Raw genomic sequence first — 57,088 nt, 5'->3', positions numbered from 1 at the left:
TACGCACGGTTCTTAGGGGGGAAAGAGGCAGAAATGCCTCCGCCCTACCCGATTACGCAGTTAAGGGATTGGGCATGGGGCATTGGGCATGGGGCATTGGGTATGGGGTATCAAGAGGCAGAGGTGCAAAGGGGCAGAGGGGCAGAGGGGAAAGAACTTATACAAGAACTCTCCCCTGCTCCCCTGCTCCCCTGCTCCCCTGCTCCCCCACTCCTAAAATCCTTAATCTCTAGTCATCAGTACTCAATCTCCACTCACTACTTAAAATACTCCATAAGCGGTAGATACTCATTGTGTTTGTCCTCAGCGGTTACGAGTACCTTCTAGGTTTCTTCATCATCTGTAGCCTAGTACCTGCCTTAGCGCTCTCAGCTTCCAAGCTCCTACGACCCAGTGGTTACGCTCCAGAACGTCGCACCACTTATGAATCTGGCATGGAACCCATCGGGGGAGCCTGGATTCAGTTCAACATTCGCTACTACATGTTTGCTCTGGTCTTCGTCGTCTTTGATGTGGAGACTGTTTTCTTGTATCCTTGGGCGGTAGCTTTCCACCGTTTGGGGCTATTGGCTTTTATTGAAGCGCTAGTCTTTATTGCAATTCTTGTAGTCGCTTTAGTTTACGCATGGCGTAAAGGAGCTTTGGAATGGTCTTGAATTCTAACTTAACAACCCAGGGTAAAGAACGAATCATCAACCCCATTGAGCGTACCAATGTCACTCAAGACCTTTCAGAAAATGTCATTCTGACGACGGTTGATGACCTCTACGACTGGGCGCGGCTTTCTAGTTTGTGGCCGTTGCTGTTTGGTACTGCTTGCTGCTTTATTGAGTTTGCAGCCTTAATTGGCTCTCGATTTGACTTTGACCGTTTTGGGCTAATTCCCCGTTCTAGCCCCCGCCAAGCCGATTTAATTATTACGGCAGGGACTATCACGATGAAGATGGCTCCGCAACTAGTGCGTCTTTACGAACAAATGCCAGAGCCAAAGTATGTAATTGCGATGGGTGCTTGCACAATTACTGGCGGGATGTTCAGCGTTGACTCTACCACGGCAGTACGCGGAGTCGATAAACTAATTCCTGTGGATGTGTATTTGCCTGGTTGTCCTCCCCGTCCCGAAGCAATTATTGATGCAATCATTAAGTTGCGGAAGAAAATCTCCAACGAGTCGATGCAAGAGCGGGGTAAAATTAAGCAAACTCACCGCTACTACAGCACGACTCATAACCTGAAGCCAGTAGAGGAAATCTTAACTGGTAAGTATTTGCAGTCAGCAACTCGCTCTGCACCACCGAAGGAATTGGCGGAAGCAATCGGTATGCCAATACCACCTGCACTGCTGACAGAAAAGGCGCAAAAGGAGGAACAAACCCGTGGCTGAAGAAGAATCTAAACCAGTACCAGCAGCGAAAGAAGAGGCATTGGTACAAGCGGGTAAAGTTTCCCAATGGTTGACGGAAAATGGTTTTGACCATGAGTTTTTAGCACCAGACAAAAATGGTGTAGAGATAATTAAGGTAGCGGCAGATTTTTTGCTTCCTACCGCTACAGCCCTTTATGCTTATGGGTTCAATTATCTCCAGTGTCAAGGTGGTATTGACCTTGGCCCAGGACAAGAATTGGTGAGTATGTATCACTTGATTAAAGTCGGTGATAATAGCGATCGCCCCGAAGAAGTTCGAGTTAAAGTGTTCTTACCACGGGAAAATCCTGTAGTGCCTTCTGTGTACTGGATTTGGAAGACCGCAGATTGGCAAGAGCGCGAGTCTTACGATATGTTCGGCATTATCTACGAAGGACACCCAAATCTCAAGCGCCTTTTGATGCCGGAAGATTGGGTAGGTTGGCCTTTGCGGAAAGATTACGTCTCACCCGATTTCTACGAGTTACAGGACGCTTATTAGAGATTGCTGAGTTTTAGCAGTAATTAACCCCTTTCCGGTGGCGGAGAGGGGTTATGTTTTTGGTGTTTCATGTCAGGGACTTCCAAAGAATAAATTTTTTTGTCAGCTTGACCCCAGTTTCATAGGTTTGAGTGACTAATTGAACAAATTGTTAGTGGCATAGTTTATTTTCTGGAAGTCCCAATTTAATCGATTGCAGCACATTAATCAAAATTTGCAGTAAGAGATATTCGGCAAGACTCAGTTGACTTTTCAGATGTGTTGGTAAAATTTAGGTAAAATTATCAATCTTATTGGTCTTATTGACAAAAGTAGACCTATCTTTTTTTACCATATATTGCTGCACTCTTTATTTGATAAGCTTTTTAGCCCATTTCGCCCCGTCAGCAAGCGGATATGATATTATTCCTCAATCAACTCAAAATCAACTCGCTCGTAAATATCACGCAAGGTAATTTGAAATTCGATAGAATCTAAGACTAAAACTGCATCTTCACCTTCATATTCCTTAAAAATCCATTGACCTTCTGCTTGCTTTGCAAATTGTTCTACAGCAAAACTATACTGGTCAATCATAATATATTCCTGAAAACCAGGAATTGAGCGATAATATTTAAACTTATCTGTTTTGTCATAATTTTTAGTTGAATTTGATAAGACTTCAACAATTAACAAGGGATTAGTAATAATTGTTGTACCTGTTCCCTCATAAATAGGCTTACCTTTGATGACGATTACATCAGGATAAGTATAAATGCGATGACGAGGTATTGATAATTTTACATCGCCTATGTAAATCTCATAATCTTGTCCTTGCACTGTCAAGGGAAACCTTTTATAAAAATTACCTGCAATCTTATTGTGGTTGGTTGTCCCCCCTGTTATAGGTATAATCTCTCCATCTCTGTATTCATTTTTATATTCAGCTTTCTCTTCTAATTCCAAATATTCTTCTGGGGTGTAGCGCTTTTCTGTTTGTAAAACCATATTAATTAACTCACCAAATGGGGGAATGGTTCTGTTATCAATAGCGTAACGTACCCGAAAGATAGCGAAAATAAATATTTTTGTTATACAAATACGGTTGCAGACAATGTAACAATAGCGATCGCAAGCCAATACTTTTAGTCATACCCACCAGTGAACGCCCCTACCAATATCTCTGCACAAACTCAGAATCGCAAAGCCGATCACATTCGCATCTGCTTAGAAGAAGATGTTCAATGCGATCGAATCACCAATGGATTAGAACGTTATCGTTTCACCCATTCTTGCTTACCCGAACTCAACCACGACGATATTGATATCAGTACAACTTTCCTGGGGAAGCACCTTGACGCACCCTTGTTAATTTCTTCCATGACTGGCGGAACAGAACAAGCCGCAATGATTAACCAACGTTTGGCCCAAGTCGCACAACACTACAAAATTGCGATGGGTGTCGGTTCTCAGCGAGTAGCGGTAGAAAAACCCCAAGTAGCTGATACTTTTGCTGTCCGCAAGTATGCCCCTGACGTTCTACTATTTGCAAACTTGGGGGCTGTGCAACTTAACTACAAGTACGGTTTAGATGAATGTTTGCGCGTAGTTGATATTTTAGAAGCTGATGCTTTGATTTTACACATTAACCCTTTACAAGAGTGCATTCAACCCAAAGGTGATACAAATTTTCGCGGTTTGCTTGACAAGATTTCTATATTATGCTCAAAATTGCCAGTACCAGTGATTGCGAAGGAAGTTGGTAACGGTATTTCAGCAGCGATCGCCGAGAAACTGATCGCGGCGGGGGTAACAGCAATTGATGTCGCGGGTGCAGGGGGTACTTCTTGGGCAAAAGTAGAAAGCGAACGAGCAGAAAATCCCTTACAACGTCGTTTAGGGAGGACATTTGCCGATTGGGGTTTACCGACAGCAGAGTGCATTACAACTATTAGAGCGATTGCCAAAGATGTTCCCTTAATTGCTTCAGGAGGTTTGCGTCATGGATTGGATGTTGCAGCTGCGATCGCTTTGGGAGCAGATATAGCTGGTTTAGCAATGCCTTTCTTGCAAGCCGCAGCAATATCAGAGACAGCAGTTGCAGAACTCGCTGAGGTATTAATCGCTGAAATCACCACAGTCTTATTTTGTACTGGCAATGCCACCTTGTATCAGTTAAAGCACTCTGGCAGTTTACAGCGCATAGAATAAGTAAATAGGTCATTAGTCATTAGTCATTCGTCATTTGTCCTTTGTCATTTATAAATGCCCAATGCCCAATGCCCAATGCCCCATGCCCCATGCCCAATGACTAATAACTAATGCGTAATTTTATCAAACAAACTTTTGCTAGTTTAGTTGGCACTTTACTAGGACTAATTATTTTCGCTGGTCTGGGAACCACTGGACTGTTCTTGCTGATATTGGCTGCTAGCTCGTCTAAAGATACTGGGCCAAATGTGAAAAATAAGTCAGTGTTGGTTTTTGACTTGTCAATGAAAATTACTGATGGCGAACCTAGTTCAGGCGAACTGTTTCAAAACACAATCTCAGGTGTGGATGAAGATAGAATGGCACTCCGCAAAGTTGTGGAAACTTTGGAAAAGGCGCGGCGCGATCCGCGCATTGTCGGGATCTATGTGGATGCAACGAATACAAGCCAAACTGGTAACGTTGGCTATGCTTCTCTGAAAGAAATTCGGAAAGCGCTAGAGGAGTTTCGCGCTGTGGGGAAAAAGGTTGTCGCCTATGGCAGTGATTGGAGTGAAAAGGAATATTATGTTAGTTCAGTGGCAGATTCCATTATCCTTAACCCTCTGGGAATGATGGAAGTCAACGGTTTGAGTTCACAACCAATGTTTTTAGCGGGAGCATTACAGAAGTATGGCATTGGCGTTCAAGTCGTGCGAGTCGGGAAATTTAAGGGAGCTGTTGAGCCGTTTATTCTCAACAAGTTGAGTCCAGAAAACCGCGAACAAACTCAGAAATTGTTGGATGATGTTTGGGGAGAGTGGCGCACTGCTGTCGGCGCAAGTCGGAAAATTGAACCCAATAAGTTACAAGCGATCGCAGATAATCAATCGTTACTAGAAGCCACGCAAGCCAAAACTAGCGGTTTAGTCGATCGAGTCCAATACCCCGATGAAGTTGTCGCTGACCTGAAAAAGTTGACAAATAGCGATAAAGAAGACAAAACATTCCGACAAATTAGCCTGAATAGCTACGCACAAGTTTCTGGTAAATCTTTGGGTGTAGAACGTAACTCCAAAAATCAAATTGCTGTTGTTTATGCTGAGGGCGAGATTGTCGATGGTAAAGGAGAAGATGGGCAAGTAGGAGGCGATCGCTTTGCGAAAATCTTCAACAAGCTGCGACAAGATAAAGATGTGAAGGCTGTTGTATTACGAATTAATAGTCCTGGTGGTAGCGCTACCGCAGCCGAAGTCATGCAGCGAGAAGTGAAATTAACTCGTGAGGTAAAACCAGTTGTAGTGTCAATGGGTGATGTCGCCGCCTCTGGTGGTTATTGGATTGCTAGCGACTCTAATCGCATTTTTGCAGAACCAAATACCATTACAGGCTCCATAGGGGTGTTTGGGATCTTATTCAATGGGGAAAAGTTAGCCAGTAATAATGGTATTACTTGGGATTCGGTGAAAACCGCACGCTATGCTGATAGTCAAACAGTTTCGCGTCCGAAATCGCCTCAAGAGTTAGAAATTTATCAGCGCAGTGTTAACCGGATTTATAATATGTTTCTGAATAAAGTTTCTCAAGGTCGGAAACTCCCAGAACAAAAAGTAGCAGAAATTGCCCAAGGAAGGGTTTGGTCGGGTGAAGCGGCCAAAGAAATTGGTTTGGTGGATGAGATTGGTGGTTTGAATACTGCGATCGCTTATGCTGTCAAGGAGGCGAAACTAGGAGAAGACTGGGAAGTGCAAGAATATCCTCGCACTAGCAGCTTTGGAGAACGCTTTTTTGGGCGTGCAACAGAAGAGGCGCGGACTGCTTTCGGGATTGAGTCAGCGCAACTCAAATCAGCCAATCCCCTCACCACCGAATTCCAAAAATTGCAACAGGAAGTAGAGATTCTGCAAAAGATGAACGATCCACAAGGGGTGTATGCCCGCTTGCCTTTCAACTTGAAGATTGAGTAGATATTTTTTTGAGCATCAATCAACAGTTCAGATCAACCCAAAACGCAGATTGTAGAGACGCGATTCATCGCGTCTTGAAAAACCAATCATCTACACCAAACCCTTAACCCAAGCCTATGAGGCAAAACTTACCGAATACTAATTTGTGAAACTAGCTTTGAGGCTTTGTAGTCAGGATTTTAGTGCTGAGAAAATAAAAACCAAAGTTCTTACTACAAAATTCTTTACCCATAATTTAAAGACAGACTAGTACGGCGAAGCCCATGAGTTTGCCTCGCCAGCCATAAACCAGCTGACATTTGCTGCTCGGATGTGTAAAGTAGTTGAGAGTCAACTACAATTTCCAACCTTTGACAGAATTTTAGATTTGGAATTTTGCTGAAACAGCCCGATTAAACAGTGGCTCAAGTATGGAAAAATCTAAAATTTTTTATCCAAAGCAAGTGTATTTACATACCGAGCTAATTTAAAGTCTAAAATACAAAATTGAGTAAAACATCCATCTATGGCTAGAAAAACACAACGTCTTTTACTGCTAATTGTTTCTTGTAGTATCACTGGTGTAATTTTAGGAGGTACTGCTGGTTGGGCAGAAAGTAGTCTCTGCCTGGAAGACAGTAAGGTTACAAGTGAGTGCCTAACTCAAGATCCATTCCAAAAAACTATCCAAGGGATGAGTACTGGATTGTTAGCTGGCGCTGGAGCAGCTTTCGGTGCAGTCTGGCAGTTACGGAATGAAGATTGAGTATCAACTACTACTAACCCGGAACTCCGGGTTAGATTAGGTTTCTGTACTAATTAGCCAGTGCCTTCACTTTGACTTTCGCCCAGCATTAAAGTCATGTGAGTCAATTATCCTAATTTATGTGGCTTTAGAAGAATACCGATCTATTAATGCACGAGCAAATTTCTGGTGTTGTTCAGCTAGATATTGAGGAGAGATAAACTGAGCATTACCCATGAAGCGATACACCCAGCGACAAAACTCCTCCAGCGATCGCTCAGGCAATTTAATAATGTAATCTATCGCTAAGTGCGCCATCTTTGCAGAGCTAAGGAGTTCCTGAAAAGCTTGCGGCTGCAACTCTGGGCTAATCCAAGCCAAAACACTAGCAGTCTGATATGAAGAAGCTAAATCTTTGTGCAATGCTTCTTGTGCGTTTGCTCAATAATTCTATGTTCACTTTAGTTCTCCGAACAGCGTAGATCGTTAACGCAGATGGATTGACAATGAATTAATCATCCCTTGCTGTAATTTTCTTTCCTTGGCTAGCAATGCCGTTAAAGTGCATAATAATGATTTAACTTTACGCATATTCAACCTTGGGAGTCGGTTCAGTTTCGTACATTAAGCTACTTTTGTGCCTTTTATAATTGCAGGTCGAGGCAGCTAGTAGGTTATTGTCCTTGAAGCGATCGCGTCCTGCTGCCTTTGCCTGATATAATGCTCTATCCGCTACTGCAATTATTTCTTCAAAGTTAGAACCAAGCTCAGGAATTATTGTGACCAACCCAGTACTCATCCAACTCTATAGTAGTTTGAGTTTCGCTTTAATTATATTAATCCGATGCACTAACTCTGCTTGATTCGTCTTCAGCAGATTCAGTATTCATTTTTGGGTGTTGCATAGTCAGGACTGAGCAGGGAGCATTGTGGAGTACGTAATTGCTGACACTACCCAAGGCTAACTCACTCCAACCAGATAGACCCTGACGTCCAACTACGATTAGGTCAGCACCCCAAGTGGAGGCTAATTTACAAATGGTTTGACCAGGATTACCAGGGGATTGGATGAATTCTGTACTCACGCCTGTTAGAGTTGCTTCATTTGTACACGATTGTAGTAGCTCTAGACCTTGCTTTTCCAAAACCTCCCACTGCTGTTGATTGAACTCCAAAGTTTTTTTACTCATCACCGGATATGGATAGTAATCCTGCCTGGGAAGTATAGGTATATTTACTTTGGCCTGTTCTTCACCCGACAGAACGTGCAACAGCATAAGGCTGCCCTTGCTCGCTTTTGCTAAGAACAAGGCTTTATCAAAGACATCCTTGGCAGATGCAGAGGTGTCAATTGCAACTAGAATCTTGTGAAACATATAGACTTCCTCCAAACTGTTGTGACTCCATATAAGAGCTGATTTATAAAGGTTCTCTTTAGGCAGCAAGGCGCTTCAACATCAAGCGCACCATTGCCGTTTCGCCCATCAACTCGCTCACGCCTAGCAATAGTTCATAGTCCGTGGCTTGTGCGATGCAACCAGCGAAAGCACCCAAATGTACACTCGACAACCCAGGTTTTGGCAACACCTGAAATTATGCTTCGGTTTGCTTGATAATTTCAACTTTGGCACCACAAATCTGCAAAAATGCTTGGGTGAACTTCTCCTTACTGTAGCCCTAGTCTATCTAAATCACAACTAACATAGATCAATCTTAGTTCCTTTCTTTCTATCTCCTGTCTCATCAATAATTAAAATGATTTGTCTACCTTTTAGTATCTATAAAATTAATTAGTTCTAAACACAAAGCTCTTAAATTCTCTATATCCCAAGATGATTTGTTAAGAAATGATGTAGCCCTTAATACTTATCTAATCCAACAATTCTCATCCAACAATCTTTGCTATTTCTAGGAGGCTTTTCGTTTTAAATCAGAAATACATCCTATATTCCTATATGTAGATACTTAAATGCTTCAAAAAGCCTAACATCTAAAAACAGCTTTTTATACAACAGACAATATTCGTCCACAAAGTTGATGGTTTGTACGGGTGAGCGAGGCTCTCCCATACTTTGTATATTAATTCTACTTTATGTATATTATTATACTATTTCTGAGGTGACACAACAGGGCTAATAACCCCTCATTCCCTAACGTATCTTTCAAAAAGATTGTCCCAGTGGGCTGATGCGTGCCTACTGTTCTCTAGATTAAACCAGTAATTAAAGCCGCGTTAACTCTTTTTAAATTTTGGCTATTCAGTATGTTCCAGGAAGTAGAAGACGAAAGCTTACTAAAAAAGATCCCTCTCCCCATTCAGGAAATCCCAGAGGATAGGGAATTAACACAAACGGTAATTCTTCCCACAAATCTGCCTATTAAACTTTCCAAACCGCAAATTCGCACAAGTCTCAGGGCATTAACTCTCGAGAGTCTTTTTGCTGCGGTTTTTTACAGTATCATCGGTTCAGCGTTGCTCAGTAATTTCTTGTTAGAGCTGGGTGCCGGGCCAGTAGAAATTGGTCTGCTCGCCTCTATTCCTCAGCTGGTGAATCTGCTCCAACCACTGGGAGCTTATTTGGTAGAACGAAGTAGCAGCTTCAACTGGTATTGCATGAGCATTTTCATCCCGGCGCGGCTACTGTGGATAATTCTTGTGCCAGCGATTTGGTTGGTCAGCTCATCTAACCATATCACTAAGCACCAAGTGGTGCTGTTGACATTGGGAATTATGTTAGTGGCTAATATCATTGAAGCTTTCGCCCGTGCTCCCTGGATGACCTGGACGGCTGTGTTAGTACCTGGGCGGTTGCGGGGGCGGTATTTTGGCTTTCGCAATAGTGTTCTCAGTTTGATGAATCTCATCGGTGTGCCGTTGCTGGGTCTAGCAGTATCGATCTGGCCTAGTGGAACGCTCCAAGGCTACGGTGCAATCTTGGTTCTAGGAATTGTGCTTGGGCTGCTTAGTCAAGGCTGTCAGTTCTGGATGAGCGATGTGAACCCGCAGCTTTTAAAAGTCGTGGGGTCAGAGCCACCCCAACCATACCGCAGCGGGATACATCTTCGCTTCCTTAATGATGCCAATTTTTTGAAGTTACTGATTTACCTTGCCATCTGGTGCTTTGCCGTTAACCTCAGCGCTCCCTTCTTTAACCTCTATATGCTAGATAACCTGGATATAGATGTCAGCCTAGTAACAATCTATAACGGTTTAGGAGCTGGTGCTAATATGCTGCTGCTGGTTTTCTGGGGCAAACTGTCTGACCGGATTGGGAATCGTCCCATCATGTTATTAGTAGGAATCTTGGTGGCGGTGACGCCTGTATTATGGTTAGTAGCTGGCAATGATTCAATTTCCCTTTGGATATGGTTACCCTTTTTACACGTGTTGGGATCTGGGACGTGGGCGGCCATTGACCTGTGTACCAACAATCTGATGATGGGAGTGGCACCGGTGACTAATCAATCCACTTACTTTGCGATCGCCGGGGCGGTTGCTGGTGTCACTGGAGCAGTGGGAATCATAGCTGGTAGCTTTCTTGCGACTCTGCCTGGTGCCGGTGGCTTACTGGGACTGTTTGCTCTTTCAACCGTCCTACGGACGGCTGCTCTCTTGCCCTTGGTTTTTGTTCAAGAGCAAGGCTCTGTACCTCTGGGTCAGCTTTGGCGAGTCCTATTCTCAGTCAAGCAGCAAAGAGTACCGATTTAACAATATTGAACGTCAACCACTTGAGGCTTTGTTAATTGCTGTAGTTTTCATAATGAATCAGAAGATGGATTTACGCAAAAAAATATTACTTGGCAATATATAAGGAGTGGTATACAGAAAATCCAGATATTGCCAAGGAAGCTTTTAGTCAATCTGCTTGTGAGGTAATTGACATTCTCAAGAATATCGAGAAAGTTCTTGCAAAGCATTAAAAGATAACATATCACCAGAGCCGAACAGCGAGAAGTAATTGCTTGATATTCATTTGCTACTTGTGTAGGCTCAGTTCAACCGTTATGTGGCTTAGTCCGTTGATGGGAGGCTACAAATGGTACAAAACCCAGGATCATTGTCTAACTGTGCTATCCATTACAGCTAACGCTTCGCTGCAACAGACTGAATCGATATCTGGGTTGGGATACAAAGAAGTAAGCCTATGGGTGCATTTGCTTTCTTGGTAACTTATAGAGAATAATCACAAATAAAGCAGCTTTGGCATCTTCGTGCGAGAGAATAAATATAAAATATGGCGATCGCAATCGATTTTGGTACTAGCAACACAGTCATTGCTCGTTGGAACCCTGTAACCCAGCAGCCAGAAACCCTGACTCTACCAGGCTTGTCAATCAAACAAAGTCTCAATCCGCCACTGATTCCCAGCTTGGTTTATGTTGAAGACGCAGCCCAAAATAAAGTCTTAGTCGGGCAACAAGTACGCGATCGCGGTTTTGACCTCAAAGGCGAAACGCGATTTTTCCGCAGCTTCAAACGCGGTATTGGTGCAGATATTCAAGGTTTCTTACCCGAACTAGATGGGCAAATTGTCACCTTTGAACAAGTAGGGCAATGGTTCCTTACTCAAGTAATTGAAGAACTAGCACCCCTGGAAGGTGGGTTAGATTCTCTGGTGTTAACCGTACCTGTAGACAGTTTTGAAGCCTATCGTCATTGGTTGGGAACAGTATGTCAAAGCCTCCCTGTCGAACAAGTACGAATGCTGGATGAACCCACAGCCGCCGCCTTGGGTTATGGCTTGGCAGATCGAGAAAATCTTTTGGTGATTGACTTCGGCGGTGGTACTTTGGATTTGTCCCTTGTTCGGTTGGATCAAAGCGTGCAAGCAAGCACAAAGCCCTTGGGATTTCTCCTCAAATGGGGTAATAAGTCTCTAGCTGAAGATTCAAAACAAAAAGTCAAAACTGCCCGTGTTCTGGCGAAAGCAGGGCAAAATCTAGGTGGTACTGATATTGATAATTGGTTGGTAGATTACTTTGCTAAAACTCAAGAATTGGCGGTAAGTCCCTTGACAACACGATTGGCTGAACGGGTAAAAATTCAGCTATCAACTCAAAACCAAGCTAGTGAAGTTTATTTTGACGATGAGACATTTGAAAGTTATGAACTGGAACTAAACCGCGACACTTTTGACGATATCCTCAAAGAACACGCCTTTTTTGAGTTATTGGATGAGTCGATGACCACACTGTTGCAGCAAGCAAGACGGCAAGGGATAGAACTTCCAGATATTAATGCAGTTTTGTTAGTTGGTGGCACAGTGCAATTGCCAGCAGTGCAGACATGGATCAAACAGTATTTTGAGCCAGAAAAAATCCGTTGCGAACGTCCCTTTGAAGCGATCGCTCAAGGTGCATTACAGTTAGCACAAGGGATACAAATCAAAGACTTCCTCTATCATAGTTATGGTATCCGCTACTGGGATCGTCGCAATCAGCGCCACAAATGGCATTCTTTAATTAAAGCTGGACAAGCATATCCGATGACTCAGCCAGTGGAATTAGTCTTAGGCGCTTCTGTAGAAAATCAGCCTAGTATTGAATTAATTATGGGAGAATTGGGAGCAGATACGGGTAGTACTGAAGTTTATTTTGATGGCGATCGCTTGATTACTCGCCGTATGGACAATAATGAAACCAACGTCAAACCCCTCAACGATCGAGAAGGTGCGAAGACAATTGCCCAACTGACACCAACCGGATATCCTGGAAGCGATCGCATCAAAATTCTCTTTCAAGTTGATGAACAACGCTTTTTACGAATCACTGTTGAAGACTTGTTAACTAATGACACGCTGTTGGAGAATCAACTTGTGGCACAGTTGAGTTAATTAAGTAAAAAAATTTAAAAGTGGGATACCGCAGCCATCGAAATCCCAGATGTTGCCCGTTACTAAGAGGATGTCTGAAAACTTTTTGGTGTTGTATTCGAGACTTGTAGATCCCCCTAAATCCCCCGATAAATTGGGGGACTTTGATTCCAGTTCCCCCCTTTTTAAGGGGAGCCAGCGCGGTCTTGGCGGGAGGGTATTTCGAGGATATAATCTTCCTCAGCAGCTATCTGACGTAGTTCTTTGAAGGCATCAGCTAAAGAAAACTTTTCCCGTTGCTTGCGCCACGTCAAGAAATCCTCAAACATTTCAGCTTCAACAACAACAGCCACCAGTTCATTTCGGTTGTAGATGAGTTGCGGTTCTTTAGTTACAGAATGAATTAATTTGGAGAACCTCTGTTTCGCTTCTGCAATTCTCCAGTTCATTCTCCTACCTCTTTTATTCATAATCATGTCTATAATAGACATGATTTATATCTATATTTGCTATTCGCCAGAGAGCTATGTCTACGATGGGGTATTTGGCGCCGCACCTTATCATTCCAGGCGAGTTATTTCTAACCACCCATCTTTAACCATCCAAAAACTTGATTGACGGTTAGTGCAAGTTGAATTTCTGGTAATACAGGCAAAAAATCTTCTCCCTGGAGTAATACTGGTTGTTGGTCCGAACGGAAAACCAAAATTGAGCGATCTGTTGGATCAATTAACCATCCTAATCGGCAACCATGTTGTAAGCAGTAAAGGATGTTGCCAATTACTCGGTTTGAACTCTGTTCTGGAGAGAGGATTTCAATTGTCCAATCTGGCCACAACAAAAAATCGTTGGGAACTTCCCCATCAACATCAAATGGAATTCGTAACCAGTTAAAAACTGCTACATCAGGCACAATTGAGCGGATACCAAAGCTACAACGCAACTCTGGAAATGCATAAGCAATTTTTTGGCTTTCTGTTACTTCGTTAATAGTATTACAGAGTCTTAGCTGCAATCGACTATGCTTCCCTTTCGGCATTGGCTTAGGAATAATCTCACCGTTAATATATTCATTTGCAGGCTTTGTTTCTGGGAGCTTCAGAAACTCATCCAGGGTAAGTAGTTGAGTCGTTGGGTAGCTCATAGCTCCTAAATCCCTCGAAGATGTGTTTTTAGTCTAGCAGTGATGTAGGGTGCGTTACATTCGGTAAACGCACCTGTCAAAGGCAGAATTGCAACTCTTAATTACGTTAGCGCAGCGTTAGCGAGACCTTGAGCGTCATTACGTAGCTTGCTTCTCGCCAGAGGCGAGTATTACGAATTATTTCCGCACCACTACTAAAGTTCCATTCTTAGCCCAGTTGTAAAGATTGCGAGCTTGTTTAACAGGTAAATTTACACAACCGTGGCTGACTGGAGTGCCAAAACGATTATGCCAGTAAGCGCCGTGGATGGCGTAGCCTCTGTAGAAATACATTGTGTAAGGAACGTCAGGAATATTGTAGCCTCTGCCTCGCATCCGGTGAGTGCGATACTTAGAATTAATCCGAAATCTCCCTATGGGTGTAGGAGTCGATCGCTTACCTCCAGAAATGCGATATGAATAAACAAGTTTATGACCTTCCCATGCACGTAAACGTTGCTCTGACAAATCAATTTCAATCCAGCGAGGTTGGCTAATATTATTAGTGCTGTTTTGATCGACTGAGGTGGCTGTTGCTGTAGTCGAGTTGGGTATACCTGTTAGCGGTGATGACCAAGAGAATAAAGTCACCACCATCAGCGCTACGCCTGTACAAAAAGTTCCTGAAGAACGAATCGCACCACGGCGAATCCAAGTTTGCATTATGCCTCACCTTTTAAACTACGCAAAAATTATGAAAAGAAGTAATTTTCTGGAAAACTACAAATTTCCAGAGTGACTACTTGTTTTCTGTGGAGGATTTACGCAATTCATCCGCTAAGGCTTCTCAAGACAAGTCCTAAGCTAATCCGCATTCAATTGGTATATTTGTCCTTAATTAAATGATGAGTTCTAACTAATGACCGATCGTTAATTACAAAGGACAACCTTTACAAAAAATCTGTCATTTAAATGCCTAAATACAAATTTTCCCCAAATTCATATTTGCATTTGTAATTTCACACAGGAATTGTCAGGATTTCCGCTTATTTTTTAGGCAAATCTTTAATGCCCTTTTCTATATTTTATTTCAATTTCAGTAATTGCGACTCCGAAGATTCCCAGCATAAAATATTGCTGGGAATCACTTAATTGTCTTGATTTGTTGTTATTTATAATTTTACCAAAATTGCTTTTTGGCTGCTTCAACTATCATTTATGAATGACTATTGGTGTCCCTACCGATGCCCACTCGAATAGCCATTTAGCATGTTTAGGTGCAACATTCACACAGCCGTGGCTCACTGGAGTGCCAAATCTTTTATGCCAATAAGCTCCGTGAATAGCGTAATTACCTTGGTAAAACATCGCATAAGGAACGTTGGGAACGTTGTAGTTTTCTCCCTGCATCCGCGTAGTTTTAAATTTGGATTGAACCTTAAAAGTACCGATAAGAGTAGGAGTGGCTTTTTTACCAGAGGAAATAGCACTTCCATAAACAACTTTGTCACCTTGCCAAGCTATTAATCTTTGCTTGGAAAGATCGATTTGAATCCAGCGCTGATTTGATTGTTGTAATGTCTGGATTCTTTGTGCAATCACTTGAGTTTTGGAATTCGCCCAAACTTCAGTGGTTCCAGTAGTAGTAAAAACACTTAGGGACAGTACTGTACCAGTGAGGATTATTTGTAAGCGACGCACCCAGTCAGGAGAAATTTGTTTTTTCATTTTAGATACACTCACACTCAAATCATAGGGTCTTGAGAAACTGATCGGGTTTCACCTTTATTTCCCTATCTATTACTTTAATAGACGCGAATTTTGATGATTTGATTCTAAGTTAACCTAACTGTTGCATTAGGTTTTTTGCCTGAGTTGCGATCGCTGACCAATTTCTCTCTATGACAAGCTTTTTAGGAAATAATTCCCCGCTCAAACCGACAGCGATCGCTCCGGCTTGCAAAAATTCTTTGGCATTTTCTAGAGTCACACCACCAGTAGGAATTAAGGGAATCTCACTCAGCGGCCCTTGCAAACTTTTGATATAATCAGCCCCTCCCACTGCCTGCACGGGAAACACTTTTACACAACTAGCGCCTTGACTCCAAGCGGTAACAATTTCTGTAGGAGTCATAGCTCCTGGTATGATAGGGACATTTTTTTCTTGTGCTGCTTGAATCATTGCCGAATCAACGTGGGGTGTGAAGAGGAATTGCGCCCCAGATGCGATCGCATTTTGTAACTGCTGCACATTAAATAGCGTACCAGTGCCAATAATACAAGCTGGTAATTCCGAACGTAGTTGACTGATTAATTCCCCAGCGCGATCGCTATTCCAGGTAATCTCAATTAGCTGCACTCCCCCAGATGCTACAGCCATTGCCATTTGTTGTCCCAGTTCCATTTGAGGGGCGCGGATAACTGCGATCGCTCGGTGTTTTTCCAACTGTGATAACCAAATTTGATTAGGCATTTTGACTAGAGATTGGGGACTGGGAGTAGGGATTGAGACTAAAGAATAGTTTTCAATCTAGTAAATACTAATTTTTAATACTAATGCCCAATACCCCTCAAGAGTGCTGAGTAATGTTAGCACAACTGTTTTGCCCTATTCCCAATGCCCTTAAAACTTGCTTATTGCATCAAGCTATGAGATATTAAATATAAATAACATAAAATCTATAGTCTTACCGTAGTTTGAAATTAGTATCTCAGCATTTGGGTTTAAAGGAGTAATAAAAATGACAATTGTACGAGAAAACACAACATCCTTACCAATCACCATTCACAATTCTGAAAGCGTTGATGTAGCTAACTTCTGGAAGCTTATGCGACTGGGTGCAAATGACTTTGGGTGGCGTACTAAGGCATATACAACGATTCTGGGCGTTATGCTGCTAACGTTAGTAAGTCTGATTTTTCTAAGTATGCATTGGTCTTACCGCAGACTGTTCCCATTTATCAACCATCAAATAATTGGTAGAGATCGCGGGATAAGCAATTAAAAGTTAAAAATTAGACATGAACTTGCAAAGAGATAGGCGATCGTTTCAATCCTCTGATTTCGCTTGCTTTACATTACTTTAGAAGCAGTCTCTAAAAACTCAGCTTAATTCTTCTAGTAGAGGAGAGAGTTAATTAAAAATGCATATACTGCAATTACCAAGCAATAGTTTATATAAGCCCCTAGTTAAAGACCTACTAGGAGCTTTTTTTTAATTGACTATCTACCTCAAATGGGTTATTTAGCAGCGATCGGACAGCTTAGGACATTGGCAAATCCTAAGAGAACGGCTAGTCATACCTATCTATAGCCGACTTATCCTAAATAGGATGGTAGCCGCAATAGAATATATTAAAAAATCTAGTAGCAATTAAACTATTCCTAATGGATATTCATAATTAATTCTGATGGTAGATTAAGTTAGAAATGAAGATCGTTAATATGTACTTGTAAGTCAAAAACGTTTACCAACTTAACAACAATGAATATTCTTGCTTGGATTGTTTTAGGTCTAATTGCTGGTGCGATCGCAAAAGCTATCTACCCCGGTCATCAAGGTGGCGGAATTCTAGGAACCATATTGTTAGGAATCATCGGTGCTTTTGTTGGCGGTAGTTTAGGTGTATTTTTCAGTACGGGAACTTTATCTCTAGCAGCTCCTAGTCTCAGCATTCCAGGTATTGCGGTAGCAGTTCTTGGTGCAATTGTTGCAGTCTTCTTGTGGAATTTATTAACCAACCGCAGTGCTGTATAAAAAATTGCGGTCAATCAACGAGAAAGATTTAACAAATTCATTTAACTATTTTTAACTGTGAATTAAATTAAAAAATAGCGCCAGTCTGTGATAAGTCTGGCGCTGTTTTGTAATTATAGAGGTTCTCAGTAGAGTCCAATACAGACTTAACCCCAAGCAAGCCCCTTCAACCTATCTATAGCATCAGATTAGAGAGGAATTTCTGTATTAGGCTCGATTTTGGGACAGATATTGGTAAAAATTTTATAGGAAGATTAGCGATCGTTAATGACAATTGCTTATTTTTCCCAAGCTCTAAAAAACCGATCAATATTATAACAACCTGAAATATTCCTGTTTTTAATGGGAAAACTAACTTTAGTAAAGTGCAGTCTACTACGCCACTAAAGGAGGTATATATGAGCGCGGTTAAAATTCAAGCTACTGATTATCCTATCTCTAAAGTATTTAGCAATGATTTTGTCTTCACTATTCCTCTATATCAGCGTCCCTATGCGTGGACAAGCGAACAAGCTGGAGAACTGCTTGAAGATTTAATTACTGCTTTGGGAGACAGTGACGATAAAATTGATGAGATAAACCCATATTTCTTAGGAAATATTGTACTCATAAAAGGAGATAAACGAGATGCCCAAGTTGTGGATGGTCAACAGCGTTTGACTACACTTACTATACTGCTAGCTGCTTTACGGACATGCGTTTCTAAAGAACACATACATATATTAACAAGATATCTTTACGAGAAAGATGATTTTGATCCTGATGATAACGTTTACCGTTTGAATTTGCGTGAGCGAGATGCACAGTTTTTTAAAGAATATATTCAGGATGAAGGTGGAATTGAGAAACTTAAAACTTTACATAATGCCAAATTATCAGATAGTCGTAAGAATATAAAAGAAAATACATTATTATTTGTAAAGCGCTTACAGCTATTTACTAATAATCAGCTTTTACGCCTAACTCAATTCATAATTAAACGATGTTTTTTAGTAGTAGTTTCTACTCCAGATATTGACTCTGCATATAGAATATTTTCCGTAATTAATAATCGAGGAATGGATTTGTCTCATGCTGATATATTGAAAGCTGAAATTATCGGTAAGATTCCTCTTGAACAACAGGATAAATATACTACAAAATGGGAAGAGCTAGAAGAGAAGCTGGGACGTGATATATTCAAAAGCTTATTCTCTCATATCAGAATGATTAATGTCAAATCCAAGCCCCGTGAAAGTATACTTAAGGAATTCTTAAATGATATTAAACCAATCCACGATCCTCGGCAGTTAATTGATAAAATACTAATTCCTTTCGGTGAGGCTTTTTATGACATTAATAATCAAGCTTATCACAGTGATATTTTAGCTGAAAAAGTAAACCAATTTTTTAGATGGTTACAGCTTATTGATAATTCTGACTGGATACCTCCAGCTATTTTGTACCTTGCTCGGAATTACAGCAATCCTGAATTGTTAGTGAGGTTTTTCACAGATTTAGATCGTCTGGCTTCAGGTTTAATGATTCAACGGGCTAATATTAATGAACGCATAGAACGTTACAGCAAGTTGCTCTATGCTATCGAGATTGGAGAAGATTTGTACGCATCTCATTCACCGCTGCAATTGAAAATGGAAGAAAAGCAATATATTCTCAAAATACTGAATGATGACCTTTATTTAATGAAGAAAATTCGACTTTATGTTTTAATTCGCTTAGATAGTGCATTATCGGAAGGAAAAGCTTCATATCACTTTCATAACATTAGTATTGAGCATGTGCTTCCGCAAAATCCCATTTCTAATAGTGTATGGGAAAATTGGTTTGCCACTCAGGAAGAACGCGATCAATATGTTAATCGTATAGGAAATTTAGTTTTACTCTCTTCCTATAAAAATAGTCAAGCCCAGAACTACGATTTTGAACTGAAAAAGCAGAAGTATTTCACTACGAAAACAGGTGTTTCAAATTTTGCGCTAACTACGCAAGTGCTGATGGAAAAGGAATGGACACCTGAAGTTATCAATAAACGCCAAGAACAACTAATTGATAGACTAAAACAAGTTTGGCGTTTACAGTAGTAAATTGCAAGTGCGTAGACCGATAGCGCAAAGTCGAAGAAACTCTATTTTTGAGTTTGTTGTTAAACGTTGCATCCATAATTATACATAAATATGGAAAGTGATATCTTCTTTGCCAGACGTTAGGCGTAGCTTGCTTCCTCATAGGGGATGGGCTGCGCTTACGCACATTAACTCTAGTATTAAATAGTATTTTTTTACAAAATAATCTAGTAGTAAATTTGTTTTTGATTTTATTAAGTATAAATACGTTTAAGTCTATAGTCATGAAATTTTCAATAACTTGCACTGGTCGGTGTACACGAATTGACAATGTTTCGTTAAGCTGTAAGCGCTATGATTGAAGTTTATTGAACGTCTTATGCATTGGTTGTTATCTGGGCCGTTGAGTACAGAAGCATTGACGGTTAACATTGCAGGGTTGCCTGCATCGTTACAAGGTAAAAAGCTGGTGCAGTTGTCAGATTTTCACTACGATGGTTTGCGGCTGTCGGAAGAGATGTTAGAAAAAGCGATCGCACTTACTAACGAAGCTAAACCAGATTTAATTTTATTAACTGGGGACTACGTAACTGACGATCCGACACCAATTCACCAACTGGTACTTCGACTCAAACATTTGCAAAGTCGCAGTGGTATCTATGCTATTCTTGGCAATCACGATATATATAAACAGGCAAAAGCAGAAGTTACAGAAGCCCTTACTAGCATTGGAATTCACGTTCTTTGGAACGAAATTGCCTATCCACTAGGAAAAGAATTCCCACTCGTTGGACTGGCTGATTATTGGTCACGGGAGTTTCACCCCGCACCAATTATGAACCAGCTAAACCCCGACACACCCTGCATCGTTTTATCACACAACCCAGATACTGCGGAGATATTACAAGCATGGCGAGTTGATTTACAATTATCTGGTCATACTCACGGTGGTCAAATCGTGATTCCCGGAATTGGCCCTGCGGCGTTGTTTTACGAAAAGCTTGTAGAAAAAATACCCAGAAAAGTGCGGCGTCGAGTCCCATTTTTGGAAGAAAATGTTTCTGTAGTCAGACATTGGGAATGGGCGCAGGGTTTGCATCGGCTAGGAAAAAATCAGCTATATGTCAATCGTGGTTTGGGAACTTACCTCCCAGGACGCTTATTTTGCCGCCCAGAAGTTACTATAATCACCCTACAAGGTGAGTAGGTAATTACCAAATTTAACAAAAAAGAACGCAATCTTAGCAGGTACTCTGGCTAATGAGTGCCTGCAAACTCAGGCATAACCTGCTACTTTTATCGCCAAAATTTAAATCCAAAATTTAAATCAATGAATTAATTGTATCTGAAGTAGATGACATAAATTCTTGCATTTTATCAAGTTACATTCTTATTTTTGGTAAGCTGTAAGCGCTGGTATGAGGAGTATCGGTTAACTTATGCATTGGTTGTTTACAGGACATTTAAGAGTAGATAAAATAACGGTTAAGATTGCAGAACTTCCTGCATCTTTACAAGGTACAACATTAGTACAGTTGTCAGATTTTCATTACGATGGTTTGCGACTATCGGAAGAGATGTTAGAAAAAGCGATCGCACTTACTAACGAAGCTGAACCAGATTTAATTCTATTAACTGGTGACTACGTAACTGACGATCCCACACCAATCAATCAATTGGTGCTTCGACTCAAACATCTGCAAAGTCGCTGTGGTATCTACGCTGTACTTGGGAACCACGATATCTATTACAGCCACTCCAAAGCAGAAGTTACACAAGCGTTAACCAGCATTGGGGTGCATGTACTTTGGAATGAAATTGCCTATCCACTAGGAAAAGAATTACCATTGGTAGGACTAGCTGATTATTGGTCGCGGGAATTTTACCCCGCACCAGTGATGAATAAACTAGATTCGCTTACACCGCGAATCGTTTTATCTCATAACCCAGATACAGCCAAGATATTGCAACAATGGCGCGTAGATTTGCAACTATCTGGTCATACCCACGGTGGTCACATCGTCATTCCGGGCATTGGCCCTCTAGTACTTTATTACAAAAAGCTACTTAAACAAATTCCCAAAAAATTGCGGCGTTGGGTGACATTTTTATTAGGAGACTGCTCGAAAGTAGTTCGATATTGGGAGTGGGCGCAAGGGTTTCACAAGGTGGAAGAAAATCAACTATATGTCAATCGTGGTTTAGGAACTTATAAACCAGGACGTTTATTTTGTCCGCCTGAAGTGACTGTAATTACTTTAATTGGTCATTAGTCATTGGTCATTGGTCATTAGTCATTAGTCATTGGTCATTGGTCATTGGTCACTTGTACTGAGCGTAGTCGAAGTATTGGTTATTAGTCTAAATAAATGACAAAGGACAAAGGACAAATGACAAAAATGCATAAAACTCAAAGCAGAAACCGCCTGAAGCTACGATGGATAAATCTCAATAGCTTGGGGCGGTTCCTTGAAGATTGGAGAATTCAGAAATGGCTAACTTAAAATAAGGTGGACAGTATTTGCGATCGCTTTACTCAGAATTGCACATCCTTAATATTCCAACTAGGCAGGCATTTTCTGGCTGTGCGTCTTAAAACCTCCAAAACGAACTCATTGAACTTAAGGCAAAAACACATTCAATGGATGTCACAACTTCAGAGCGATCGCAATAAGATTAGAGCAGGAGGCACAGGCTCTAACTTGAAAGTTTTTGTTTAACTTTTAACCTGTTTGTACCTTGGTCTTAATCTAGCATTGTGTTTGTTTAGCTACAAGACACCTTTACTAAACTTGAATACCATTAATTTATCGCAACAATTCAGAAATATTGCTTAAAATTTGTCCCAGTTGGTAATATTGGCATTCACACCAACATTACCAACTGGGCTGAAAGTTCAGTTAGAAAGCGTTATTGACCAGAACCGCCTGCGGTAGAAGAATCGCTATTAGATGTACTGTTTGACTGGTCTACTCCTTGAGGTGTAGTACTTTTAGAGGTGTCACTTTTTGTACCAGGAGCAACAGTATTAGTAGAACTATCGTTCTGCGAAGCCGGACTATTAGTAGTTGGACTCGTCACCGGACTTTGTGTCGCTTTAGGGGCTGGCTGAGTTACAGAAGGTGCTTTTTCTGCCGCAGGCTGCTGGGGTGGAATAGTAATGTTAATATCCGGTTGGCGAGGTGTAGATGGAGGTGTAACTTGCTGTTGGGGAACAGGAATAGGAACAGTAACAGGAACAGGGACTTCCTTAGTGGTTTCTTTGATTATCGTTTGTGGTTGAGGAGATGCACTGGGAGTTGGATTACTTTTACTCGGTACAGGAACCGCGACCGGCACAATATTGTTAACCGCTGCGTTATTCTGCTGGTTGAAGTACCAGACCCCACCTATAACCAAACCAAGCAGGGAAGTAATGATAATACCCAACAATAAACCACCACTAGCATTGTTTTCATCACGCTGGGCTAAATCTGCTTGCTGGTAGCTACGCTCAACATTTCGACCATGTACGTAACCGTTAGTGTAAGAGTTGGGATTAGTTGTATTGTTCTTAACTGTTTCAGTGGTTTGTGTGAAATGGGTCTGAGTATTGCCATTAATATCAGTGTAAGATTCTTGTCTAACTTCACTGTTTTTGCTTTCGCGTTCATTAGGAATAGACATAACCGTTGATTTAACTCCTCAGATACGATATTGACAAACTAAAGCTTTGTGAAAACAAGGGATTTTAATGAACTGAAAATATATGTTGCTGATAAAGATTGAGTCTTATTTGCTACTCAACTGTTGGTAATCTCAGAATAACCTCTGCGATTAAACAACTGGCTCTATCTCCAGGGAGTTAATACTTAATCTTTAGAGAGTTAATACTTAATCAAGAGAAAGAGTATCCCAAAGATGGATGTTATTTAACTGTCAGTTAATGGATAGATCAAAAAATCTAGCAATTTGCTTCAATTCTCTAAACTTTTAATTTGTTGTTAGATATCGCATCGCCAAAGCTTGATAGTCATATCTCGACTACCACTAACCAAAGTTTTGCCATCGGGACTGAAAGCGACGGAGTTAACCCAATCTGAATGGTTATCCAAAGTGTAAAGTTCTTGTCCCGTGTTAACATCCCATATCTTCACAGTACAATCTGCACTACCACTAACAAGATGCTGACCATCGGGACTAAAAGCAATTGCACAAATATAGCTGCGATGTCCAGCAAGAGTGTTAATTAGCTTACCTGTACTACTGTTCCATAGCTTGATAGTCTGGTCATAACTGCCACTAGCTAAAATTTGCCCATCAGGGTTAATAGCAACACACATCACCCAACCTGAATGTCCGTTGAGAGTTTGCAGCAGTTTGTTACTCTTCAAATTCCACAGCTTAATGGTATTATCCGCACCGCCACTGACAAAAATCTGTTGTTTTGGGCAAATAGCAAGGGAGTAAACTAAGCCAGAATGACCTTTGAGAACTTGCAATAATTGTCCCATCTCTATATGGGAAACCTTGATAGTAGTGTCTGTACCCCCACTTAGGATAGTGTGACCATCTGGACTAATGATTACAGAAAAAACTGGGGTTGAATGTACTTTGAGTGTCTTGAGTAATTTACCTGTAGATACTTGCCAAATGACTATGCTGCTCTCATCACTGCCACTAACCAGAGTTTGGCTATCTGGGCTAAAGGCTAGGCATCTTACCCATTTTGTATGTTCAGTGAGAGTATGTAGTAATTTACCTGTGTCGAGGTGCCAAATCTTGATAGTATTATCACTACTTCCACTAGCCAAAGTTTGCCCATCTGGACTGATTGCAGTTGTCAAAACCCAGTTCAGATGAGTCAGGGTGTGTACACATTTCCACGGTAAAGGTTGAGACTGTGATTCAGGTGCTGGCGGCGTTGGTGGCTTTGGCGGTTGCGATGTCGGTTGAGGTGGTGGTGGTGACGTTGGTGGCTTTGGCGGCGGCGATGTCGGTTTGGGTGGTGGTGGATTTGGCGATGCTTTTTTCTGTTTCAGTTCTAGTTCTCTGGCATTTTTAATATCTGACTTGGCTCTATTTTCATATCCTAGTTTCGAGCAAGCAAGCCCTCGGTATTTGTAGGCTTCAAAGTAGTTGGGGTTGAGACGAATCGCTTGGGTAAAGTTTTCAATTGCTTCAGTATATTTTCCTTTTTGAGCTTTCTCCATGCCCAGTTTGTAGAAACTTTCAGCATTGGATGGAGTAAAATCAATTTTGGTAGAAGTGGAAGCAGCTTGATTTGTCTCATTTGGCTGATAAGACTTTAATCTTGCATAAGCTTGATTGATTTCTTTGATTTTTTCTTCTGCTTCTAGCTTTTGCTGCGGTTCAAGAAAACAATCTGGATGCCAAGTCTTAGCCATCTGGCGGTAAGCTTGCTTGACTTCATCAGCAGATGCACCTGGTTTTAACCCAAGGATATCGTAAATATAATTTATATCGAAGCGCTCGCTCATACTCAGAAATCAGCAGCAAATCTTACTACACTTAGTATTCCCAAGTATAAGTAGGATTTAACTCCAGTCTGGTGTTGCCGCCTAAAGTGTCTTAAACTATATTCTTCGCTTCTTTATCTCCAACGCCGATTTAGCCGCAGGAAACTTTTTATCCTCTGACAAAATCTTTCTACTAGAGGTCTAGGTTTTGATACATATCTAGGCGATCGCGATCTACGTGTACTTCCCGGATTTCTTAACTCTTCTTCTATTTGTGCAGCTTTATTTAAATCTGAAGCAGCTCTATATTCGTATCCCAATTGTGAGCAAACTAGCCCACGATATTTATACGCGTCAATATAGTGAGGATTGAGCCGAATTGCGTGGGTAAAATCTGCGATCGCATCTTCATATCTTCCTTGAGTAGCATTTTCTACTCCTAAAGTGTAGAAAGTTTCTGCATCCCAACGATTGACAGATATTTTTGGGGGATTTTTAGGCGAAGATGAAGATGGATTTTCAGCAATAGGAGGCTCAGATGGAATTTCGGATTTGAGCCTGTTGTAAGCTGCGTTGATTGATTTGATTTTTTCTTCAGCTTCCTGTTTTTGTCTTTGCTCGACAAAGCGATCGGGATGCCAAATTTTCACCAGTTTACGGTAAGTTCGCTTCACCTGTGCTTGAGATGCACCGGGTTTTAGCCCAAGAATTTCATAAGCATCATTGATATCAAAGCGATCGCGCATACTGAAAAAATCGGCAGTTAGATAAATCTATGTTAACTATTCCCAAAAATCCTCTCCAATCAACCCAAACGCCCCATTCTGGTTATCACTGGGATGGCAGTAGCCGTCGCTTCTTTGAAGGTTGGTATTACCGCGTCACGTTACCGGAAATTGGGCAAACATTCGCCTTTATGTACTCCATTGAAGATCCCATCGGCGGTAAACCTCACAGTGGCGGTGCAGCCCAAATCCTCGGCCCGGATGATGAGTATCTCTGCCGTACTTTTCCTGATGTCAACAAATTTTGGGGTAGTCGAGATGTTTTAGGTTTAGGTCATTGGGGTAAAAATAATTTGCAAGTTTCCCCCCTATACTTACTCCCAGCAGAGTTTGAGTATCACGTTCAAGAGGGATATCAAGCCACAGCCACCTTGAATCAGGGAATAATTCGCGATCGCGCCACCAATAATTATTGTCGTTGGCAGTATGAAATTCAACCAGTATACGGTTGGGGCAATCAAAATGGCATTCAGCAATCAACCGCCGGCTGGCTGTCATTCTTGCAGATTTTTGAACCTGGATGGCAAATTTTGATGGCTCACGGTTTAGCCAGTGGAAAGATTGACTGGAATGGCAAAATCTACGAATTCACTAACGCCCCAGCCTACGGCGAGAAAAATTGGGGTGGTGCTTTTCCTCAGAAATGGTTTTGGATAAACTGTAATTGCTTCGAGGGCGAACCCGACTTAGCATTAACTGCTGGTGGTGGACGGCGGGGTGTGCTGTGGTGGATGGAATCTGTAGCGATGATTGGACTGCACTATCAAGGCAAGTTTTATGAATTTGTTCCCTGGAATTCCCAAGTTGAGTGGGAAATTCAGCCTTGGGGTAGATGGCAAATGAAAGCTAGCAACACTAATTATGAAATTGAGTTAACAGGAACCACAGATTTATCTGGTACACCTCTACGTGCGCCGACAGCAGAAGGTTTAAGATACTGTTGCCGGGATACTATGCAAGGAAAACTAAACTTAGAGTTACGAGAACTAAATGGCAGAAAATCTAAAGTAATTTTAAAAGCAAAAAGTTTTCTTTGTGGTTTAGAAGTAGGTGGTGGCTCTTGGGATAATTTTTGGCAGTCTACCTAAAACTACTGCTATCTAATGCTATAATTATATATGCTTCGCAGTTGGGGTTGTAGCTCAGTTGGATAGAGCGGACGCCTCCTAAGCGTCAGGTCGTGCGTTCAAGTCGCACCAGTCCCGTTATCTTTAGACAATTCATATATACAGCAATTAATATGGTAAGAGCATTGCTGTACCCATAAAAGTAGTACGCCAGTTCTTACAAGTCGGGATATCCGCCCATGCTACTGGCTCCTGTATTCCGTGCAATTGAAAACTACTATATAAAGTGGTTAAAAACCCTTTGATGAATCGTCCGATATCGGTTAGGATAATCCATCAATTAGAGGAAAAACTCCAAGCACGCTTAATCGCGCTGTTACACAAAAACCAACCAAATTTATATTTGGGCAGAATTTGTGCAGATTCTTGGGAAGTTTGCTACTCTACTATCAATTGTTTTTTCTTATAGCCAGAGAAAATTGTGTACCAAGTAAATTAAGTTATTGAGCCTTGAATAAGCTACTCTTTACAAATAAATCTTTTCGTTTTATGGCTTTTGTCCTACCAATATTTATGTGGTGGGGATACAAAGAAGTACAAAACCAATTTGTGCAGCCGCAAGCAGTCGTAGTGTTAGGTGGTTCAACGAGACATTTAGAGCGAGAAAAATTTACAGCAAAATTCGTTAGCGAGCATCCAAATATACCGATTTGGATTACAGGCGGCAGTCCACGTACATTCACCCAAAGAGTGTTTACCAAAGCTGGTGTCGATCCTCAACGTTTACACTTGGATTATGAAGCAGTAGATACAGTTACTAATTTTACTACTTTGGTAGATGATTTGCAAGCTCGCGGCATTAAGAGCGTTTATTTGATTACTTCAGACTTTCACATGCGTCGGGCTTGTGTCATTGGCGAAATTATTTTGGGTAGTCGGGGTATTTATTTAAAACCAGTGCCAGTTCCTTCCGAAAAACCCCCTGAATCTATCGAAAAATCTGTTCGTGATGGAGCTAGAGCGATAATTTGGTTAGCAACTGGTTACACTGGTGTGGGTGCCGCTAAAAATAAACGGTAAATCAAACTGATTTTGGATTTTTAATCAGTCAAAATCCAAATGACTAATGACAACCGTCACTAGTCACTTATATGGTTAGGGAAAAAACGCCCCAAATTTCCCCACAATTTGATACCCTAGCTTAAACAGATTTGAGTAAAGTTAAAGCGTGGAAATTCAACTTGGGCGGGGAAAAACAGCTCGCAGAGCTTACGGAATAGATGAAATTGCTCTAGCCCCTGGTAATAGAACACTAGACCCCAGTTTGGCAGATACTAAGTGGCGTATTGGCAATATTGAGCGAGAAATCCCGATAATTGCTAGTGCTATGGATGGCGTAGTAGATGTTCGTATGGCTGTACGTTTGTCACAGTTAGGAGCATTAGGTGTCCTCAACTTAGAGGGTATTCAAACTCGCTATGCCGACCCAGAGCCAATATTAGATCGGATTACCTCTGTGGGGAAAGATGAATTTGTTGCCCTCATGCAAGAACTCTATGCCGAACCAATAAAGCCGGAATTAATTGAACAACGTATTCAGGAAATTAAACAACAAGGTGGCATTGCAGCTGTGAGTGCAACTCCAGCCGGTGCAAGTAAATACGGTGAGGCGGTGGCAAAAGCTGGGGCAGATTTATTTTTTGTCCAGGCTACGGTAGTTTCTACTGCACATCTGTCACCAGAGTCTTTAGTACCACTCGATTTAGCAGAATTTTGTCGTTCCATGCCCATCCCCGTGGTGTTGGGGAATTGCGTGACTTACGAAGTCACGTTGAATTTGTTGAAAGCTGGGGCGGCTGGGGTACTGGTGGGAATTGGGCCTGGTGCGGCTTGTACTTCTCGTGGGGTATTGGGTGTTGGTGTGCCACAGGCAACTGCGATCGCAGATTGTGCCGCAGCACGAGATGATTACTATAACGAAACTGGCAACTATATCCCCATTATTGCTGATGGCGGTTTAATCACCGGTGGCGACATTTGCAAATGTATCGCCTGTGGCGCTGATGGTGTGATGATTGGCTCCCCCTTTGCCAGAGCCGCAGAAGCCCCTGGAAGAGGTTATCATTGGGGTATGGCGACTCCTAGCCCAGTTTTGCCCCGTGGCACCCGCATTCGCGTTGCCACCACTGGTAGCCTAGAGCAAATACTCATTGGCCCAGCAGGGCTAGATGATGGCACTCACAATCTTTTAGGAGCCTTAAAAACCAGCATGGGAACTTTAGGAGCCAAAAATATTAAAGAAATGCAACAAGTGGAAGTTGTGATTGCACCTTCTTTATTAACCGAGGGTAAAGTTTACCAAAAAGCTCAACAATTAGGTATGGGGAAATAGAATTGGGGCATAGGGCATAGGGCATAGGGCATGGGTTATTAATTCTTCTTCCCCTGCCTCCCCTGCCTCCCCTGCCTCCCCTGCCTCCCCTGCCTCCCCTGCTCTCTACTCCCCACTCCCAAATTCTTCAATAATTTTTCCAGCCCCTAAACAATTGCTGGAAAAATCCGATATGTCGCTTACAATAGAGATAGCGGAGACGCATGTTTCCGTTCACTCCTCACACCACACTCCGCCCGGACTACTGTTCGGGCGGTTCCTTATGTTTGTAAATAAAATAAGAGAGCTTCTTTGCAAATGTACATCCTCGCACTCCCAAGCTGAGGTTTTTGCTATGGTAGAATTTTCACCAAGTTCAGATATTATTGGCGAAGGTTTTAGGCATGTCAACAGCCGCACAAGTTACCGATTCTAGTTTCAAGCAAGAAGTACTCGACAGCGATGTACCAGTTTTAGTTGACTTTTGGGCACCCTGGTGCGGACCATGCCGTATGGTAGCTCCTGTTGTCGATGAAATCTCCGAACAGTACAAAGGTCAAATAAAGGTCGTAAAAGTCAACACAGATGAAAATCCTCAAGTTGCTAGTCAATACGGCATCCGCAGTATTCCCACATTAATGATTTTTAAGGGTGGGCAAAAAGTGGATATGGTGGTCGGCGCTGTGCCTAAAACTACATTAGCTTCCACTCTCGAAAAGCATCTTTGAAACTCAATCGGTAATAAAATCCTCTTGAGTTATCCATTTTGTTCTAACTTTAAGTTAATTTTCATAAACAAGTTTGAGAGCCGCGAATTTCTCGTTTCTCAAACTTGTTTACATTTGTATACAGTTTCAGAATATTTTAACGCAAGTTCGACAAGCCCTTTTTTGACCTCTCCCCCAACCCTCTTGGACACGGAGAGGGAAGTTAAAAACCTAATTTCTCGTTGCTCCTCCCTTTCTCCGTAGAGGGAGGTTGTCCGGGAGAGGTTCATCGAACTCACGTTATTTTAGGAGTTTTCTACTTCAAAAACAACTCCCTAATTCCCGTACTACCAATTTCCACCGCTAACGCCGCTAATAGAAAACCTAAAAGCTGAGTCACAATCACTCCACCTTCTGCACCAATCCACTGGTCAATCAGATTTGCTAAACGCAAAATCAACCAAGTGCTAAACATTGCCCCTAAGATACCCACCGCCACAGCAATATGCGGACTCTGTGATTTAGACATCAGCAACATCACCGTTGTTAAAGTCCCCGGCCCTGCTAACAGTGGTAAAGCTAGTGGAGTAATTGCGACATCGCGTCCTTCTTCAATAATTGGACTATCTAATTCTCCCCGCAGCATCTGCAAAGCAATTAACAGCAACAATAGTCCTCCTGCTATTTGCAAAGAGCCGATACTGATTTCCAAGTAATTTAAAATTATTTGCCCTGCAAAGGCAAATAGCAAAAGAACAGCGATCGCAATGATAATTGCTTTATCTATAACTTTGTTTCTTTGGTCTGGCATCATGCCTTTAGTCAAAACTAAAACAATCGGTATATTGCCCACAGCATCCGCCAAGACAAACACAGCGATAAATGTTTGAATGAGAATAGAAATATCCACAGTAGACAGTTTTTATCAAGGTTTGATCGCAATCTAATCTTTATCTTGCTCAGTTTGCTAGAACCCAGAGGAAGATTAAGATCGGCAATAAAACCAGTGTGTTAAAGAAAATCTTGGCTGACGCATTTCTAATTAAGTTCCACAAATCTTGAAGTAGCGATATATTTTGATAATCTCTTTTCCATAAATCAACTGTTCGTTGTTGAATCTATGAAGTCTTATTTAGCCGCCGCTATTCAATTGACCAGTGTGCCCGATTTACAGAAAAATTTGGCACAGGCAGAAGAATTAATAGAGCTTGCCGTGCGTCAAGGTGCTGAATTGGTGGGTTTGCCAGAAAACTTTTCCTATATGGGAGAAGAAAAAGATAAACTCGCACAAGGTGATGCGATCGCTCTTGAAAGTGAAAAATTTCTCAAAAAAATGGCTCAACGCTTTCAAATTACCATCTTGGGCGGCAGCTTTCCACTTCCTGTAGATAATACAGGCAAAGTTTATAACACTACTCTACTCATCGACCCTAACGGTCAAGAGCTTGCGCGCTACTACAAAGTCCACCTATTTGATGTTAATGTCCCTGACGGCAACACCTACCGCGAATCCAGCACGGTTGTGGCTGGTACGCAATTACCCCCCGTCCATTTCTCAGAAAAGCTCGGTAATTTAGGGCTTTCTATTTGTTATGATGTCCGATTTCCAGAACTGTATCGTCATCTGGCAGATAAGGGAGCCGATATTATCTTTATTCCCGCCGCTTTTACCGCCTTTACAGGTAAAGACCACTGGCAAGTACTACTACAAGCCAGAGCTATCGAAAATACCGCCTACGTCATTGCTCCGGCCCAAACGGGGAATAACTACGCCCGTCGTCTAACCCACGGTCACGCGGTCATTATCGACCCTTGGGGTGTAATTTTAGCCGATGCTGGAGAAAAACCGGGAATTGCGATCGCAGAAATCAAGCCCACTAGGCTAGAACAAGTCCGCCGTCAAATGCCTTCCTTACAACATCGGGTGTTCTAAGGATTGGGGAAGAGGCAGGGGAAGCAGGGGAAGCAAGGGGACAAGGTGACAAGGTGACAAAAGTTTAGAACTTACAACAAGTCTTTCCCCTTGTCCCCAATTCTCCTTGTCTCCAAGTCCTCTTTCCAATGCCCAATGCCCAATCCTTATGAATAAAACAAAAAACCGGGTAAACACCCGGTTTCTGACAACATTAAAATCCTCAGTTTTTTAGCAGCATAGAAAAACTATGCCCATATTTATTTGCTGTCAAAATTAAACTTTAGCAGCTGATTTGGTAACAACGTTAAGTTCACCTTTAGCATACTTAGCAGCAAAATCTTCCAAAGAAATTTGCTTAATCTTGCTTGCATTGCCAGCTGTGCCAAATTGCTGATAGCGTTCAGCACAAACCTTTTGCATGTATGTAATGGAAGGCTTGAGGAAGTGACGGGGATCAAACTCCTCTGGTTTTTTAGCCAAAGCTTCACGTACAGCAGCAGTAATAGCCAAACGGTTGTCGGTGTCGATGTTTACTTTACGTACACCACTCTTAATACCTTTTTGGATTTCTTCTACAGGTACACCGTAGGTTTCAGGAATTGCACCACCATACTGGTTAATCAGTGCAAGCAAATCTTCAGGCACAGAAGAAGAACCGTGCATTACCAAGTGGGTGTTAGGCAGACGGCGGTGAATTTCTTCAATGCGGCTGATTGCCAAAATTTCACCAGTCGGCTTGCGGGTAAACTTGTAAGCACCGTGGCTTGTGCCAATGGCAACAGCCAAAGCATCTACTTGGGTTGCTTCTACGAAGTCAACAGCTTCATCGGGGTCAGTTAAAAGTTGAGAGTGGTCGAGTGTACCTTCAAAACCGTGACCATCTTCAGCTTCACCAGCACCAGTTTCTAGAGAACCCAAACAACCGAGTTCACCTTCAACACTGACACCCAAAGCATGAGCTACGTTTACAACTTCGCGGGTAACACTGACGTTGTATTCAAAGCTAGCGGGAGTTTTAGCATCAGCTTCTAAAGAACCATCCATCATCACGCTGGTGAAGTTGTTCTTAATTGCTGAGTAGCAGGTAGCAGGCGCATTACCATGATCTTGGTGCATGACAATGGGAATGTGAGGATAGGTTTCTACCGCTGCCAAAATCAGGTGGCGTAGAAAGTTTTCTCCTGCATAATTACGAGCGCCGCGAGAAGCTTGTAAAATTACGGGGCTATCTGTCTCGACAGCAGCTTTCAGGATCGCCTGAATCTGCTCCAAATTGTTAACGTTGAAAGCTGGGATGCCGTAACCGTTTTCAGCTGCGTGATCCAACAGCAGCCGCAGTGGTACAAGCGCCATAGATAGTCCTCCTAATGTGGTTGTCAGCTAGTCGGTCTGAGAGAAGCGCAATCATTACGCTAAATCTTAAGAGTTTTTTCAACTTACTTATAGGAAATTATAACTAGTGTGGTGTATCTATGTTGAAAAAGTTTACGCCATAGTTATTAGAAATATGTTCTATACTTGTTCTCTACTGCTGTACTATGCCCTATAGTTGCTCTGTACTGCTGTACATTTAGCTACCCTAGAATTAGTAGCTATGGTAGCCCATTATCCCAAATGCTTGTTTGTGCAATTACAAAGAGGAGCGATCGCTTCTTTACATCATTTAATAAACTTCTATATGGGTCGCCCGGGATTCGAACCCGGAACTAATCGGTTAAAAGCCGAGTACTCTACCGTTGAGTTAGCGACCCTTTCGCTGCATTTCGCAACTTTGCCATCATAGCATACACATCTGTAGATTTGTAAAGGGGTTTAGAAAAAATTAGCCTTTAACCTTATAGATGCTGTATGGCTAGCTCCTGGTGCTAACACAGTCAGGTTATCGCCAGTATTGAGAGAGTTACGGGTGGCACTCCAAGGTTCTAAACAGTAAAATTCTTTGCCTTTGACTGTCCAAAATACTAGGTAGGTAGAGAAATTATCATAATCCAAAGTGAGTTTTAACTTCCGGCTGCGGTCTATTGCAGTGGCCGATTGACTTGTTAGCTGTCCAAAGGCAAAATCAATTTCATCACGGCTAAAGTCAAAATTACCATCAAAAGAGTGAATTTCTTTAGTTTGATTATCTTGATACTGCTTAGAAGGAATTTCCAGTTCTAACTGAGTTTTATCACCACACAGAAAGTAGGGATGGAAACCAGCCGAAAAGGGCATTGATCTAGATGACAAGTTTTTATATTGTTGGCGCACTTCAAGGGTATTACCTTGAAGTTCGTAGGTGAAAGCCAGCTGAAAATCAAAAGGATACACAGCCTTGGTTTGCTCGTTGCTATCAAGAACGACAGTGAGACTAGCTTTATCTCCAGTTTCTTGTTCTGTTACTTTCCACGGCAATTCACGAGCGAAACCGTGTTGCTTGAGAGTATATTTTTGACCGTTGTAAATGTAAGTATTATCTGGTAAATTACCACAAATAGGAAACAAAATTGGATTCCCACCTCTGACACTCAACTCAGGATGAGTAAAGCGTTCAGTATCTAGGTAGAAAACTTCTTGCCCTTGAATGCGCCAACGGGTGATGATACCGCCGCGTTCTGGTACGACTTCCAACTGAGAACCAGCGCCTTCGTCAGAAAGAATATAAGTCTTGTACTGTTGCTGTTGAACTGCAATGCTAAACACAAATTTTAGTCCTGGGTATATGGATAGTTAGAAGTTAGGAGTTGTGAGTTAGGAGTTAAAAATTCATAACTCCTAACTTTTAACTCCTAACTCCTAAATTTGTTATTCGTCTTCTGCAAACACGAAACGATATAACTCGCTGGGGTCTGGTTCGGGGCTGCTTTCGGCGAATTTAACTGCTTCGTCGATTACATCCTGAATTTTACGGTCAATGGCTTTGATTTCTCCCTCATCTGCGAGATTTTGCTCTACCAAATAAGCTGCCAACTTTTTAATTGGGTCTCGGGCGAACCAAAATTCTTTCTCCGCTTTGCTCCGCATTTCATCTGGGTCTGCCAAGGAGTGACCCCGGAAGCGGTAGGTAAGCGCCTCAATTAATGTTGGGCCTTCACCTGCACGGGCACGGGCTACAGCTTCTTGAGCCACGGCTCGAACTGCTAGTACATCCATGCCATCTACTTCCACGCCCACCATGTTAAACACGCTGGCTTTTTTATAAATCTCTGGCTGGGAAGTGGCTCGTTCGTGAGACATCCCAATGGCCCACTTATTATTTTCGACCACAAACAGAATTGGCAGTTTCCATAAAGCTGCCATATTTAGCGTCTCGAAAAACTGACCGTTATTAGCTGCACCGTCACCAAAAAAGCAAGCTGTCACTTGGTCAGCGTTTTTATCTCCCAGCACTTCGCGGCGATATTTGGTTTGAAAAGCCGCCCCAGCTGCTACAGGAATTCCCTCAGCCACAAAAGCATAGCCACCCAACAAGCGATGTTGAGCAGAAAACATGTGCATGGAACCACCGCGCCCTTTGCTGCAACCTGTGGCTTTACCAAATAATTCTGCCATCACCTCTTTTGCTGGTACACCGGCACTGAGAGCATGAACGTGGTCGCGGTAAGTACTACAAACGTAATCTTCACCCGGTCGCATTGACTGCACAACACCACTGCAAACGGCTTCTTGACCGTTGTACAAATGGACAAAACCAAACATTTTGCCCCTGTAGTACATTTCAGCGCACTTGTCTTCAAACAAGCGCCCTAACACCATATCCTCATACAACCGTAACCCTTCTTCTTTTGTAATTTGCGTAGTAGCAGGATTAAAAGTGGGTAAAGTACGCTCTTGAACCATTATTTTTGAGTATCCCTGTTGTACAACTTAAAGTTACAGTCTTAAATAAGTTGGTCTAATAACACCTCAGCTTTTAACAGGCTAGCGTTTGTAAGACTCAACAATCAAACTTTATTTATGCACCAAAAAAGGGTCTTAGGGAATAGCTGAATTTTTAATTTTTGATTTTTAACTTTTCAGCTCATGCCCCGTGAGGATTTGACTCTAAGGGCAATATCTGCCACTTTAGGTTGTCTCTCTCTATTCCCCTTCACAGACTAGCAATCAAGATAGACTGCTTTCTGCATATCCATTAACAATTTTAAAAAAAGCAGGCAAAAATCTATAATACCCAAATAGGTAATTGTAATGAAGGGTAAATTATGATATGATTTTTGTCTCCTGTTATCAGGGTAAAACCCTCAATAGTGGTATTTTTGTTACTGCCTAGTAGGAAAGTACCAAAAAAATCAATCATCAATAGATTCTTCCAGCCACAACAATTATGCCGTGATTAAAAGCGGTAGTTGTGGTTTGTGGTATCGAAGGCTGATAATAGTTGTGTTAAACAAAAATACTAAGAATTAAAACAAACAATTGAGGCTTTCTAGGCGAAAGCAAAAAATTAGTACTAAAATGTGACTCAAAATTTCGGGAAGGTACAAAACAAGTTGTTGCAATATACACTTGTAGAGTAAATTCTATACGGCATTTTTATGGCACGGTTTTACGGCCTGGAACGCTCTAGGTAAATTATGTTGATCGCGGTGCAGGGGAAGTAGGCTGTGCGAATTCCGCTAGATTACTACCGAATTTTAGGACTACCGTTAGCGGCAAGTGATGAACAATTGCGACAGGCATACAGCGATCGCATTGTACAATTGCCGCGACGTGAGTATTCTCAGGCAGCAATTTCTTCTCGTAAACAACTCATAGAAGAAGCTTACGTGGTTTTATCAGATCCAAAACAACGCAGTACCTACGATCATCTGTATCTTGCCCACGCCTACGATCCTGATAACCTTGCTGCTGCCGCAGTAGCACTGGAAAATTCTCCAGAAAGCACCAAAAGGGGTAGCAATACCCAGAGTCTGGGTATCGAAATTACTCAAGACGAATTAGTGGGCGCTTTATTAATTTTGCAAGAGTTAGGGGAATACGAACTTGTACTAAAACTAGGTCGTCCGTACCTGGTAAATAAAAATGGTGCTACAAGTCCAAGAAAGGGTAATAATTTAGCAGACGAAGAAATACACGAAAGTGCTGAACACCCAGATGTTGTTCTGACTGTTGCCCTTGCTTGTCTAGAATTAGGTCGCGAACAGTGGCAACAAGGTCACTATGAAAATGCCGCTATATCCCTAGAAACTGGTCAAGAACTGTTAGTACGCGAAGGGTTGTTCGCCAGCGTCCAGGCGGAAATTCAGGCGGATCTTTATAAATTGCGACCATATCGAATTTTGGAGTTGTTGGCACTACCTCAAGAAAAGACTGCCGAACGAAGCCAAGGTTTGGAATTATTACAAAATCTTTTAGAAGATCGTGGCGGAATTGATGGCACGAATAATGATGATTCTGGTTTAAACATAGATGACTTTCTGCGGTTTATTCAGCAGTTACGCAACCACTTAACAGTCGCCGAACAGCACAAGTTATTTGAAGCCCAAAGCAAACGTCCTTCTGCTGTTGCCACTTACTTAGCTGTTTATGCCTTAATAGCGCGGGGATTTGCTCAACGGCAACCTGCTTTAATTCGTCAAGCAAGGCAAATGCTCATGCGTCTGGGCAAACGCCAAGATGTACATTTAGAACAGTCATTATGTGCTTTACTTTTGGGACAAACTGAAGAAGCAACTCGGGTTTTAGAACTTAGTCAGGAGTACGAAGCTTTAGCTTTTATTAGAGAAAAATCTCAAGACTCTCCCGATTTGTTACCAGGGCTGTGTCTATATGCAGAACAGTGGTTGCAACACGAAGTATTTCCCCATTTTCGAGATTTAGCAAACCAGCAAGCGTTTCTAAAAGATTACTTTGCTAACCAACAGGTACAAGCTTATTTAGAAGCACTGCCAACTGATGCAGAAACAACTAATGAGTGGGCTGTAATTAACCCCCAAAATTTTCCCCAGCCACAGACAAATAATTTGCCTTTCCCTAAAAATTCAACTAGGACTCCAAAGCAATTTAACCACAACAGAACACCTGACCTAGATTTGCCAGACACACCAGAATATTCAAACTTCTCACCACCGATGTGGAATTCATCTGGAAACGTAAAATCAGAGGTTCCTGCTGCTGAACGAACGAGCAGAGGCACAAAGGAGCATTTGAACGGTTCAGTTAAAAGTGCTACACCTGCTCATAACCAAAAGCGTCGGCGGAGAAAACCTGCTCCATCTCCTATCCGAGAGCGTTTACCGGACAATCGCCCCCATTCTCGTCGTCCTCGGCGGCGGCGAACTTTTGCTAATACCATTGAAGGGAAAACACGGCTGGTATGGAGAGTGTTTATTTCTTTGGTGAGTATTTTAGTTTTTTGGGTGTTAGCCACAACAACTTTTGGATGGTTAAAAAATCTGTTTTTTCCCACACGACCTGCACCTGTTTCACAGTTGTTTGTACAAATAAATCAACCACCAATATCTATTCCCGATCCAAATAGTCAACCACAAGGACTAGATGGCTCTTTAACAGATGCAGCGGCAGAGGAAGTCATTCGCACTTGGCTATCTACTAAAGCCGAAGCTTTAGGGCCGAATCATGAGATTGATAACTTAGAGCAGATTTTAACTGGTTCAGCTTTGTCTCAATGGCGGGCGATCGCTCAACAGGCTAGGTCAGACAACCGCTACCGCAAGTACGAACATAGCGTAAAGGTGGAATCTGTAGAGAAAATTGATTTATTCGCAGATCGTGCCGCAGTGGTAGCTACGGTGAAGGAAGCGACGCAGTTATATGAAAATGGTCAGTTTAAAAACTCTTCTAACGAGAATTTGCGGGTTCGGTATGATTTGATTCGACAACGAGGTAAATGGCGTATTCAGAGTGCATCTGTTGTGAATCAGATAATTAGATAAGTTTGAATTTTTAGGCGATAATCTGCGACAAAGCTTTACTTCAAAACTGGGCTAAATGTAACTCAACAAATGGAGTTAATACTTCACCCGTCCAAATACCTTCTATTAAGCTCATATCTCTATTCACAGAACTGTACGTTGTTTCCTTTTCATTTTGATTGTTATAGATAAATCGGAACTGATAATTACCTAGCTTGAGAGGTTGAAAAAACCATTTACCACCATTTGCACTGGGGATGCTAATTCCAAATTGATTACCCCAAATCCAAAATATTTCGATATTAGGAAAGAATGTCAAGCTCTCTCCTGGCATGGCCAAAGGGTAATCAGATTCTAAAGATGATAAAAGGCTAATCCAACCACCCTCCAATGGAATTGGCCCGTTTGCATTCACTAGTTCTGGAAAGAAGGTGAAATAAAAGCTAAATCTAAAGGGGGTTGAGGTGTTATTAGTAATCCGTATACCAATCTGTACAGAATATTTAGGGGAAAAATATCCTAGCGGCATTGGTAATAAAAATTCCAAAAAGCTCAGAAGCTTCTGTACTAGATTTTGTTTTGGTAAGCACAATATTCGCTCCGGTACTAAAGTTTCAAACCGGACGCCATCCACTTCAACGGCATTAATTTCATTTGATTCACTTGATGTCATATTGGCTGCTTTCTCAAGGACATCTTCATGCGCCATCAATACTCTAGGCACATAGTTTAATGTCATTATCCTGAAAAAGAATAATAATTTCAGAAAATTTTTTATTCGCCGGAACTTTCCAATACTCCTAACAAACTCTTCAACATCAAGTAAGCAGAAGTTCCTCCTGGATCTGGATGTCCAATACTCCGTTCCCCCAGGTAGCTAGCCCGTCCCTTTTTCGCCTGCATCGGTATGGTTTCTTGTAACCCTTTTTGGGCTGCTACTACAGCCTGTTGCATAGCTTCCAGCGTTCCCTTACTTTCTTTTACAGCTTGCCCAAAAGCGGCTACAGCCGGAGACAGCACATCCACCATCGTTTTGTCTCCTAGTTGCGCTTTACCACGTTGCAGCACCCCATCTAAACCTGCTTGCAGTATTCCTAAAACATCTTGTTCTGTTAATTCTTGCTTACCAACTACTGCTGTACTGGCTCGTAAAAACCAAGTGCCATAAAGAGGGCCACTAGCACCGCCAATAGAAGAAATTAAGGTCATACTCACGGCTTTGAGAATGCTGCTGATATCCTTGTCTGTAAGAGTTGGTAACTGAGCGCTTACTTTTTTGAAGCCGCGATCCATATTGATCCCGTGGTCAGCATCTCCAATCGCAGCATCTAATTCTGTCAAATAGGCTTTATTCTGCTCTATCTCCGTTGCATAAGCCTGCAACCATTGCAATATCTGCGCTTGAGTCAACATAATTCGTAATTAGTTAAATTCCCCAACGCCAACTTGGCGTTTTTACTGGTGCATCCCATAGCCCGATCATTTCATCATCTAATTTCAGCAGGGTAATGGAGCAACCTTGCATTTCTAGAGATGTGATGTAAGGGCCGATTAAGTTTCGCACAATTTGCAATCCTTGCTGTTCGCAGATTTGGGCGAGTTTGCGGTAAACAATATACAGTTCGGAAATTGGGGTTCCACCCATACTATTGACGAAAGCTAATAAGCGATCGCCTTTGGCAAATGGTAGACTTGTTAGCTCTACATCTACCCATTCTTCTTTATCTTCGTCCCATTCGCGGAGCGTGCGGGTGTATGCTGCATCCTCAATGAGCGATCGCGTTAAAATTTCGGTAATCTCATCTACTGATTTGATGGCTGTACGTTCTGTTCCTGGCTCACCGTGAATACCGATACCTAATTCAATTTCGCGATCGCTCAATTCAAATGTCGGCGTTCCATTAGCGGGGACTGTACAAGATGTTAGAGCAATTCCCATACTCCGCCCATTCAAATTTACTCGGCGACACAAATTTGCTATTTGTGGCAAATCATACCCTGCCTCAGCCGCCGCACCACAAATTTTTTCTGCCAGGATTGTTGTTCCTACACCTCGCCGTCCTTGGGTATAGAGACTATCTTTCACTGCTACATCGTCATCAATCAAAATATTTAGCGATCGAATGCCCTCACTACGGGCTAACTCCGTTGCCATTTCAAAGTTCATCACATCGCCACTGTAATTTTTGACGATATAAATAATACCAGAGCCTCCATCTACAAGCTTTGCTGCTTCTAGCATTTGGTCTGGAGTTGGTGAAGTGAAAACCTCACCAGGACAAGCTGCATCAAGCATTCCTTTGCCCACGAAGCCAGCGTGCATTGGTTCATGTCCACTGCCACCACCAGAGATAATTGCTACTTTACCCGGAATAGGTGCATTGGCTCGATAGACAAAAGCGGGATCGTAGTTCAGTTTAATTAAATCGGAATGAGCCGCCGCCATACCTTCTAGACTTTCTTGCACAAAGTCTTCTGGCTTGTTAATCAGCTTTTTCATAATCCGTGTTTGGTTAAAAGAGTGCTAAAACTCAGGTTATAGCGATCGCTGGTTTGTATGCAATAGAGGCTGACCTCTCTCTAAATCTCTCTCCTAAAAGGAGAGAGACTTTGAAATTTCCCCCTTCCCGCGACGAGTTGGGGGTTAGGGGGTTAGGTTTTTCTACATGAGGTAAAAAGTCAGTTCTTTAACGTCAATTCACAGATTCCATCCACTCAATACACTTGTGCATCTGCTGGCGTATGGTTTCCTTATCAGCATGAAATCTTCGCCCATGACCTGGTAGCACCCACTCAAAAGAGTAATTAGCCAAGTTACGCATTGATTTAATCTGTTCTGACCAAGAATACCAGCAGAAATCGCGGAATGCAGCCAGTTGGTGCAAGCTTTCTGACCAAGCGAGATGATCGCCTGTGAAGAGAAACTTATTTTTGTAGAGTAGTACGGTTTGTCCTTTGGTGTGACCCGGAACTGGGATAATTAATAAATCTGGTGTCAAGGTAAATGGTTCAGAACCAGTTAGCTGTATTTCTACATTGCGAGTATCCGCAGTAATATCATCAGCATGGAGGATGCGATCGCACTGAAAATGCTCGGCAAACTTTTGATGATCTGCCACATCATCCTTATGAGTTAGGTACATATAACGAATTGGCCCCAGTTCTTCTAAACGCTTGACTAAAGGCGGCGTAAACCGGGGAGAATCCACCAAAATATTACCTTCTGGAAGCTGAATTAAATAGCTAGCAGCACCGTAAGATTTTTCAGAATGATAGCCGCAGTGGTAAACATTTTCTGCTACTAATATTGGAACCTTTTCTTGAGCAATTTTGATATCTTTTGGTTTCTCAACTGTGCCAATAGAACTAGTAGGACATGCCAAAAGTGCTTCCAGCGCTGCTAATCTTTCCGCATCATTGGTTGGTTGATGGTAAACAGCCGATTGATCGTCAACATCATAAAATACTTCAGGAGCCATCCAGCGACAGGTATCACAATCAATACAGGTAGTATCTACATAAAAATCGCCGTTGACATTTTGAGAGCGACGCTGATTTAAATGAGCCATATTAATCCTTTTGCTTCCAGGCGCTTACTGGGGAGCGATAAACCTTATATCACTACGCTAGCAAAAGTAATTTGAGACTGTAGCCGCCACTAGAAGTAAATCCGTTCAAAAATATTAAGACTGGTGAAACTCAGTAAGCAGAAATTGGGAAAACTGAACATAGACAATATCTGCTGATATATTCCCAAATATGCTTTAGTGTTCTAATTCCAGTTGTGCAAATCCGTTTAACCTTGATGACAATAAGTTTTGCATTAAGTGTGGACAAATACTCACACCATTATTCAGAAACCGTTTTCGGGTAATACGACTTTTGGGTGAGGGTGGATTTAGCAGAACTTATGAAGCTAAGGATGCAGATAAGATAGACGAACCTTGCGTAATTAAGCAATTTGTCCCTCAATTAGAAGGAACGGCTGCACTTGAAAAAGCTACAGAGTTATTTAAGCAAGAGGCAAAGCGTTTGTATGATTTGGGAGAACACCCGCAAATTCCCCGTTTGATTGCTTATTTTGAACAGGATAAGCGGCTTTATTTGGTACAAGAGTTGATTCAGGGGCAGAATTTATTACAAGAATTGCAGCAGCAGGGAGCCTTTAGCGAAGAAAAGATAAAACAGCTTTTGGCTGATTTATTGCCTATCCTGAAATTTATTCATGAACGCGGTGTAATTCATCGAGACATCAAGCCAGAAAATATCATGCGCCGTCTGGATGGCAAGTTAATATTAATTGATTTTGGTGTTTCTAAACAAATTACAAAAACTTTTGTAGGTGTTGGCACAACAGTAGGAACGCCTGGATATACACCATTAGAGCAAATGCGTGGTCAAGTTGTCCCTGCAAGTGACCTTTATAGTTTGGGTGTAACTTGTGTTCGGCTATTAACTCAATGTTTACCAAATGTAGATGGTTCTGATAAACTTTATGATGCGCTCAGGGGTTGCTGGATTTGGAGAAAATATTTACCACAAGGTATAAGTATTACTCCTGAATGTGGGCAAGTTTTAGATAAGTTAATTCAGGATTATGTTAAGGAACGCTATCAATCTACAGACAAAGTGCTAGCCACGCTCAACAATAAACAAAATCAAATTGCTGCAAAATCGGCAGTATTATCAAAGCCTCATAAACAAGTTTTATCTAACTCTAAAAAAGTTATAGGATCTAATCTTAAACCTTATATAGCCTCAGGATTGACAAGAGATTATAGCAGACTCAATGATTTACTAGCATCTGCTAGATGGAAAGATGCTAATGAAAAAACTTTTGATATTTTGCTTAAGATGTCTGGTAGAGAAAAACAAGGTTCACTCTATCTGGAAGACGTAGAAAAATTGTCTTGTCAAGACCTTCGTACTATTGACAGTCTATGGACAAAATATAGCAATGGACATTTCGGTTTAAGTATACAAAAACAAATTTGGCAAAATATAAGAGAAAACCAGGAGTCTGATGAGGAAAGTTTGTGTCGTTTTGGCACTCAAGTAGGATGGCTGCGTCCTAAAATCGTAAAAAAGGAATTATTTTTTAATGCAGAGTTGTTTTTTGAACAAAAGCCTCCTATATGGTTTTATGACCTTACTTTCACTATAAAAGCTCCAAAGGGACATTTGCCATGTTTTGGACTTCTTGGTATGACATTAGTGATAAGTTTAATTTTCTTAAGATGTGAAGAGTGTGGACTTTAAAATCTAGTCTTAATAGAAGGAGAAGCTATGACTGAAATTGTATTTCTCGTTGAAGATGATCCAGATGGCGGTTATACGGCTAGAGCTTTAAGTGAGTCAATTTTTACTCAAGCTGACGATATAGAAACACTACGCGAAATGATCCGTGATGCGGTTCACTGTCATTTTCCTAATGAACAAAATCGTCCCAAAATTATTAGGTTACACATAGTACGTGATGAGGTAATAGCTTCTTGAAGCTCCCACGAGACTTATCTGGTTCAGAATTAGTTAATGCTCTTGCTCGTCTAGGATACGAGGTCAGTCATCAAAAGGGTAGCCACATTCGGTTAACTACTCAACAGAATGGTGAACATCATATCACGGTTCCTGCACATGACCCTATTAAAATTGGCACACTTAACTCCATACTGCGAGATATTGCTGTTCATGCTGATTTAACTCGTGACGAATTACTTGCATTGCTTTTTCCATAGCGATTAAAAAGCGATAGACAAGTCAGTGTAATTAATGTTTAATAAATTCACTTATGACTAAAACTTTAGTTGCGTAGACGTAGCCCATTATAGACATCACAAATTCGCCAAACTCTAATTATTATGTATATTTTTTAATTTCTAAAAATGCGATCGCGCCCCTTTACCAAACGCGATCGCTAAATTTTCCATCCCCTAACCAATAAAATGCAGATGATTACTCACCGCACTAATTAAATTATGGGTAACGGGAAGACTATCAACTACCATCCCCAGACACAACAGCATCATGTAGGAGATGGAATAGAGAAACAACTCTTTAGCTACAGCGCGATCCTGTGGATTTTGCAACAAATGCCAAGATTTGTGGATAAATAATCCTCCCAGAATTAGGGCGATCGCAGCATAAAGAATTCCACTCGCGCCCAAGGGATAAACCAATAAGACGGTTGCAAATACTGTTACCAGCGTATAGTACCAAATCTGCTTTACAGTTGCCGTAGTACCTTCAATCACAGGTAACATTGGTATCCCAACTTTTGCGTAGTCATCTTTAATCATCAGAGCTAGCGCCCAGAAATGGGGTGGTGTCCATAAAAAGACGATGGCAAAAATTAACCATGCTGACCAGCTTAATGTCCCCGTGACAGCAGCCCAACCCACTAAAGCCGGAATTGCCCCAGCCGCACCACCAACAACGATATTCTGAGGGGTGTGGCGTTTCAGCCAGTGGGTATAAACCAAAATATAAAAGACGATGCCTGAGAAGGCTAGCAGCGCGGCTAACAGATTGGCAAATACTGCTAAGAGTGTAAAGGAAAGCGTCGCCAGTGCGATCGCAAAAATTAGAGCATCACGCGGCTGAACCTTACCGGATGGCATCGGACGATGGCGCGTCCGCTCCATATCATAATCAATATCTCGGTCATAGACACAGTTAATCGTCTGGGCGCTTGCAGCAGCCAAGGTGCCACCAGTGAGAGTTACTAGCAACAGCAATGGGTCTACTTCACCCTTAGCAGCAATCCACATACTCCCAGCCGTAGTAATCAAAAGCAACGGAATAATCCGAGGCTTGGTTAGCTGGTAGTAACTTTGAATTACCTGTAAAAATGTTCCGTGGTGGCGAGAGACATTAGTCTCAATCATTTTGGCTCTGGTTCCTTATTTTTCAACAACTTATATGCAGCCCCCGCTCAAGCTGGCTCTTATTAAGCAAACGAAAACACAGATTTTCTGCACCTGCATAGGTCGCAATACTCGCCGTTGCGGCTTTCGTCGTTTAGTGGAGAGTGGGGAGCAGGGGGAGATGAGGGAGCAGGGGGAGATTAAGGAGAAGAACCAATGCTCAATGACGGCAGTTGCTCTACTTGGGGAGACCCCATCGCCCTTGGCGTCTCCCCTTGGGAGAAGACCGCACTGCCTCCCCAATGCCCAATGCCCCATTCCCTACTCAGCACTCAGTACTCGTGACTCAGCACTCACAGAGTCACGCAGTGCGAGAACTGTGAAAACCACCAAAGTACCCAGCAAAGTAGCTCCTATAGCTTGGTGAGAGACGGTGAGAGGCTCTACTTGGAGATGTAATTTGAAAGTGGCGAATCCCAACAAGATTTGTAAGGTTAGCAACGCACCAGCCAAATTTGCCAGTCGCCGTAAGGCTGGATGTAGTGCTGGTGTCCGCCAACAGATAAATACTATTGCCAAGGTTGCCAAGGAAGGCGGCACCAAACCAGCAATATGACTGTACATTACAGTACAAAGTTGAGAACCGCCGAGGCATTGGTGTAGCGCCCAGCGAGAGCCTACCAAAGCACCCAAGAGACTTTGCAGGTAAACCAGAACAGTGGCAGTTAAACCGACCCAAGGCAATTTACCAACGGTTCCATTCCCCTGATAGGGAGTAAGTGCCGTGCCGATAATCAGCAGGGTGCAAAAAAATAACAGCGCCGTTCCTAAATGAGCGGTAACGATATCAAACCGCAACAGTTCGGTAACGGTGAGTCCCCCCAAGATGCCTTGGAAGACGATTAGAAATAGGGCGAATGTAGATGCCCAAGGCAGCCAAGAGGGTAAGAAACGACGATGCCACCACGACAAACCGAAGAGTGCGATCGCGCTTACACCAATTAAAGCTGCATCCAATCTGTGAAACCACTCCAAAAACACTTGGAGATTCATTTGCTTGGCTGGCACCAGTTCGCCATAGCATAAGGGCCAGTCTGGGCAAGCAAGTCCAGCATTCATCACACGGGTGGCGCTGCCTATTGCCATCAAAATTAAGGTGGCTATGCATATTTTCCACACCAAGCGACGAATCATTTCCTTGGGTTTTTGCTGCTGAAGCGCCGCTTCATTTTGTTGTTGTAGGACAAATTCGCTCATGAAGGATACCTTCTGCCCGCTCTTGGTGAATCTCTTAAAATTTTCAATTTTCTTTTAGTGTCCCATCTCCACCCTAGCGTATAGGCTATGGGTTTATAGATTAGCACTCACTTATACTTTGAATCACTCCAGAAAGGTTTTGCCTGAAGCTTTAGGTATTTTTCAAGATGTGAGAAATTGATTCATGGGAATAAATTTAAACATCCTAAATTTTTCCTTAAACTTTTTCACTGATTTTCATCTATTTTTGGCGTTGTATGATAGTAAACTCATACTCAAAATTAGTGAAATAGCCAAAAAAATTAATAAAAATTTCAGACCTTTCTCTCCCATGTCTAACAGCCTAGACTACCTTAGTAAGTGAGCAGCTTTAAGATAACGTAGTAAATTCAATTAAGTAAGCCGTGAAGATTCCAAGTTCAATCTGGACATTACTCATTGGCATCGTGCTAACGCTCGCCAGCCTTTGGTACGGTCAAAATCACGGTCTGTTGCCAGCAGCAGCCACGGATGAAGCCGTCTTAGTGGATGGTCTGTTCAACGCGATGATGATCGTTTCTACGGGTATATTTTTGCTCGTTGAAGGTGTTTTAATTTACTCTGCATTTAAATACCGTCGGCGTGCAGGTGACAATGAAGACGGCCCACCAGTTGAAGGCAATGTACCTCTAGAAATTCTCTGGACGGCGATCCCAGCAATTATCGTTATCGGTATTTCTGTTTACAGCTTTGATGTCTACAACGAAATCGGTGGCTTTGATCCCCATGCTATTCATGAAGCACCGATGATGAATCAGGAGTCGATGAAAATGCCAGGGCATGGAAGTGCAATGGCCGCAACTTTAAGCGATACTCCTCCCAGCACTGAACCCAACCTCAATCAAGAAAAATCTGATGAGGCAATGCAAGACCCAGCTACGGCAGAAGTCCGCAATGCTGACCAAATTCCCCAACTGCGGAATGCCCCAGGTGTCGGTAGTGTTGCTCCGACGATTGGGGGAACTCCTGATAAAGCAGGTAAACCAGCAGAATTACAAGTCAACGTCACAGGTCTACAATATGCCTGGATTTTCACCTATCCTGAAACTGGTATAACTACAGGTGAAATGCACGTTCCTATTGGGCGAGAAGTGCAAATCAGTATGACAGCCAACGATGTCATCCACGCTTTCTGGGTTCCAGAATTCCGCTTGAAACAAGATGCGATCCCCGGTAGGCAAAGCGAGATTCGCTTCACCCCTCAAAAAGCAGGAGACTATACCCTGATCTGTGCAGAACTTTGTGGCCCCTACCACGGTGCAATGAGAGCGCCAGTAGTTGTTGAGCCACAAGAAGCCTTTGATAAATGGATGCAAGAACAGCTAGTTGCCAGCAAAGAAACACTAAATCAAGCCGTTGCTGTTAACCCTGCGAATCTATCCCCAAATGAATTTCTCGCTCCTTACACCAAGGATATGGGAATTAAGCCAGAAATCCTGCATCAAGTTCACAAATAGTCATTGGTCATTAGTCATTAGTCATTAGTCACTGGTCATTAGTACTCATACAAATGACAGGTGATCAAGGACAAGTGACAAAGGACAAATTACAAAGGACAAAGGACAAATGACAAATGACCCAAGCTCAAGTGCAAGAAACTGCCAACGCCCCTGCTCTTGTTGAGGAGTCAGGGATCAGAAAATGGCAAGACTACTTTAGTTTCAACACCGACCATAAGGTGATTGGGATTCAATACCTAGTCACTACATTCATTTTTTACTGTATCGGTGGCGTGATGGCTGACTTGGTTCGTACAGAACTGCGAACTCCAGAAGTCGATTTCGTCACCCCTGAAGTCTACAACAGCTTATTTACGCTGCACGCCACGATCATGATTTTCTTGTGGATCGTGCCAGCTGGTGCGGGTTTTGCTAATTTCCTCATCCCTTTGATGATTGGGGCAAAGGATATGGCATTTCCGCGCTTGAATGCTGTTGCCTTTTGGATGATTCCGCCTGCGGGTTTATTGTTGATCGTCAGTTTAGTGGTAGGCGATGCACCGGATGCGGGTTGGACTTCCTACCCTCCCCTGAGCTTGGTAACAGGTCAAGTCGGTGAGGGAATTTGGATTATGAGCGTCCTCCTACTAGGTACGTCATCGATTTTAGGAGCAATCAATTTTCTCGTCACATTGCTCAGGATGCGTATCCCTGGTATGGGGGTTCATCAAATGCCCTTATTCTGCTGGGCGATGTTTGCTACCTCGGCGCTGACTTTGGTATCTACACCAGTGTTAGCAGCTGGTTTAATTTTGCTGGCTTTTGACTTATTCGCAGGAACGACATTTTTTAACCCAACTGGGGGTGGCGACCCAGTTGTGTACCAGCACATGTTCTGGTTTTACTCCCACCCAGCCGTTTACATCATGATTTTGCCCTTTTTTGGGGCAATTTCAGAAATTATTCCCGTGCATTCCCGCAAGCCGATTTTTGGCTATAAAGCGATCGCTTATTCGTCTCTCGCTATTAGCTTTCTGGGGCTAATTGTTTGGGCGCACCACATGTTTACCAGCGGTATCCCCGGTTGGTTGCGGATGTTCTTTATGATCACCACGATGATCATTGCCGTACCTACGGGAATTAAAATATTCAGTTGGTTAGCAACCATGTGGGGTGGGAAAATCCGGCTTAATACTGCCATGCTCTTTGCCATTGGCTTTGTTGGCACCTTTGTCATCGGCGGGATCAGTGGCGTGATGTTGGCAGCAGTGCCTTTTGATATTCACGTTCACGACACCTATTTTGTGGTAGCACACTTACACTACGTGCTCTTTGGCGGTAGCGTCTTAGGGATTTATGCAGGCATTTACCACTGGTTCCCGAAAATGACGGGACGAATGGTGAACGAATTTTGGGGTAAAGTTCACTTTGCCTTAACAATAGTTGGTCTAAATATGACCTTCTTACCAATGCACAAGCTGGGATTAATGGGCATGAACCGCCGTATTGCCCAGTATGACCCCAAATTTACCTTTCTCAACGAAATCTGCACTTACGGCGCTTACATACTAGCAGTTTCGACATTCCCCTTCATCATTAATGCGATTTGGAGTTGGTTATACGGTGAAAAAGCTGGTAATAATCCCTGGAGGGCACTTACCTTAGAATGGATGACAACCTCACCGCCAGCGATCGAAAATTTCGATCGAACCCCAGTACTAGCTACAGGCCCCTACGACTACGGTTTAGAAAAGGCTGACGAAGGTGTACCTTTGTCCGATCCCAATCCAGTCTTATCTGGCGGGCCGAACTCAGTATTAAGAGCAGAACCCGATCCAGCGGTTGCTGCTAATCCCGAAGATCGGAAATAGAGTTAGGAGTTATGAGTTATGAGTTATGAGTTATGAATGATGACTTTAATAAAGTTGTTAGTTCAAAATTTTTAACTCCTAATTTTTAACTCCTAACTTCTAATTCCTAACTTCTAACTCCCATTCCCCATTCCCCATTCCCCACTTATAAAAATTCATGCAAAGTCAAACTATTGACCCAGCTAAAACCGAACTAAATCATCACCATGCAGCGGAAGCGTCCGTCGGTCATCATGAAGAACATCCAGACCATCGGATGTTTGGGCTAATTGTCTTCCTAATTGCTGAAGGGATGATTTTTATGGGGTTGTTCGGAGCCTATTTGGCTTTCCGTGCTACCTTACCTGCATGGCCGCCAGCAGGTACTCCAGAATTAGAACTTTTGTTACCTGGAGTCAACACCATCAATCTAATTTCTAGTAGTTTTGTCATGCACAATGCCGATACTGCTATCAAAAAGAACGATGCGCGGGGTGCGCAAATCTGGTTAGCAATTACCGCTGCAATGGGTGCTATCTTCTTGGTGGGTCAAGTATATGAATATACCCATTTAGAATTTGGTCTAACTACCAATTTATTTGCGAGTGCATTTTACGTTTTGACTGGTTTCCACGGATTGCACGTTACTATCGGCGTTTTGGCGATTGTTGCTGTGTTGTGGCGATCGCGCCTTCCGGGTCACTATAGTAACGAAAAGCACTTTGGCATTGAAGCAGCCGAAATTTATTGGCACTTCGTTGACGTAATTTGGATTATTTTGTTCGGATTACTGTATCTACTGTAAGTATTAATTAACTAGTTGTTTAATCCACGCGGACAACTTAATCAGCCCCCACTAGGGGGCTTTTTTAATTAACAGAATAAAAATATCAATGAAAATGAATATAAAGACGTAGAAGTGCTACCCTTATGCAACAATACGCTTGGGTTAGCTCCAAAAACCTTAGACTTCTTGGCATTGTAGGGAAAAAAGTAAGCGGTAAAGGTTAAACAATTTTTCTGTATTGCCTTATACAAAGGTTATTAATATAAATAAGGCATATTTATTGCCTACCTAAAAAAGTTAAATAAAAAATATATAAAAATCAGCTTCAACTATTTATTCCAACTATTACTTTTGCTAGATGCAACTGGGTGATTGAAAGTGATAAAAAGGCGAGTAAAGTAAAAGGTGGGAAAAGTCGGAAAAGTAGGATGTTTTAGAGAAAGTATTGAAGAACCAGTTAATATCCTGTAAATTAATGTTATGAGGACTGAGTAAACCAATAAATAAAGTTCGCAAATTTATACGGATTTATATTTAAGGAAATATAATTCTCATATTTATTTTAGTCATAAAAGTAGCAAGAAACTTGAAGTTATTGGCGAGATTGCAAGTATTGTAATTCGCTTTGCTTTCTCATTGAAGTATTTGATACCAATTCCAAAAATGTTTACGACAGATTAACCCAACCTGCGCTGACACGCACCCTCCCCTTGCTAAGGGTAGGTAAGGATGGATTTTTTTTAACAATTGGTATCACACATATTAATTGGGGCATTTTGTGGAAGCGAATACGCATTAAAGATTTGCTATAATTATTAGTAAATCGAGATCGTAAAATGTGTGAGTAATAGAAAAGTTACACCTAACTATCTCAAAAACTTACCCAATCTTTTTTAGTTTTTTCGTCAAACTCACATCGATCTGACAACGCGATCGCAGTTAGTAACGACTAGAATCTGATGACAAAATGGTAGCGAACACTTTAAGTGCTATTTGTGCCTTGAAATTTCACTGCTCAACGTTTTGTCAGTAATCAGACTTAACAGTTAAAAGAATTAACCATCTTAACTCATAAATCTTATTCTCTGCCCACAGTTTAAATACTGTGGACTAGTGTTAAATTTACTTAAGTGATAATATTACAGAAGTATTTCATAAATTAATTTTGTATTAAGATACTTGTAAGGGTATTCAACAAAGCAGTCAAGCAACTAAGCACCAAAGGTATCCAAAGCATAGGTCGCGCGATGGCTAACTGCCGCAAAGATCGGCAAATCTAGCAGCAAGCAGTTATTAATAACCTCACTCAAGCTCTGAATGGTCAGTAAATTAAGAAGTAGTATACGCCACATGAGCCAGAACCCTCTAGTTAGAAAAACACTCCGAAGTCGCTTTGAAACTGTCAAAGTGATGGGAAGCGGAGAATCTGGTAATACTTACTTAGTAGGGGGTGCTATACGTAACAGACATCGCTCCTCTTTCAACAGAAAAACACTTCGGAATCGCTTTGAGATTGTCAAACAGTTAGGAAGTGGCGGTTCTGGTGATACCTACTTGGCCATTGACTTGGATTTACCAGGACAACCTCATTGTGTAGTCAAACATTTCCATCCAAAAGATTCTAACCCAGCTGTTCTACCCATTGCTAAAAAGCTATTCGATCGGGAAGCAGAAGTTTTATACCAGCTAGGCAACAACCACGAGCAAATTCCGAGACTGTTTGCTCATTTTAATGAAGACGGGGATTTCTATTTAGTTCAGGAATATATTGACGGTCATGCCTTGACTCAAGAAATTGTCCCAGGTCAGCGTCTCAACGAGAATACAGTCGTAAATTTATTAAAAGACATCCTAGAAGTACTGGCTTTCGTCCACCAACACGATATTATTCACCGAGATATTAAGCCTCAAAACTTAATGCGGCGGTACTCCGATCGAAAGATTGTGCTAATTGATTTTGGGAGTATTAAGAAAATTGGTGCTTTGGGAGCAGGCTTAACAATTGCGGTTGGGACTCCTGGCTATATGCCAAGCGAACAGGCTAAGGGAAAGCCAAAACTTTGCAGCGATATTTATGCAGTCGGGATGATTGGCATCCAAGCTTTAACAGGTTTAATGCCTGAGCAATTACCAGAAGATCCCACTACTGGAGAAGTTATCTGGCGCGACAAGGCAGAGGTAAGTGATGCTCTGGCAAATATTTTAGATACAATGGTTCGCGATCGCTACAACCAGCGTTATCAGTCTGCCACAGAAGCTTTACAAGCACTTAATTCTGATGTAGCGTTATCACTGTCATCACAATCTGCTGACATCAATCACAAAGCTGATGATACCTATTTGCTAACTTATAGAAACTTTATTTTGCTACTGGGCATTGGTCTTGGTGCAACTACGAGTTTGATAGTAATAGTTTTAATCTATACATTTATTAATACGGGGACATCGCTTCCAAACCAACCTACTCCACTAAAGAGTTTTATAGAAAGATTGAGTTCCCGTTATTAACTAATATAAGTAGTCTACTAGCTAAATCAGCAGCTAATAAAAGAATCTGTCAAAGCAATTGCACCATTGCAAAAACTACCAAAGAGTAAATTTAATTTCACTAAATTAGAAAAGTTAATTATCTAGCAGCAATCATCAAACTGGCTATTAACTAGCTATTACAAATTTACTGTAAATTTAAATATTTCAAGATTACTGTAGGATAAATACCTAGATATTCCTGTAAGATAAATACAATGAAACAATATTTAAAAAAATGGACAATACAAATCAAAGAAAAGCTTTAATTAACAGCGAAATCTCCCTCTTTCTTAGAGGTTTGATTATTGGTAAAGTTCTCACACTTATGGTTATTGGCGGATTACTTTGGTGGTTATTGAAACCAAATTTATTGCCCCGCAACAGCGTTAATTCCTCTAATCAAAATTTCAATCGCGTCTCTAAGAATGAATCAACTTTTCAGACAGTTGCTGATGTTCCCCCTGCATCATTCAACTACGGAGGTAGTACCGCTTGGGCATCTATTCGGCAATTGGTAGATTCTCAGATCCAGAGCGATCGCCCGGAACTACGATTACGCTACGTAAACCCTGTTAATGGTAGTCCTGGTTCTAGCTCTGGCATTCGGATGTTGCTTGATGGGAAAATAGACTTTGCTCAGTCTTCCCGTCCCCTCACAGATGAAGAACAAGCTATGGCAAAAGAGCGAGGCTTTACCCTTGAGGAACGCCAAGTGGGTAAAGATGGGATAGCAGTGGTAGTCAACCCATCACTCAATGTGCCTGGTTTAACTGTTGACCAATTGCAGCAAATTTATTTAGGTAAAATTACTAACTGGAATCAAGTCGGCGGGCCAAATCTACCCATCACAGCTTTTTCGCAACGACCAGAAGACGCAGATACAGTAATATTTCCTAACAATAGCGGCTTAAAAGGGCAAGCATTTGGCTCTAATGTGCAATATGTCTACTCGGCTACAGAGGCAGTGCGCCAACTCAGTAAAACTCCTGGTGGTGTGTATTATGCTTCTGCCCGTTCGGTAGTCTTTCAATGTAGCGTGAAGGCTTTACCATTGGGTCAGACTTCCGATCGGCTAATTACCCCCTATCAAACGCCGATGGTTTCGCCTGAACAGTGTCCGCGTCAGCGCAACCAACTAAATACTCAGGCGATCGAAAATGGCAGCTATCCGATGATTGCGAATTTGTTTGTAATTATTAAGCAGAATAAAAGTCCAGAACAGCAGATTGGAAATGCTTATGCCAATCTTTTATTAACTGATGAGGGACAAAGAGCAATTGAGAAAGCTGGTTTTGTTGGCGTTCGCTAGTAGATTTATTTGAAGGACAATTGAGCACGCTTTCCAGAGATACCCGACCTCTTAAACAAATTGGGTATCTAGGGAAAGCGATCGCTTTTCTATTTATTCACTACTTGTTCAATATTCATTTATTCATCGCTTGAGTTGAAGTTCACTCGACAGCATAAGAAGTAAACTGGCGCTTAAAAGGAGAATGGAACCCAATAACAATATCAGAAGGGGGTACACCTAACTCAACCAATCGTTCAGCAACAGACTCTTCTGTACCGTTATACTGTATCCATATTTTCCCATCTTGAATATCAAAATGCATGACTGGGCCAAACACCCGCTTATCTCCTTGCCAGCCAACGTAAGCTAGTTGATAATGGTTATTTTCATTGTCTAAAATTAATTGTGATTTGACAGTATCGGTATTAGACGTGATTTGTTGATGTTCGCTGAGAATTTGTTTGATCAATTGTCGATAGCGTTCTATTTTATCCATAGCCGAATTTCCTCACGTTTGGGGTCGTAAATTATCAATTTAACTTGGTAACGATGAAGGGTGCGTTGGACAAATGAAAGTTGAAAAAAGTCTTGATATGTTTCGATAGGAACAGCTAAATAAAGCACTCTGTCTGCTTCTTTTTCTTCAAGAGCTTGGCAGTAATTCAAATATTGTCCGAGTGCAGTATGAAATTCACTGATATCTGAATCTGCAATAAAACTCTTAATTTCAACAGCTATTTTCTCTGTATTCCGTTCTGCGGCAATGGCATTTTCAGCGGCTAAGTCTATTTGTAGTTTAATCGCTTCACTAACACGAATTGTAAAAGGGTCGTGAGTAATTATCCACCCATCTTTAATTAATGCTTGTTTTACCTGTTGATGAAAAACATCTTTAGCCATTTTGCTATCTCTAGATTAGAGTCTCAAAATGAAAACATTCTATTTTTATGATATTTTAACGTTTAGCTGAACCCAAAATTAGATTTTTGCTTTATGCAGTGCGTTCCCCGAAGGGGTTGTCGTTCGCGCAGCGTGTCGTAGACAAGACATCGCACTCTCCATTATTCTGCATTGCTACGGCAAGTTTATCTAAATTTTGACGAATATTGACACTGCGAATATGATTCACACCCCAAACTCGCTCACAAATATCTAAAGCTTGCAAATAAAGCGGTTCTGCTTCACAGTAACGTCCAGTTTCACGATAAATTTCTGCCAGATTATTGAGACTTTCGGCAACATTGGGATGATTTTCTCCCAATAGGTGCTTATCAAGTTCTAAGGCTTTTATACATAAGGGTTCCGCTTCATTGTAACGTTCCTGTTCTCTGTACATATAACCAAGAGCATAGATCGTATCTGCTAATAGCGGATGCGCTTTTTGTAATACACGCTGCTTGAGTTCTAATGATTCTAAAAATAAAGATTCCGCTTCACTGTAGCGTCCTTGAGCGCGGTATATTAAACCTAAATTGTGCAAATCTGTGGCAACATCAGGATTTTCTTCTCCCAAAAATCGCTTATCTAATTCTATTGCTTGTTGCGACAAAGGTTCGGCTTCACTGTAACGTCCTTGATGATAATAAAGTAGCGCTAAATTATTTAGTATCAGAGCAAAAGAAAGATGATTTTCACCCAGCAAACGTTTTTCGAGTTCTAATGATTGCAAATACAGAGGTTCTGCTTCGTCATAACGTCCTTGTTCATCATATAGTAATGCCAAATTGTTCAGACTAGCGGCAACATCGGCATGGTTTTCTCCTAACAATCCTTTCCTCAGTTCTAAAGCTTGTTGATATAGGAGTTCTGCTTTACTATATTGTCCAGTAGATTTGTAAAGTCCTGCCAAATTATTCAGGCTAGTAGCAAAAGCAGGATGATTTTCTCCTAATAGGCGTTTTCTCAGTTCTAAAGCTTGTTTATATAAGGGTTCGGCTTCACTGTAGTTTCCCGTCGCACGATATATTCCTGCTAAATTGTTGAGACTATTAGCTAAATCTATCTGCAAACCTAATTCATTTTGTAACTCACTCGCTTTCCGCAAATATTTAATTGCTAATTCCTGTTCTTCTTGATAGTTTTGAGATTCACCCCGATCTAATCTGCTGTGGTAAATATCGCCCAATCTTGAGTATAAAGTAGCCAAGGTGGGGTCTTTAGCTCCACGTTCTTGTTCTACTTTCTCGATTAACCTTTGTAAATCTTGAATGGGTAAGAAAAAGCGATTAGTTTCATTAGTATCTGTGCTAGCTAATTCTGTATCTCGAAAAACAAAGCGGATATTTTCTAATTCTTTACCAGGAATAGCATTTGTCTTTTGAGATTCAAACCGAAATACACCGTTGCGCCAA

The 57,088-nt window shown here is 41.8% G+C and carries 54 protein-coding genes, 2 tRNA genes and 2 pseudogenes (1 of these 58 running past the window's edge); 30 read left to right on the top strand and 28 right to left on the bottom strand.

Features of this window, described 5'->3' with window-relative positions; translation table 11 throughout:
- Positions 1-293 precede the first annotated feature (293 nt).
- From ndhC to RM049_RS18345, 3 genes are read left to right on the top strand one after another with little or no spacing between them, the layout of a single operon-like run.
- Positions 294-656 (top strand): photosynthetic/respiratory NAD(P)H-quinone oxidoreductase subunit C, encoded by a 363-nt coding sequence (gene ndhC, locus RM049_RS18355; protein WP_012411797.1) that lies wholly within the window; start codon positions 294-296, stop codon positions 654-656.
- Positions 647-1,384, top strand: coding sequence for a photosynthetic/respiratory NAD(P)H-quinone oxidoreductase subunit K (gene ndhK, locus RM049_RS18350; RefSeq protein WP_322705171.1), 738 nt, complete (start codon positions 647-649; stop codon positions 1,382-1,384). Before ndhC ends, ndhK begins: the two co-directional genes overlap by 10 nt.
- A complete protein-coding gene (locus RM049_RS18345) occupies positions 1,377-1,907 on the top strand; it encodes an NAD(P)H-quinone oxidoreductase subunit J (RefSeq protein WP_322693831.1) in 531 nt (176 codons plus the stop codon). Before ndhK ends, RM049_RS18345 begins: the two co-directional genes overlap by 8 nt.
- Positions 1,908-2,309: 402 nt before the next feature.
- Here RM049_RS18345 and RM049_RS18340 read toward each other — a convergent pair whose 3' ends face one another.
- A complete protein-coding gene (locus RM049_RS18340) occupies positions 2,310-2,894 on the bottom strand; it encodes a Uma2 family endonuclease (RefSeq protein ID WP_322705170.1) in 585 nt (194 codons plus the stop codon).
- Between the two features lie 153 nt (positions 2,895-3,047).
- On the opposite strand from RM049_RS18340, the gene fni reads away from it, so the two are divergent.
- The 3 genes from fni (at position 3,048) to RM049_RS18325 (ending at position 6,788) form a co-directional block, all read left to right on the top strand.
- The gene (gene fni, locus RM049_RS18335; protein WP_322705169.1) at positions 3,048-4,097 is read left to right on the top strand and encodes a type 2 isopentenyl-diphosphate Delta-isomerase; all 1,050 of its coding nucleotides are present in this window, start codon (positions 3,048-3,050) and stop codon (positions 4,095-4,097) included.
- Positions 4,098-4,207: 110 nt separating this feature from the next.
- Positions 4,208-6,043 (top strand): signal peptide peptidase SppA, encoded by a 1,836-nt coding sequence (sppA, locus tag RM049_RS18330; protein ID WP_322705168.1) that lies wholly within the window; start codon positions 4,208-4,210, stop codon positions 6,041-6,043.
- 505 nt (positions 6,044-6,548) lie between these two features.
- Complete coding sequence (locus tag RM049_RS18325; RefSeq protein WP_104909601.1) at positions 6,549-6,788, top strand: hypothetical protein; 240 nt, start codon at positions 6,549-6,551, stop codon at positions 6,786-6,788.
- 117 nt (positions 6,789-6,905) lie between these two features.
- Here RM049_RS18325 and RM049_RS18320 read toward each other — a convergent pair whose 3' ends face one another.
- From RM049_RS18320 to RM049_RS18300, 5 genes and pseudogenes are all read right to left on the bottom strand, one after another.
- The gene (locus RM049_RS18320) at positions 6,906-7,190 is read right to left on the bottom strand and encodes a WYL domain-containing protein (protein WP_322686437.1); all 285 of its coding nucleotides are present in this window, start codon (positions 7,188-7,190) and stop codon (positions 6,906-6,908) included.
- 160 nt (positions 7,191-7,350) lie between these two features.
- Positions 7,351-7,566 carry a hypothetical protein gene (locus RM049_RS18315; RefSeq protein WP_322688410.1) on the bottom strand — a complete coding sequence of 72 codons (216 nt, stop codon included), beginning with the start codon at positions 7,564-7,566 and terminating at the stop codon, positions 7,351-7,353.
- Between the two features lie 37 nt (positions 7,567-7,603).
- Complete coding sequence (locus RM049_RS18310) at positions 7,604-8,143, bottom strand: universal stress protein (protein WP_322686439.1); 540 nt, start codon at positions 8,141-8,143, stop codon at positions 7,604-7,606.
- 58 nt (positions 8,144-8,201) lie between these two features.
- On the bottom strand, positions 8,202-8,354 hold the full coding sequence (locus RM049_RS18305) for a hypothetical protein (RefSeq protein ID WP_322705167.1): 153 nt from the start codon (positions 8,352-8,354) through the stop codon (positions 8,202-8,204).
- A 119-nt stretch (positions 8,355-8,473) separates the two neighbouring features.
- Positions 8,474-8,836, bottom strand: a pseudogene (locus tag RM049_RS18300) (transposase); the annotation flags it as partial.
- A gap of 194 nt (positions 8,837-9,030) precedes the next feature.
- On the opposite strand from RM049_RS18300, the gene RM049_RS18295 reads away from it, so the two are divergent.
- The 3 genes from RM049_RS18295 to RM049_RS18285 all read left to right on the top strand — a co-directional run bounded on the left by RM049_RS18295 (position 9,031) and on the right by RM049_RS18285 (position 12,601).
- Positions 9,031-10,476 (top strand): MFS transporter, encoded by a 1,446-nt coding sequence (locus RM049_RS18295; protein WP_322670271.1) that lies wholly within the window; start codon positions 9,031-9,033, stop codon positions 10,474-10,476.
- An 89-nt stretch (positions 10,477-10,565) separates the two neighbouring features.
- On the top strand, positions 10,566-10,688 hold the full coding sequence (locus RM049_RS18290; RefSeq protein WP_322670270.1) for a hypothetical protein: 123 nt from the start codon (positions 10,566-10,568) through the stop codon (positions 10,686-10,688).
- A gap of 314 nt (positions 10,689-11,002) precedes the next feature.
- Positions 11,003-12,601 carry an Hsp70 family protein gene (locus RM049_RS18285; protein ID WP_322705166.1) on the top strand — a complete coding sequence of 533 codons (1,599 nt, stop codon included), beginning with the start codon at positions 11,003-11,005 and terminating at the stop codon, positions 12,599-12,601.
- A 164-nt stretch (positions 12,602-12,765) separates the two neighbouring features.
- Here RM049_RS18285 and RM049_RS18280 read toward each other — a convergent pair whose 3' ends face one another.
- The 5 genes from RM049_RS18280 to RM049_RS18260 form a co-directional block, all read right to left on the bottom strand.
- Positions 12,766-13,029 carry a type II toxin-antitoxin system prevent-host-death family antitoxin gene (locus RM049_RS18280; RefSeq protein ID WP_322705165.1) on the bottom strand — a complete coding sequence of 88 codons (264 nt, stop codon included), beginning with the start codon at positions 13,027-13,029 and terminating at the stop codon, positions 12,766-12,768.
- Positions 13,030-13,160: 131 nt separating this feature from the next.
- Positions 13,161-13,724: a Uma2 family endonuclease gene (locus RM049_RS18275; protein ID WP_322670267.1), complete on the bottom strand. Its 564-nt coding sequence runs from the start codon at positions 13,722-13,724 to the stop codon at positions 13,161-13,163.
- 177 nt (positions 13,725-13,901) lie between these two features.
- Positions 13,902-14,426 carry a L,D-transpeptidase gene (locus tag RM049_RS18270; RefSeq protein WP_322705164.1) on the bottom strand — a complete coding sequence of 175 codons (525 nt, stop codon included), beginning with the start codon at positions 14,424-14,426 and terminating at the stop codon, positions 13,902-13,904.
- A gap of 489 nt (positions 14,427-14,915) precedes the next feature.
- Entirely contained in the window at positions 14,916-15,431 is a 516-nt protein-coding gene (locus RM049_RS18265) for a L,D-transpeptidase (protein WP_322686445.1), read from the bottom strand.
- A 112-nt stretch (positions 15,432-15,543) separates the two neighbouring features.
- On the bottom strand, positions 15,544-16,176 hold the full coding sequence (locus tag RM049_RS18260; protein ID WP_322705163.1) for a bifunctional 4-hydroxy-2-oxoglutarate aldolase/2-dehydro-3-deoxy-phosphogluconate aldolase: 633 nt from the start codon (positions 16,174-16,176) through the stop codon (positions 15,544-15,546).
- Between the two features lie 268 nt (positions 16,177-16,444).
- On the opposite strand from RM049_RS18260, the gene RM049_RS18255 reads away from it, so the two are divergent.
- The 5 genes from RM049_RS18255 to RM049_RS18235 all read left to right on the top strand — a co-directional run bounded on the left by RM049_RS18255 (position 16,445) and on the right by RM049_RS18235 (position 21,797).
- On the top strand, positions 16,445-16,708 hold the full coding sequence (locus RM049_RS18255) for a hypothetical protein (RefSeq protein WP_322705162.1): 264 nt from the start codon (positions 16,445-16,447) through the stop codon (positions 16,706-16,708).
- 480 nt (positions 16,709-17,188) lie between these two features.
- A complete protein-coding gene (locus tag RM049_RS18250; RefSeq protein ID WP_185584679.1) occupies positions 17,189-17,461 on the top strand; it encodes a GlsB/YeaQ/YmgE family stress response membrane protein in 273 nt (90 codons plus the stop codon).
- A 398-nt stretch (positions 17,462-17,859) separates the two neighbouring features.
- Entirely contained in the window at positions 17,860-19,542 is a 1,683-nt protein-coding gene (locus RM049_RS18245) for a DUF262 domain-containing HNH endonuclease family protein (RefSeq protein WP_322705161.1), read from the top strand.
- A 361-nt stretch (positions 19,543-19,903) separates the two neighbouring features.
- Complete coding sequence (locus RM049_RS18240; protein ID WP_322705160.1) at positions 19,904-20,731, top strand: metallophosphoesterase; 828 nt, start codon at positions 19,904-19,906, stop codon at positions 20,729-20,731.
- Positions 20,732-20,963: 232 nt separating this feature from the next.
- Positions 20,964-21,797 carry a metallophosphoesterase gene (locus RM049_RS18235; RefSeq protein WP_322705159.1) on the top strand — a complete coding sequence of 278 codons (834 nt, stop codon included), beginning with the start codon at positions 20,964-20,966 and terminating at the stop codon, positions 21,795-21,797.
- Between the two features lie 637 nt (positions 21,798-22,434).
- On the opposite strand, the gene RM049_RS18230 is transcribed toward RM049_RS18235, so the two are convergent.
- From RM049_RS18230 to RM049_RS18220, 3 genes are all read right to left on the bottom strand, one after another.
- Positions 22,435-23,190, bottom strand: coding sequence for a hypothetical protein (locus RM049_RS18230; RefSeq protein ID WP_322705158.1), 756 nt, complete (start codon positions 23,188-23,190; stop codon positions 22,435-22,437).
- Positions 23,191-23,507: 317 nt separating this feature from the next.
- On the bottom strand, positions 23,508-25,004 hold the full coding sequence (locus tag RM049_RS18225; protein WP_322705157.1) for a DnaJ domain-containing protein: 1,497 nt from the start codon (positions 25,002-25,004) through the stop codon (positions 23,508-23,510).
- Positions 25,005-25,117: 113 nt separating this feature from the next.
- Positions 25,118-25,729: a DnaJ domain-containing protein gene (locus tag RM049_RS18220; RefSeq protein ID WP_322670256.1), complete on the bottom strand. Its 612-nt coding sequence runs from the start codon at positions 25,727-25,729 to the stop codon at positions 25,118-25,120.
- Between the two features lie 29 nt (positions 25,730-25,758).
- Here RM049_RS18220 and RM049_RS18215 point away from each other — a divergent pair, with 29 nt between their 5' ends.
- The 5 genes from RM049_RS18215 (at position 25,759) to trxA (ending at position 29,934) form a co-directional block, all read left to right on the top strand.
- Complete coding sequence (locus RM049_RS18215) at positions 25,759-26,856, top strand: tocopherol cyclase family protein (protein ID WP_322670255.1); 1,098 nt, start codon at positions 25,759-25,761, stop codon at positions 26,854-26,856.
- 43 nt (positions 26,857-26,899) lie between these two features.
- Positions 26,900-26,973, top strand: a tRNA-Arg gene (locus RM049_RS18210).
- A gap of 411 nt (positions 26,974-27,384) precedes the next feature.
- Complete coding sequence (locus RM049_RS18205) at positions 27,385-27,915, top strand: YdcF family protein (protein WP_322670254.1); 531 nt, start codon at positions 27,385-27,387, stop codon at positions 27,913-27,915.
- Positions 27,916-28,063: 148 nt separating this feature from the next.
- Positions 28,064-29,227, top strand: coding sequence for a GuaB3 family IMP dehydrogenase-related protein (locus RM049_RS18200; RefSeq protein ID WP_322670253.1), 1,164 nt, complete (start codon positions 28,064-28,066; stop codon positions 29,225-29,227).
- 383 nt (positions 29,228-29,610) lie between these two features.
- Entirely contained in the window at positions 29,611-29,934 is a 324-nt protein-coding gene (gene trxA, locus RM049_RS18195; protein WP_094348071.1) for a thioredoxin, read from the top strand.
- Positions 29,935-30,229: 295 nt separating this feature from the next.
- Here the strand turns inward: trxA and RM049_RS18190 are convergent, their stop codons facing one another.
- Entirely contained in the window at positions 30,230-30,823 is a 594-nt protein-coding gene (locus RM049_RS18190) for a MarC family protein (RefSeq protein WP_322705156.1), read from the bottom strand.
- A 210-nt stretch (positions 30,824-31,033) separates the two neighbouring features.
- Here RM049_RS18190 and RM049_RS18185 point away from each other — a divergent pair, with 210 nt between their 5' ends.
- The gene (locus tag RM049_RS18185) at positions 31,034-31,846 is read left to right on the top strand and encodes a carbon-nitrogen hydrolase family protein (protein ID WP_322705155.1); all 813 of its coding nucleotides are present in this window, start codon (positions 31,034-31,036) and stop codon (positions 31,844-31,846) included.
- 255 nt (positions 31,847-32,101) lie between these two features.
- Here the strand turns inward: RM049_RS18185 and fba are convergent, their stop codons facing one another.
- From fba to pdhA, 4 genes are all read right to left on the bottom strand, one after another.
- Entirely contained in the window at positions 32,102-33,181 is a 1,080-nt protein-coding gene (gene fba / locus RM049_RS18180) for a class II fructose-bisphosphate aldolase (RefSeq protein ID WP_229485451.1), read from the bottom strand.
- A 326-nt stretch (positions 33,182-33,507) separates the two neighbouring features.
- A tRNA-Lys gene (locus RM049_RS18175) sits at positions 33,508-33,579 on the bottom strand.
- 61 nt (positions 33,580-33,640) lie between these two features.
- Positions 33,641-34,510, bottom strand: coding sequence for an aldose epimerase (locus tag RM049_RS18170; RefSeq protein ID WP_322705154.1), 870 nt, complete (start codon positions 34,508-34,510; stop codon positions 33,641-33,643).
- A 102-nt stretch (positions 34,511-34,612) separates the two neighbouring features.
- Positions 34,613-35,647 (bottom strand): pyruvate dehydrogenase (acetyl-transferring) E1 component subunit alpha, encoded by a 1,035-nt coding sequence (gene pdhA / locus RM049_RS18165; RefSeq protein ID WP_322688427.1) that lies wholly within the window; start codon positions 35,645-35,647, stop codon positions 34,613-34,615.
- A gap of 764 nt (positions 35,648-36,411) precedes the next feature.
- Between pdhA and RM049_RS18160 the strand changes: the two genes are divergently transcribed.
- Positions 36,412-38,703, top strand: a complete 2,292-nt coding sequence (locus RM049_RS18160) for an IMS domain-containing protein (RefSeq protein ID WP_322705153.1) — start codon at positions 36,412-36,414, stop codon at positions 38,701-38,703.
- A gap of 40 nt (positions 38,704-38,743) precedes the next feature.
- Here the strand turns inward: RM049_RS18160 and RM049_RS18155 are convergent, their stop codons facing one another.
- From RM049_RS18155 to RM049_RS18140, 4 genes are all read right to left on the bottom strand, one after another.
- Positions 38,744-39,421, bottom strand: a complete 678-nt coding sequence (locus RM049_RS18155; protein ID WP_322705152.1) for a hypothetical protein — start codon at positions 39,419-39,421, stop codon at positions 38,744-38,746.
- A 35-nt stretch (positions 39,422-39,456) separates the two neighbouring features.
- A complete protein-coding gene (dhaL, locus tag RM049_RS18150) occupies positions 39,457-40,095 on the bottom strand; it encodes a dihydroxyacetone kinase subunit DhaL (RefSeq protein ID WP_322705151.1) in 639 nt (212 codons plus the stop codon).
- 13 nt (positions 40,096-40,108) lie between these two features.
- Complete coding sequence (dhaK, locus tag RM049_RS18145; RefSeq protein ID WP_322705150.1) at positions 40,109-41,182, bottom strand: dihydroxyacetone kinase subunit DhaK; 1,074 nt, start codon at positions 41,180-41,182, stop codon at positions 40,109-40,111.
- A gap of 193 nt (positions 41,183-41,375) precedes the next feature.
- Positions 41,376-42,251, bottom strand: a complete 876-nt coding sequence (locus RM049_RS18140; protein ID WP_322705149.1) for an MBL fold metallo-hydrolase — start codon at positions 42,249-42,251, stop codon at positions 41,376-41,378.
- 205 nt (positions 42,252-42,456) lie between these two features.
- Between RM049_RS18140 and RM049_RS39325 the strand changes: the two are divergent.
- The 4 genes and pseudogenes from RM049_RS39325 to RM049_RS18125 form a co-directional block, all read left to right on the top strand.
- Positions 42,457-43,290, top strand: a pseudogene (locus RM049_RS39325) (protein kinase domain-containing protein); the annotation flags it as partial.
- 21 nt (positions 43,291-43,311) lie between these two features.
- Entirely contained in the window at positions 43,312-43,941 is a 630-nt protein-coding gene (locus RM049_RS39320; RefSeq protein ID WP_416212646.1) for a GUN4 domain-containing protein, read from the top strand.
- 27 nt (positions 43,942-43,968) lie between these two features.
- Complete coding sequence (locus RM049_RS18130; protein WP_322705148.1) at positions 43,969-44,178, top strand: 2-oxoisovalerate dehydrogenase E1 subunit beta; 210 nt, start codon at positions 43,969-43,971, stop codon at positions 44,176-44,178.
- Entirely contained in the window at positions 44,175-44,417 is a 243-nt protein-coding gene (locus RM049_RS18125; RefSeq protein ID WP_322705147.1) for a type II toxin-antitoxin system HicA family toxin, read from the top strand. Before RM049_RS18130 ends, RM049_RS18125 begins: the two co-directional genes overlap by 4 nt.
- 195 nt (positions 44,418-44,612) lie before the next feature.
- Here the strand turns inward: RM049_RS18125 and RM049_RS18120 are convergent, their stop codons facing one another.
- Positions 44,613-45,566: a heme o synthase gene (locus tag RM049_RS18120; RefSeq protein WP_322705146.1), complete on the bottom strand. Its 954-nt coding sequence runs from the start codon at positions 45,564-45,566 to the stop codon at positions 44,613-44,615.
- Between the two features lie 300 nt (positions 45,567-45,866).
- Positions 45,867-46,802 (bottom strand): heme A synthase, encoded by a 936-nt coding sequence (locus RM049_RS18115; protein WP_322686460.1) that lies wholly within the window; start codon positions 46,800-46,802, stop codon positions 45,867-45,869.
- A 404-nt stretch (positions 46,803-47,206) separates the two neighbouring features.
- On the opposite strand from RM049_RS18115, the gene RM049_RS18110 reads away from it, so the two are divergent.
- The 5 genes from RM049_RS18110 to RM049_RS18090 all read left to right on the top strand — a co-directional run bounded on the left by RM049_RS18110 (position 47,207) and on the right by RM049_RS18090 (position 54,755).
- Positions 47,207-48,298 carry a cytochrome c oxidase subunit II gene (locus RM049_RS18110; RefSeq protein WP_322670240.1) on the top strand — a complete coding sequence of 364 codons (1,092 nt, stop codon included), beginning with the start codon at positions 47,207-47,209 and terminating at the stop codon, positions 48,296-48,298.
- A gap of 116 nt (positions 48,299-48,414) precedes the next feature.
- Positions 48,415-50,151 (top strand): cytochrome c oxidase subunit I, encoded by a 1,737-nt coding sequence (gene ctaD / locus RM049_RS18105; RefSeq protein WP_322686462.1) that lies wholly within the window; start codon positions 48,415-48,417, stop codon positions 50,149-50,151.
- Between the two features lie 157 nt (positions 50,152-50,308).
- Positions 50,309-50,935: a cytochrome c oxidase subunit 3 gene (locus RM049_RS18100; RefSeq protein WP_104909637.1), complete on the top strand. Its 627-nt coding sequence runs from the start codon at positions 50,309-50,311 to the stop codon at positions 50,933-50,935.
- 1,332 nt (positions 50,936-52,267) lie between these two features.
- A complete protein-coding gene (locus RM049_RS18095) occupies positions 52,268-53,425 on the top strand; it encodes a serine/threonine-protein kinase (RefSeq protein WP_322705145.1) in 1,158 nt (385 codons plus the stop codon).
- A gap of 256 nt (positions 53,426-53,681) precedes the next feature.
- Positions 53,682-54,755: a PstS family phosphate ABC transporter substrate-binding protein gene (locus RM049_RS18090; protein ID WP_322705144.1), complete on the top strand. Its 1,074-nt coding sequence runs from the start codon at positions 53,682-53,684 to the stop codon at positions 54,753-54,755.
- Between the two features lie 142 nt (positions 54,756-54,897).
- On the opposite strand, the gene RM049_RS18085 is transcribed toward RM049_RS18090, so the two are convergent.
- From RM049_RS18085 to RM049_RS18075, 3 genes are all read right to left on the bottom strand, one after another.
- The gene (locus tag RM049_RS18085) at positions 54,898-55,233 is read right to left on the bottom strand and encodes a XisI protein (protein WP_322705143.1); all 336 of its coding nucleotides are present in this window, start codon (positions 55,231-55,233) and stop codon (positions 54,898-54,900) included.
- Positions 55,221-55,637, bottom strand: coding sequence for a XisH family protein (locus RM049_RS18080; RefSeq protein ID WP_322705142.1), 417 nt, complete (start codon positions 55,635-55,637; stop codon positions 55,221-55,223). The genes RM049_RS18085 and RM049_RS18080 overlap by 13 nt, the downstream gene beginning before the upstream one ends.
- Before the next feature lie 91 nt (positions 55,638-55,728).
- A protein-coding gene (locus RM049_RS18075) for a tetratricopeptide repeat protein (RefSeq protein ID WP_322705141.1) crosses the window boundary here: on the bottom strand, positions 55,729-57,088 show its 3' portion. 470 nt of this gene lie beyond the right edge of the window; 1,360 of the gene's 1,830 nt are visible here — the last part of the coding sequence; its start codon lies off the right edge, out of view; its stop codon occupies positions 55,729-55,731.

The sequence above is a fragment of the Nostoc sp. DedQUE04 genome, assembly GCF_034530995.1.
Taxonomy (GTDB): Bacteria; Cyanobacteriota; Cyanobacteriia; order Cyanobacteriales; family Nostocaceae; genus Nostoc.
This window is presented reverse-complemented; position numbering and strand designations above follow the sequence as displayed.

Coding starts and splice junctions, on each gene's coding strand:
- ndhK (WP_322705171.1), top strand. CDS start 647: ATGGTCTTGAATTCTAACTTAACAACCCAGGGTAAAGAACGAATCATC.
- RM049_RS18340 (WP_322705170.1), bottom strand. CDS start 2,894: ATGGTTTTACAAACAGAAAAGCGCTACACCCCAGAAGAATATTTGGAA.
- sppA (WP_322705168.1), top strand. CDS start 4,208: ATGCGTAATTTTATCAAACAAACTTTTGCTAGTTTAGTTGGCACTTTA.
- RM049_RS18325 (WP_104909601.1), top strand. CDS start 6,549: ATGGCTAGAAAAACACAACGTCTTTTACTGCTAATTGTTTCTTGTAGT.
- RM049_RS18315 (WP_322688410.1), bottom strand. CDS start 7,566: ATGAGTACTGGGTTGGTCACAATAATTCCTGAGCTTGGTTCTAACTTT.
- RM049_RS18310 (WP_322686439.1), bottom strand. CDS start 8,143: ATGTTTCACAAGATTCTAGTTGCAATTGACACCTCTGCATCTGCCAAG.
- RM049_RS18295 (WP_322670271.1), top strand. CDS start 9,031: ATGTTCCAGGAAGTAGAAGACGAAAGCTTACTAAAAAAGATCCCTCTC.
- RM049_RS18285 (WP_322705166.1), top strand. CDS start 11,003: ATGGCGATCGCAATCGATTTTGGTACTAGCAACACAGTCATTGCTCGT.
- RM049_RS18280 (WP_322705165.1), bottom strand. CDS start 13,029: ATGAACTGGAGAATTGCAGAAGCGAAACAGAGGTTCTCCAAATTAATT.
- RM049_RS18275 (WP_322670267.1), bottom strand. CDS start 13,724: ATGAGCTACCCAACGACTCAACTACTTACCCTGGATGAGTTTCTGAAG.
- RM049_RS18270 (WP_322705164.1), bottom strand. CDS start 14,426: ATGCAAACTTGGATTCGCCGTGGTGCGATTCGTTCTTCAGGAACTTTT.
- RM049_RS18265 (WP_322686445.1), bottom strand. CDS start 15,431: ATGAAAAAACAAATTTCTCCTGACTGGGTGCGTCGCTTACAAATAATC.
- RM049_RS18260 (WP_322705163.1), bottom strand. CDS start 16,176: ATGCCTAATCAAATTTGGTTATCACAGTTGGAAAAACACCGAGCGATC.
- RM049_RS18255 (WP_322705162.1), top strand. CDS start 16,445: ATGACAATTGTACGAGAAAACACAACATCCTTACCAATCACCATTCAC.
- RM049_RS18250 (WP_185584679.1), top strand. CDS start 17,189: ATGAATATTCTTGCTTGGATTGTTTTAGGTCTAATTGCTGGTGCGATC.
- RM049_RS18245 (WP_322705161.1), top strand. CDS start 17,860: ATGAGCGCGGTTAAAATTCAAGCTACTGATTATCCTATCTCTAAAGTA.
- RM049_RS18240 (WP_322705160.1), top strand. CDS start 19,904: ATGCATTGGTTGTTATCTGGGCCGTTGAGTACAGAAGCATTGACGGTT.
- RM049_RS18235 (WP_322705159.1), top strand. CDS start 20,964: ATGCATTGGTTGTTTACAGGACATTTAAGAGTAGATAAAATAACGGTT.
- RM049_RS18230 (WP_322705158.1), bottom strand. CDS start 23,190: ATGTCTATTCCTAATGAACGCGAAAGCAAAAACAGTGAAGTTAGACAA.
- RM049_RS18225 (WP_322705157.1), bottom strand. CDS start 25,004: ATGAGCGAGCGCTTCGATATAAATTATATTTACGATATCCTTGGGTTA.
- RM049_RS18220 (WP_322670256.1), bottom strand. CDS start 25,729: ATGCGCGATCGCTTTGATATCAATGATGCTTATGAAATTCTTGGGCTA.
- RM049_RS18215 (WP_322670255.1), top strand. CDS start 25,759: ATGTTAACTATTCCCAAAAATCCTCTCCAATCAACCCAAACGCCCCAT.
- RM049_RS18205 (WP_322670254.1), top strand. CDS start 27,385: ATGGCTTTTGTCCTACCAATATTTATGTGGTGGGGATACAAAGAAGTA.
- trxA (WP_094348071.1), top strand. CDS start 29,611: ATGTCAACAGCCGCACAAGTTACCGATTCTAGTTTCAAGCAAGAAGTA.
- RM049_RS18185 (WP_322705155.1), top strand. CDS start 31,034: ATGAAGTCTTATTTAGCCGCCGCTATTCAATTGACCAGTGTGCCCGAT.
- fba (WP_229485451.1), bottom strand. CDS start 33,181: ATGGCGCTTGTACCACTGCGGCTGCTGTTGGATCACGCAGCTGAAAAC.
- pdhA (WP_322688427.1), bottom strand. CDS start 35,647: ATGGTTCAAGAGCGTACTTTACCCACTTTTAATCCTGCTACTACGCAA.
- RM049_RS18155 (WP_322705152.1), bottom strand. CDS start 39,421: ATGACATTAAACTATGTGCCTAGAGTATTGATGGCGCATGAAGATGTC.
- dhaL (WP_322705151.1), bottom strand. CDS start 40,095: ATGTTGACTCAAGCGCAGATATTGCAATGGTTGCAGGCTTATGCAACG.
- dhaK (WP_322705150.1), bottom strand. CDS start 41,182: ATGAAAAAGCTGATTAACAAGCCAGAAGACTTTGTGCAAGAAAGTCTA.
- RM049_RS18140 (WP_322705149.1), bottom strand. CDS start 42,251: ATGGCTCATTTAAATCAGCGTCGCTCTCAAAATGTCAACGGCGATTTT.
- RM049_RS18130 (WP_322705148.1), top strand. CDS start 43,969: ATGACTGAAATTGTATTTCTCGTTGAAGATGATCCAGATGGCGGTTAT.
- RM049_RS18120 (WP_322705146.1), bottom strand. CDS start 45,566: ATGATTGAGACTAATGTCTCTCGCCACCACGGAACATTTTTACAGGTA.
- RM049_RS18115 (WP_322686460.1), bottom strand. CDS start 46,802: ATGAGCGAATTTGTCCTACAACAACAAAATGAAGCGGCGCTTCAGCAG.
- ctaD (WP_322686462.1), top strand. CDS start 48,415: ATGACCCAAGCTCAAGTGCAAGAAACTGCCAACGCCCCTGCTCTTGTT.
- RM049_RS18100 (WP_104909637.1), top strand. CDS start 50,309: ATGCAAAGTCAAACTATTGACCCAGCTAAAACCGAACTAAATCATCAC.
- RM049_RS18095 (WP_322705145.1), top strand. CDS start 52,268: ATGAGCCAGAACCCTCTAGTTAGAAAAACACTCCGAAGTCGCTTTGAA.
- RM049_RS18090 (WP_322705144.1), top strand. CDS start 53,682: ATGGACAATACAAATCAAAGAAAAGCTTTAATTAACAGCGAAATCTCC.
- RM049_RS18085 (WP_322705143.1), bottom strand. CDS start 55,233: ATGGATAAAATAGAACGCTATCGACAATTGATCAAACAAATTCTCAGC.
- RM049_RS18080 (WP_322705142.1), bottom strand. CDS start 55,637: ATGGCTAAAGATGTTTTTCATCAACAGGTAAAACAAGCATTAATTAAA.